Raw genomic sequence first — 57,671 nt, forward strand, 5'->3', positions numbered from 1 at the left:
GGTGGTGCCGTCAGCCTTGGTGACTTCGACCTTCTTGCCAGCCAGCAGCTTGCCGTGGCCCTGGATCGAAGTTACGCCGTTGGCCTTGAACAGGGTGGCAACACCGCCGGTCAGGTTCTTGACGATGCCGGCCTTGCGGCCAACCATCGCGGCGACGTCCATCTTCACTTCACCGGTGGAGATACCGTGGACGTTGAAGCTCTCTTTGGCTTCCTTGTACTTCCAGGAGCTGTCCAGCAGCGCCTTGGAAGGAATGCAACCCACGTTCAGGCAGGTACCGCCGAGGGCCAGCTTGCCTTCGCCGTCAGTGTACTTCTCGATACAGGCAGTGCTCAGACCGAGTTGCGCGGCCTTGATGGCAGCTACGTAGCCGCCAGGACCTGCGCCAATCACTACCACATCAAATTTTTGCGACATTCAGAAAATCCTCTTTAAAGCTGCAAGCGATAAGCTGCAAGCCACAAGTTCAAGCGCAAACCGTTCAGGCTTGCCGCTTGAAGCTTGCAGCTTGCAACTGCTCAATCAGATATCCAGCAGCAGACGAGCCGGGTCTTCCAGCAGGTTCTTGATGGTCACCAGGAAGGTCACGGCTTCTTTACCGTCGATCAGACGGTGGTCGTAGGACAGTGCCAGGTACATCATCGGACGGATCACGACCTGACCGTTGACGGCCATAGGACGCTGGATGATGTTGTGCATGCCCAGGATCGCGGCCTGTGGCGGGTTGACGATCGGGGTCGACATCATCGAACCAAAGGTACCACCGTTGGTGATGGTGAAGGTACCACCGGTCATTTCGTCGATCGACAGTTTGCCATCACGGGCTTTCTTGCCGAAGGTGGCGATGCCGTTCTCGATTTCAGCCAGGCTCATCTGCTCGGCGTTGCGCAGTACCGGTACCACCAGGCCGCGGTCGCTGGAAACGGCAACGCCGATGTCCGCATAACCGTGGTAGACGATGTCGGAACCGTCGATCGAGGCGTTGACCGCCGGGAAGCGTTTCAGCGCTTCGGTGGCAGCCTTGACGAAGAACGACATGAAGCCCAGGCGGACGCCGTTGTGGGTCTTCTCGAACAGGTCCTTGTACTTCGAACGCAGGGCCATGACTTCGGTCATGTCGACTTCGTTGAAGGTGGTCAGCATGGCCATGTTCGACTGTGCTTCTACCAGGCGCTTGGCCACGGTAGCGCGCACGCGGGTCATCGGCACGCGCTTCTCGGTACGGTCGCCAGTGGCGACAACCGGGGCAGCGGCAGCAGCGGCTGGCTTGGCGGCAGGTGCGGCAGCCGGAGCGGATTTCTTCGCTTCGATGGCAGCAACCACGTCTTCCTTGGTGATGCGACCGTCTTTGCCGGTGCCCTTGATGCTGTTCAGGGCGATGCCGTTCTCTTCGGCCAGCTTGCGAGCAGCTGGCGCGCCGATGGCGTCTTCGTCAGCAGCGGCGGCAGGAGCAGCGGCGGCAGCAGGAGCTGCTGCAGCGGCAGGCGCGGCAGCTGCAACGCCACCTTCCTGGATCGAACCCAGGACTTCGTCGGACAGGACGGTCTCGCCCTCGCCCTTGACGATTGCACCCAGTACGCCGTCAGCGGTAGCCAGTACTTCCAGGACAACCTTGTCGGTTTCGATGTCGACGATCAGCTCGTCACGCTTGACGGCTTCGCCCGGCTGCTTGTGCCAGGTGGCAACGGTGCCATCGGCAACCGATTCCGGGAAAGTAGGGGCTTTGATCTCGATAGCCATTATCAGTGGTTCCTTAAATTCGGTTTCTAGTGCGCGATGGCATTAAACGGTGAAGGCATCTTGCAGCAGTTTTTCCTGCTGCTCGGCGTGCATCGAAGCGTAACCACAAGCGGGTGCTGCCGAAGCATCACGACCGGCGTACTCGAGGACCAGGTCCTTGTTGTGACGGGTCAGGATACGACGCATGTGGTGTTGGCTGCTGTACCAGGCGCCCTGGTTCATCGGCTCTTCCTGGCACCACACCACATCCTTGAGATTGGTGTACGGCGCGAGGATTTCGACCAGGTCGTCTTCAGGGAACGGATACAGCTGCTCGATACGCACGATGGCGATATCTTCGCGGCCTTCGGCACGGCGTTTTTCCAGCAGATCGTAGTAGACCTTGCCGCTGCACAGGACCAGACGAGTGACGTTTTTCGGATCGAGGGTATCGATTTCCGGGATCACGGTCTGGAACGAGCCTTCGGCCAGTTCTTCCAGGGTCGAGATGGCCAGCTTGTGGCGCAGCAGCGACTTCGGCGTCAGCACGATCAGCGGCTTGCGCAGCGGACGGATGACCTGACGACGCAGCAGGTGGTAGATCTGAGCCGGAGTAGTCGGTACGCAAACCTGGACGTTGTGCTCGGCGCACAGCTGCAGGTAACGCTCCAGACGTGCCGAGGAGTGCTCAGGCCCCTGCCCTTCATAACCGTGTGGCAGCAGCATGGTCAGACCGCAAAGACGACCCCACTTGTGCTCGCCGCTGGTGATGAACTGGTCGACAACTACCTGGGCCCCGTTGGCGAAGTCGCCGAACTGCGCTTCCCAGATTACCAGTGCGTTTGGCTGGGTGGTCGAGTAGCCGTATTCGAATGCCAGGACCGCTTCTTCGGACAGGAACGAATCGTACAGGTCGAAACGTGGCTGGCCTTTGTAGAGGTTCTGCAGCGGGATATAGGTGCTGGCGTCCTTCTGGTTGTGCAACACCGCGTGGCGGTGAGAGAAGGTGCCGCGGCCGATATCCTGACCGGTCATGCGGATCGGGTGACCTTCGAATGCCAGGGTGGCGTAGGCCATGGTTTCGGCGTAGCCCCAGTTGATCGGCAAGCCACCGGCCTGCATCTTCTGGCGGTCTTCGTAGATCTTCGAAACCTGACGCTGAACCACGAAGCCTTCCGGCAGTTCCAGCAGCTTGGCCGACAGTTCCTGCAGGGTCTTGAGGTCGAAGCGGGTGTCGTGACGCGCGGTCCAGGCGTGGCCCAGGTACGGACGCCAGTCAACGAACAGCTCCTTGTTCGGCTCTTTGACCAGGCTTTTTACGACGTGCAGGCCGTTGTCCAGCGCGTTGCGGTACTCGTCGACCTTGGCCTGGACGCGCTCGGCGTCAAGACGACCCGATTGGGTCAGGGCGTCGGCGTACAGCTCGCGGGTGGTGCGCTGCTTGGCGATCTGCTGGTACATCAGCGGCTGGGTGCCGTTCGGCTCGTCGGCCTCGTTGTGGCCGCGACGACGGTAGCAGACCAGGTCGATGACCACGTCACGCTTGAACTGCATGCGGTAATCGACGGCCAGCTGGGTCACGAACAGCACCGCTTCCGGATCATCACCGTTGACGTGCAGGATCGGCGCCTGAATCATCTTGGCGACGTCGGTGGCGTACTCGGTGGAACGCGAGTCCAGCGGGTTGCTGATGGTGAAACCAACCTGGTTGTTGATCACGATGTGCACGGTACCGCCGGTCTTGAAACCGCGGGTCTGCGACATCTGGAAGGTTTCCATGACCACGCCTTGACCGGCGAATGCCGCGTCACCGTGGATGGAAATCGGCAGTACCTTGTCGCCAACGGTGTCGTTGCGACGGTCCTGACGGGCACGTACCGAACCTTCAACCACTGGCGAGACGATTTCCAGGTGCGAAGGGTTGAACGCCATGGCCAGGTGAACTTCGCCACCGGCGGTCATCACGTTGGACGAGAAGCCCTGGTGGTATTTCACGTCACCGGAGCCCAGCTCGACCTTCTTCTTGCCTTCGAACTCGTCGAACAGATCGCGCGGGTTCTTGCCGAAAGTGTTGACCAGCACGTTGAGACGGCCGCGGTGGGCCATGCCGATGACAACTTCCTTGGTACCGTAGGAACCGGAGCGCTGGATCAGCTCGTCCAGCATCGGAATCAGGCTCTCGCCGCCTTCCAGGCCGAAACGCTTGGTGCCCGGGTATTTGGTACCCAGGTATTTTTCCAGACCCTCAGCGGCGGTGACGCGCTCGAGCAGGTGGCTCTGAATATCCGCGGAGAAGACTGGACGCCCACGCACGCTCTCCAGACGCTGCTGGAACCAGCTGCGCTGCTCGGAGTCGACGATGTGGGTGAATTCGGCGCCAATGGTGCGGCAATATGTCTGCTGCAAAGCGTCGAAGATTTCGCGTAGGCTCGCTTCCTCTTTGCCGATGAACAGGTCGCCGGCACGGAAGGTCGTATCAAGATCGGCATTGGTCAAGCCGTAATGATTGATCGACAGGTCTACTGGCGCAGGGCGCTGCCACAACCCCAGGGGGTCGAGCTTCGCGGCTTGGTGGCCGCGCATACGGTAGGCCTGGATCAGTCGCAGAACTTCAACCTGCTTCTTCTCGTGTTCACTGCTCACGCTCCCGGCGGAAACCGGTTGGGCGCGGCGCTGGTTCTTTGCCAGCAGTACGAAATGGTCGCGGATTGTAGAGTGCGATACATCGGTAGCGGTGCTGCCTTCGGCGGGCAACTTCTGGAAGTAAGTGCGCCACTCTTCTGGCACAGCGTTAGGGTCGTGCAGGTAAAGCTCGTAGAGCTCTTCCACATATGCAGCGTTACCACCTGAAAGGTGGGCGCTATCCCACATGCGCTGCATCACGCTTTCTTGCATGCTTGGTCACCCTCGGTTAGGGGACGGATCGGCAAGAGCCACAGCACGCCTGGAAAAGTCCTAATGCAGCGACCCAACCAAGCCACCAAGGATCCTACAGATTTTCCGGGTACCAGCCCGGAAGCCCCTGCTGGTCTCATATCTTCATAGGTAAAAGCTTGGGCTTTGTGGGCCCGAGCTCGGGTTTCACCTTGGTGCGGGCAAGGGCCCGCACCTTGGCGTACTACGGGTACAACACTTTTAAAATCAGGTACCGCTTTGCAGCAGCATGTTACGTACGTGACCGATGGCCTTGGTCGGATTCAGACCTTTAGGGCAAACGTTTACGCAGTTCATGATGCCGCGGCAACGGAACACGCTGAACGGGTCATCCAGCGAAGCCAGACGCTCCTGGGTCTTGGTGTCACGACTGTCGGCCAGGAAACGATAGGCCTGCAGGAGTGCAGCTGGACCGAGGAACTTGTCCGGGTTCCACCAGAACGACGGGCAGGAAGTCGAGCAGCAAGCGCACAGAATGCACTCGTACAGACCGTCCAGCTTTTCACGCTCTTCCGGCGACTGCAGGCGCTCGATGGCCGGAGCCGGCGTGTCGTTCTGCAGGAATGGCTTCACCTTCTCGTACTGCTTGTAGAAGATGCTCATATCGACGACCAGGTCACGAATGACCGGCAATCCAGGCAAAGGGCGGACGATCAGCTTGTTGCGCTTGACCACGGCCGAAAGCGGCGTGATGCAGGCCAGACCGTTCTTGCCGTTGATGTTCATGCCATCGGAACCGCAAACACCTTCACGGCAGGAGCGACGATACGAGAAACCTTCGTCCTGCTCTTTGATCAGTGCCAATACATCGAGAACCATCAGGTCCTTGCCGCCGGTATCGACCTGGAACACCTGCATCTTGGGTGCCGAGTCGGTATCGGGGTTGTAACGATAAACTTCGACTTGCAACATTGTGGCCACCCTTAGTAAGTCCGGACTTTAGGCTCGAACGCCGGAACGGTTTTCGGCGCGAAGTTGACGGCGCGCTTGGCGACGCGCTTCTCACCCGGGAAGTACAGGGTGTGGCACAGCCAGTTTTCGTCGTCACGGTCTTCGAAGTCTTCACGGGCATGCGCACCGCGGGACTCTTTACGGACTTCTGCAGCGATTGCAGTGGCTTCAGCGACTTCCAGCAGGTTCTGCAGCTCCAGCGCTTCGATACGCGCGGTGTTGAAGGCCTGGGACTTGTCGTTGATCTTGACGTTGGCGATACGCTCGCGCAGACCGGCCAATTGCTCGATACCCTTCTGCATGTATTCGCCAGTGCGGAATACACCGAAGTAGTTCTGCATGCAGCTCTGCAGCTCGCGACGCAGGGTAGCCACGTCTTCACCGGTGTTGCGCTCGTTGAGCTTGTTCAGGCGGCTCAGGGCAACATCGATGTCGGTGTCGCTGGCGTCGAGGTATTCGATACCGTCGCTCAGCGCTTTTTCCAGGTGCAGGCCGGCAGCACGACCGAAGACCACCAGGTCGAGCAGCGAGTTGCCGCCCAGGCGGTTGGCACCGTGAACCGATACGCACGCCACTTCACCTACCGCGAACAGACCCGGGATGATGTGATCAACGCCATCGGCGTCCTGGGTCATCGCCTGGCCATGGATGTTGGTGGCAACGCCGCCCATCATGTAGTGGCAGGTTGGAACAACAGGAACCGGCGCGACCACAGGGTCGACGTGAGCGAAGGTCTTGGACAGTTCACAGATACCTGGCAGGCGGCTGTGCAGTACTTCTTCACCCAGGTGGTCAAGCTTGAGCATCACGTGGTCGCCGTTAGGGCCACAGCCGTTGCCGGCGATGATCTCTTTAACCATGGAACGGGCCACAACGTCACGACCAGCAAGGTCTTTGGCGTTAGGCGCGTAACGCTCCATGAAACGCTCGCCGTGCTTGTTGATCAGGTAACCGCCTTCACCACGGCAACCTTCAGTGACCAGTACACCAGCGCCGGCGATGCCGGTCGGGTGGAACTGCCACATCTCGATGTCCTGGACCGGAACGCCTGCACGCAGGGCCATGCCGATACCGTCACCGGTATTGATCAGGGCGTTGGTGGTGGAGGAGTAGATACGGCCTGCACCGCCAGTGGCCAGAACGGTGGCCTTGGCCTTGATGTACAGGGTTTCGCCGGTTTCGATGCAGATTGCGATCACACCGACGAACGCGCCTTCCTGGTTCTTCACCAGGTCAACTGCGTAGTACTCGTTGAGGAAGGTGGTACCTGCCTTCAAGTTGCCCTGGTACAGGGTGTGCAGCAGCGCGTGACCGGTACGGTCGGAAGCGGCGCAGGTACGGGCGGCCTGGCCACCTTTACCGAAGTCCTTGGACTGACCGCCGAACGGACGCTGGTAGATACGGCCTTGTTCGGTACGCGAGAACGGCAGACCCATGTGGTCCAGCTCGAACACGGCAGCAGGGCCTTCCTGACACATGTATTCGATAGCGTCCTGGTCACCGATGTAGTCGGAACCCTTGACGGTATCGTACATGTGCCAGCGCCAGTCATCGTTCGGGTCGGCCGAAGCGATGGCACAGGTGATGCCACCCTGGGCCGATACAGTGTGCGAACGGGTCGGGAAGACCTTGGTGATCACGGCGGTCTTGTGACCGCCCTGGGCCAGCTGCAGCGCAGCGCGCATGCCGGCACCGCCACCACCAATGATGATGGCGTCGAATGTAATCGTAGGAATGTTAGCCATGAATCAGATACCCCAGAGAATCTGCACACCCCAGACGAAGTACGCGAACATCGCGACACCACATACCGCCTGGAACAGGAAACGTACGGCAGTCGCCGACTTGCCCAGCGCCATCGGCGTCAGGTAGTCGGTGGCAATGGTCCACATGCCGACCCAGGCGTGAGCGCCCAGGGCTACAAGGGCCAGCAGACTGAAGATACGCATCGCGTTGTTGGAGAACAGAGCGTGCCACTGGGCAAACTCGATGCCCGGGTGCGCGACCAGGTATCCGATCAGGAAAATGAAATAAGCCGCGAGAACGACCGCAGAAACGCGCTGCGCCATCCAGTCATAGAGGCCCGAACGCGAGAGGTTCGTGACGTTGGTTACCATATCCAAACTCCTGCCAGCACGATCACCACCACAGAGACGGCGATGATAATTTTCGAGCCCAGTCGGCCGCCTTCCAGCGTTTCACCGATGCCCATGTCCATGATCAAGTGGCGCACACCGGCTACCAAGTGATACAGCAAGGCGGACAGGAGGCCCCATGCCACGAACTTGGCCAGCGGACTGGTCAAGCATGCCTTCACCTCGGCGAAACCTTCCTCCGAACCCAGGGATTTGCCCAATGCATAAAGCATGAAGCCAAGGCCCAGGAAGAGGATGATGCCGGAAACACGGTGAAGAAATGACGTAACGCCGGTAATGGGGAGTTTGATGGTCCTTAGGTCTAGGTTTACAGGTCGTTGGCTTTTCACGGCTTTTTTCACACTGAAGAGCCCCTAGCAAGCAGGGCAAAGTTGTTGGTAAGTGTACTGGTCAGGTACCCACCACCCAGGGAGTGACGACCCCAGCAACACGGGCTTGCAAGCCCCTGGCGGTCGGGGGCCGATTATAGACAGTTAGGCTACTAATGACAACGCAGACACCTAGCCCAAATAGCGCATTGCCTTTAGCCAACAAAAGGCGTAAACGGGCGGTAATTTCGAGGAAAAACAGCGCCCAAAGCCCTTTACAACCGTGCTTTAGGCAAATTGACATTCGAATTTATCTCACTATAGTGGTGCGGGCCCTGCGTGGGGGGTCTGTCTGATGATTTCAAGCATTAATAGGAGGCCACATGGCTGACAAAAAAGCGCAGTTGGTCATCGAGGGCGCAGCCCCCGTCGAGCTGCCCATTTTAACCGGCACCGTTGGTCCCGATGTTATCGACGTTAGAGGGTTGGGGGCCACGGGTCACTTCACTTTCGACCCTGGTTTCATGGCGACCGCATCCTGCGAGTCGAAGATCACTTATATCGACGGCGACAAGGGTATCCTGCTGCACCGCGGCTATCCGATCGAGCAGCTGGCCGAAAAATCCGACTACCTCGAGACCTGCTACCTGCTGCTCAACGGCGAATTGCCGAATGCCGAGCAGAAGGCCCAGTTCGTCAGCACCGTGAAGAACCACACCATGGTTCACGAGCAGTTGAAGTCCTTCTTCAACGGCTTCCGCCGCGACGCCCACCCGATGGCCGTCATGTGCGGCGTGGTTGGCGCCCTGTCGGCGTTCTACCACGACTCGCTGGACATCAATAACCCGCAGCACCGCGAAATCTCCGCGGTTCGCCTGGTCGCCAAGATGCCGACCCTGGCGGCGATGGTGTACAAGTACTCCATGGGCCAGCCCATGATGTACCCGCGCAACGACCTGTCGTACGCGGAAAACTTCCTGCACATGATGTTCAACACCCCGTGCGAGATCAAACCGATCAGCCCGGTACTGGCCAAGGCAATGGACCGGATCTTCATCCTCCACGCCGACCACGAGCAGAACGCATCGACCTCCACCGTCCGTCTGGCCGGCTCGTCGGGCGCCAACCCGTTCGCCTGTATCGCTGCCGGTATCGCTGCACTGTGGGGCCCTGCCCACGGCGGCGCCAACGAAGCCGTGCTGACCATGCTCGATGAAATCGGCGATGTCTCGAACATCGACAAGTTCATCGCCAAGGCCAAGGACAAGAACGATCCGTTCAAGCTGATGGGCTTCGGTCACCGCGTTTACAAGAACCGCGACCCGCGCGCCACCGTGATGAAACAGACCTGCGACGAAGTCCTGCGCGAGCTGGGCATCAAGAACGATCCGCAGCTGGAACTGGCCATGCGCCTGGAAGAGATCGCCCTCACCGATCCTTACTTCATCGAGCGCTCGCTGTACCCGAACGTCGACTTCTACTCGGGGATCATCCTCAAGGCGATCGGCATTCCAACCAGCATGTTCACCGTGATCTTCGCCCTGGCGCGGACCGTCGGCTGGATTTCGCACTGGAAAGAAATGCTCTCCAGCCCTTACAAGATCGGCCGCCCTCGCCAGCTGTACACCGGCTACGAGTCGCGCGACATCGTCAAGCTGGAAGACCGCAAGTAAGCCCTTGGGCCGAAAACGAAAAAAGGCTGCCTTCGGGCAGCCTTTTTTATTGCGCGCTCATCGCGGTTAACGCCCCTGCAGGAACGGGCTTGCCCCGCGATTATCCAACAGTTAACCAATAGCCCCTGCTCGCCACAACTGTACTTACTATTTCTCAGCCTTCGCCTTCAACGCCTTCAAGGTATTGAACGGCGCATCCACCACAAACTTGTTGGCCACCATCGACGGCACGCTGCCGCCCGGCTCGGTATGCACCTGGTAAGTCACCTCGGTACCACCGTCTTTTGGCTGCAGCTTCCAGAAGCCATCAACCTTGGCCACCCGCACGAAGCCCTTCTCTTCCGGCAGGTATTTCGGCACACCTTCAAGCTTGCGGGTCAGGCTGCCATCGGCGGCCTCGGTAGTGGTGACATGCATGACCGAATCACGCGCAGTGACCGGCCACGGGGTATTGAACTGAGTGTAGGTCCAGCTCTGGTCACCCTCGGATTTCAGCAGCTTCTGCGACTTGCACTCATGGATCCAGGCGCAGGCACCGGCGACATCTTCCTGCAGGGCCCTGACCTTCGCCAGCGGCGCCTTGATAAAGGTTACCCCGCGATAGGCCTTGTAATCGGAACCGGCCACCTCACTGAGCTCGACCTTGATCCCGTCTTCGTTCTTGGCTTGCTTCCAGTCCTCGGCATGAGCCAGCGGCACCAGCACCGCACCAAGACCCAAAACCAGTGCCACTTGCTTAAACGATCCCATTCTCTTGTTCCTTATTGTCGAAGACCCGCGTTTCAAGCTGCCGTCATTTGCTCCAGCCATCCCAGGATCCTGATTGCCTCGTCGCGGTCGTTGCCGCAGGTGTCGGCCTCCGCCTTGAAACCACCGCACACCGCCGGACGCTCGGGCTTGCCGAACAAGCCACAGAGATTGGCAACCGACAGATGCAGGCAGCGCTCACCGGCAGGCTTGCCCTTGGGCATGCCCGGTATCGGCGAGCTGATGGAGGGCGCAATGCAGCAGGCGCCACAACCTTCACGGCAATTCATGACAACAGAATCCTCGGAGTAACAAATGATGAATGAACCCGGATAGTAACCGCTTAAACAGGTGTTTGAAATTGCTCGCAGGATGAAATATCAGCCTGAACGTGATGACCGAACAGTCAGTTCCACGCTACTGCTTGAACTCGAACTCGATTGCCGCACCCTCGACATCCTTGCGACTTTCGTTGCGCAGTTGCAGTTGCATTTCGTTGCTGATGAGCCGGCCATTGAGCTGGAACGGGCTATCGGACGGCGGCTTTTCACCGAACAGGTAGGGCAGCAAGGGCTTGGGCAGCGGCGCCTGCTCCTGGGTGTCGGGCTTGAGTTCCTTGACCATGCTGGAGGGCAGGCTCAGGTCGAGCTTGGCCTTGGGCAAGGGTGCCGGTGCCGCTTTGGCGTTTTTACGCGGGGTACGCTTGGTGGCCTTGGTGGTTGCCTTCTTGCGCACCGGTGGCGCTTTTGCCTGCTTTGGCTTGACCGCAGGCTTGGCGCTTTTCGTTGCAGGGGCTTTGCCGGCTGGCGCAGTTTCGGCCACAGCTGCCGAAGAGCAAGCCAAGCCACCGAGCAGGCACAGGGACAACCCGATACAACGCAACGCTTTCATAGGCACCGACGATTATCCCTGAAAATGCTTATGCTCCCCGTTCCTGACACGACTGGCAAGCCTAGAAAAAAGCGCCCGAGGCGGACTCCTGGCACAGTTGGCTGGCCAGCATGCCCAGGGTCATCACCGCCCGCTCCGCTTCACGGTTCCACGGGATGCCACAGTTCAGGCGAATGCAGTGGTTGAACTGCTCGGTGTTACTGAAGATCAACCCCGGGGCGATACTGATGCCCTGCTGCAGCGCGCGCACATGCAACTCCTGGGTATTGACCCGCCCCGGCAGGCTGACCCAGAGAATGAAGCCGCCAGTTGGCCGGGTCATCTGCGTGCCTTCCGGGAAGTGCTGCTGTACCGCCAATTGGTAGGCACTGAGATTCTTCCGGTACTCCTGACGGATGTAGCGCAAGTGCCGGTCGTAACCGCCATTCTCCAGGTAGGACGCCACCCCCATCTGCGTCACGCTGCAGGCTGAATGGGTGGTGAAGGTCTGCAAACGCTGGATTTCCGCCTGATACTTGCCAGCGACCATCCAGCCGATCCGCACACCTGGCGACAGGGTCTTGGAAAAGCTGGAGCAATAGATCACCCGCCCCAACCGATCAAAGGCCTTGAGCGACTTGGTCTTGCCCTGCTCGAACATCAGTTCGCCATAAATGTCGTCTTCAACGATCTGAATGTCGAAATCCGAGGCCAGGCGCAGCAACTGTTTCTGCCGGTCTTCCGGAATGGTGCCGCCCAGCGGATTGCTCAGGCGCGCGGTCAACACCAGCGCCTTGATCGACCACTGGTTGGCCGCCAGTTGCAGCGCCTCGAGGCTGATACCGGTGGACGGATCACTGGGGATTTCGATCACTTTCAGCCCGAGCAGGTCGGCCAGCTGCAGCAAGCCGTAGTAGGTCGGCGACTCGGCGGCGATCAGGTCGCCCGGCCGGGTCAGCACCCGCAGCGACATCTGCAGGGCATCGACGCAGCCATGGGTGACCACCACTTCACTGGGGTCGACCACCACGCCGGCATCGCGCATGCGTATGGCGATCTGCCGACGCAACGGCTCGAAACCCGGGCTGAACATGTAGCTGAAGGCCCGCGGGCTATGAAAGCGGGTGACCTTGGCCAACTGCTGGTGCAGCGCCCGCACGGGCAAATAATCGACATGGGGTACCGCCGCGCCGAAGGGGAACACCCCGTCGCGCCGAGCTTCGGTCAGAACCTGCTGGATGATGCTGCTGCGCGTCACCAGGCCGGGGCGCTCGACCCGGGCGATGTCCGGCGTCTGCGCAGTCAGAGCGGGTGTCTGGTGTACGTAGTAGCCGGACTGCGGCCGCGCGCGAATCAGGCCCTGGTCTTCGAGGTTGGCATAGGCCTGCAGCACGGTGGCATGACTGACATTGAGCTGCGAGCTCATCTTGCGCACCGACGGCACACGCTCACCTGGCTGATACACACCGCGGCGAATATCTTCGGCCAGTTGCTGGGCGATGCGCTGGTAGAGCAACAGGTTGGTCATGATCAGTTCTCGACACGCAGGCAATGTAGTTGTTTTTGTACGGCTGTTTCGAGCAAGAATACCGGAACAGTTACGAAGTGTACTGGGACAGATTGCAGAATAGTCGACAATACAGTTGCGTGACAGAGGCGGGGGTGCGCCATTTGTCACAACCAGGCGATTGCCCATAAAAAAACCCGGAGCTGTGCGGCCTCCGGGTTTCTTCATCTATTACTCAGCGTGCGGCGCCGAGCTTGCCTTTTTCGTCGGAGAAGACGATCTCGACCCGACGGTTCTGCGCCCTGCCCCGCTCCGAGGCGTTAGCCTCGACCGGATACTGGTCGCCGTACCCTTCGACCTGGATACGTTTTTCATCGACACCCAGATCGATCAGCATGTCGGCCACTGCCTGAGCCCGATCACGGGAGAGCTTGAGATTGTCTTCCGGCGCACCGGTACTGTCGGTGTAACCCTCGATACGCACGACCCGCTTGGGGTTGAGCTGGAGGAACTGCACCAGCTTGAGCACGGTACGGCTGGCGGAGTTCTTCAGCTCCGCATGGCCGGTATCGAACAGCACGTCGCCCAGGGTCATGACCAGACCACGGTCGCTCTGCTCAGTGGCCAGGCTGACGATCTGCGCCTCCAGCCACTTGCCCTGCTGCTGCACGCTGGCAAGCTTGGCTTCGCGCAGGGCCAACTGCAGGCGCTGACGCTCGAGCTCAAGTTTGGCCAGGCGCTCCTGATTGAGGACCAGGTTGCTGTGCTCGCGGGCAATGTCGCTGTAGCGCTGGCTCAGGTAGGCATAGTGGCGCACATCGGCACCGGTCCCCAGATAACTGGACAGGCGCTCGGCACGGGCCAGCGATTCACCGGCACGGATCACGTCACGCGGCGCACTGCGCAACACGTCGGAATCGTCCTTGACCGTCTGGAACTTGGCCGTGGCCTCATCCAGCGCCGTCTCGCTGCGCTGGCTGGCGCAGCCCTGCAGGCCCACTACCCCGACCAACAATAATGCCGCCAAAGGTTTGATCGAACTCACCGCTGCTCTCCCAACTGTTTACGCAGGCGATTGACCCGCGACTGCAGCAAGTCCAGCTGCTCCTTGCTCTTGACCGTCAGCACCTGGGCCTCGGCCAGGCGTGCATCGAGCTCGGCCTGCTCGGCGCGCATGCGCGCGTCGCGATAGGATTCGCTGGTCATGTTGGCGCGGGCGCGGGCCAGTTTGTCTTCAGCCAGCTTCAGCTCTGCCACTTCATCGGTGGCACCAACGGCCTTGGCCTGCTCCAGCGCCTGTTCGGACAGGCGTAGCTGTTCATTGGGGGCCGGGTCATTGGCGCATCCGGCCAGGGCCAGCAGCGCCAGGGCGGCGAATAGTGAATGAGTTCTCACGCAATCTTCCTACTGTTTAGGGGCATCCAGCGGTGCCTGCATCTGCGCTTTCCAGCGCTCGACATTACGTTGCAGTACCGCTTGGGACACGCCGGAGGCCGGCAATTCTGTCAGTTTTTTTGCCAGTTGTCCGCGTAACCAGGCGTCATTGCATGCCGAATTATGCGACAGCGCCAGGTACAGCCCAGGGCGGTCCAGGGGCAAGCCGCGGGCAATCAGCTCGTTGCTCATGCCCAGGGTCTGGGCCATGGCCATGCCGGCGTAGCGACCGGCCAGCACATAGTCGACCTGGCCGAGCAGCAGCTTCTGAAATGCCTGGGTCAGGTTCTGCGCCGGCGCCAGCTTCAACTGACTCTTGGCGTAGGCGGAAAATTCGGGCGTCAGCCGGGCTTTCTCCGACACACTGCCTTGATGCTCGTGCAAATCGGACAAGGTGTTGTAAACCAGTGGCGAATCGTGACGAGTCCAGACCACGTATTCATTGCTCAGCAACGACGGGTGAACATAGTCGACGGTGGTCAGTTCGGCCACCGCGAAGGGTGAATCGATCAACAGATCGACGCGCCCGCTGCGCACCTCTTCCAACGCCTGACTGCGGGTACCGCTGTCGAGGACTTCAATCTTCAGGCCCAACTCGCCGGCAACCTGCCTGAACAGGTCGACGTTGGCGCCAATCAGGTGCTTGGGATCCTGCGGGTCGCGCCATGAATACGGCGGGGCATCGGGGCTGCCGGTGGCCACCAGCCGCTCGCATTTACCCACCGCCCAGGCCTGCAATGGCATCAGCACCGCAGCAGCCACCAGCGCCGTGTTTATCCGACCACGCCATCCCATGCAACGACTCCCTGATCTTTTTAGCCCGAATGAAAAAGCCCGGTCCGCCGGGCTGTGCAAGGCTGGCCTGCACAGCCCGAACGGACCGGGCTCTTTTATAAGTGAAGCGGCTGGATTAAACCAGCTTCTCCAGCTCTGGGATGGCTTCGAACAGGTCAGCCACCAGGCCGTAGTCGGCCACCTGGAAGATCGGCGCTTCTTCGTCCTTGTTGATCGCAACGATCACTTTGGAGTCTTTCATGCCGGCCAGGTGCTGGATCGCGCCGGAGATACCGACGGCGATGTACAGCTGTGGTGCAACGATCTTGCCGGTCTGACCGACCTGCATGTCGTTGGGTACGAAACCTGCGTCGACCGCAGCGCGCGAAGCGCCAACGGCTGCGCCGAGCTTGTCGGCCAGGGCGTACAGGTGCTTGAAGTTTTCACCGTTCTGCATGCCGCGACCGCCGGAAACGACGATTTTGGCAGCGGTCAGCTCAGGACGGTCGGACTTGGCCAGCTCTTCGCCAACGAACGCCGATTTGCCAGCGTCGTGGGCAGCAGCGACGGCTTCAACAGCAGCCGAACCACCTTCGGCGGCAACGGCGTCGAAGCCGGTGGAACGCACGGTGATGACCTTGACGGCAGCGTTCGATTGCACGGTGGCAATGGCGTTACCGGCGTAGATCGGACGCTTGAAGGTGTCAGCCGATTCAACCGAGATGATCTCGGAGATCTGGTCGACGTCCAGCAGCGCGGCAACGCGTGGCAGGATGTTCTTGCCGTTGGAGGTGGCAGGTGCCAGCACGTGGCTGTAGCCCTTGCCCAGCTCGGCTACCAGCGGCGCGACGTTCTCTGGCAGCTGGTGAGCGTAGGCGGCGTTGTCGGCAACCAGGACCTTGGCAACGCCGGCGATCTTGGCGGCAGCTTCAGCGACGCCACCGACGTTCTGGCCAGCGACCAGCACGTGGATGTCGCCACCGATCTTGGCGGCAGCAGCAACAGTGTTCAGGGTGGCCGGGGCAACGGCACCTTTTTCGTGTTCAGCGATAACCAGGATAGTCATTTAGATTACCTTCGCCTCGTTCTTCAGTTTCTCGACCAGTTCAGCAACCGACTTGACCTTGATACCGGCGCTGCGGGCAGCCGGCGCTTCGACTTTCAGGGTCTTGTTGGTGGAGGCGGTAGAAACGCCCAGCGCGTCTGGAGTAACGGTCTCCAGCGGCTTCTTCTTGGCCTTCATGATGTTCGGCAGCGACGCGTAGCGTGGCTCGTTCAGGCGCAGGTCAGTGGTGACGATGGCTGGCAGGTTCAGCGCAACGGTCTGCAGACCGCCGTCAATTTCACGGGTGACGTTGACCTTGTCGCCAGCAACCTCGACCTTGGAGGCGAAGGTGCCCTGGGCGTAACCGCTCAGCGCAGCCAGCATCTGGCCGGTCTGGTTGTTGTCGCTGTCGATGGCTTGCTTGCCAAGGATTACCAGCTGCGGTTGCTCTTTGTCGACCACTGCCTTGAGCAGCTTGGCCACGGCCAGCGAAGTCAGCTCTTCAGCCGATTCGACCAGGATGGCGCGGTCGGCACCCAGTGCCAGGGCAGTACGCAGTTGCTCCTGGGCAGTGGCCGGGCCGACGGTAACGACGACGATCTCGCTCGCAACACCCTTCTCTTTCAGGCGTACGGCTTCTTCTACGGCGATTTCGCAGAAGGGGTTCATGGACATCTTGACGTTAGCAAGGTCGACGCCGGAGTTGTCCGCCTTGACGCGAACCTTGACGTTATAGTCGACCACTCGTTTGACAGCTACAAGAACCTTCATGGATTCCTCGTTACTCTCCGGTGAAAAGAATGTCGCCTGGGGCAAACCCGGCGATTGCGCGTGGGTACAAGGGCACCTCTAAAAACGATCACAGGTGGACGAATTTAACCCTGACCCAGCAGTCTCGATTCGGCCTGTCAGTTGCAAAACCCGTGGGGCATTATTTGTCGTGGCGTGTAAACTCCACTACAAAGCGGGTTGTGGCGTAACTGCCCTGCTTTTCGCCTGGTTTTTAGGGGTGCTCCTGCATCCGACGGTCAGCCTACGGCGAGCGCAAAACCGCTCGTATCTTGACCGTAACGCCCAATCCGGTCAATACGGCAAACCGGTCAGCTTCAAGCCGCGCTTCTTTGATTTTACTGGCCTGCGGCAAATTCAAACAAACGTTTGTATTGGACCCCGCGAGTGGTGTAGATATAATGCGCGGCCAAGAGAAAGCGGTGTAGTCCGTCATCGCTCGAGCTACAGCCCGAGCGTCTGAAAAATGACCGCCTGACACCCGCCAACAAAGAAAAACCGATGAGCCTTGAGTAGGAGAGAACCTGTGGAACGCGAATACATGGAATTCGACGTGGTCATTGTCGGCGCTGGCCCGGCTGGCCTGTCCGCCGCCTGCCGACTGAAGCAGAAGGCCGCCGAAGCCGGTAACGAAATCAGCGTCTGCGTGGTCGAGAAAGGCTCGGAAGTCGGCGCCCACATCCTCTCCGGTGCGGTGTTCGAACCGCGCGCCCTGAACGAACTGTTCCCGGACTGGAAAGAGCTCGGCGCCCCGCTCAACACCGAAGTCAAACGCGACGACATCTATGTGCTCAAGGATGCTGGCAGCTCGATCAAGGTCCCTGACCTGTTCGTGCCCAAGACCATGCACAACGAGGGCAACTACATCATCTCCCTGGGCAACCTGTGCCGCTGGCTGGCCCAGCAGGCCGAGAACCTGGGCGTGGAAATCTACCCGGGCTTCGCCGCCCAGGAAGCGCTGTTCGACGAAAACGGCGTGGTCCGCGGGATCATCACCGGCGACCTGGGTGTCGACCGTGAAGGCAATCCCAAAGAAGGCCTGTACACCCCGGGCATGGAGCTGCGCGGCAAGTACACCCTGTTCGCCGAAGGCTGCCGGGGCCATATCGGCAAGCAACTGATCAAGCGCTTCAACCTCGACAGTGAGTCCGACGTTCAGCACTACGGTATCGGCCTCAAGGAAATCTGGGAAGTCGACCCGTCCAAGCACGAGCAAGGCCTGGTGGTGCACACCGCCGGCTGGCCGCTGGACGTGATAAGCGCCGAGAACACCGGCGGCTCGTTCCTCTATCACCTGGAAAACAACCAGGTGGTGGTCGGCCTGATCGTCGACCTGTCCTACAGCAACGCCTACCTGTCGCCGTTCGATGAGTTCCAGCGCCTCAAGCACCACCCGGTGATCAGCAAGTACCTCGATGGCGGCAAACGCATCAGCTATGGCGCCCGCGCCATCAGCAAAGGCGGCCTGAACTCGCTGCCGAAGATGGTCTTCAACGGTGGCGCGCTGATCGGTTGTGACCTGGGTACCCTGAACTTCGCCAAGATCAAGGGCAGCCACACCGCGATGAAGTCCGGCATGCTCGCCGCCGAAACGGTGGCCGACGCCCTGCTGGCCGGTAGCGAAGGCGGCGACCAGCTCAACGGCTACGTCGAAGCGTTCAAGGCCAGCTGGCTGCATGAAGAGTTGTTCGCCAGCCGTAACTTCGGCCCGGCCATGCACAAGTTCGGCCCGATCTTCGGTGCGGCGTTCAACTACGTCGACCAGAACTGGTTCGGCGGCAAGCTGCCGTTCACCCTGCGCGACACCAAGCCGGACTACGCGTGCCTGAAGCTGGCCGCCGACTCGAAAAAAATCGACTATCCAAAACCGGATGGCAAGCTGAGCTTCGACAAGCTGAGCTCGGTGTTCCTCTCCAGCACCAACCATGAAGAAGAGCAGCCGTGCCACCTGAAACTGGCCGATGCAAGCATCCCGATCGGTACCAACCTGCCGCTGTACGACGAGCCGGCCCAGCGTTACTGCCCGGCAGGCGTGTACGAAGTGGTCACTCAGGAAGACGGCAGCAAGCGCTTCCAGATCAACGCCCAGAACTGCGTGCACTGCAAGACCTGTGACATCAAGGACCCTTCGCAGAACATCACCTGGGTCACCCCGGAAGGCGCCGGCGGCCCGACTTACCCGAACATGTAAATCTGCCGGTAAATAAAAAAGCCCCCTCGCCGTAGTGGCCAGGGGGCTTTTCAATGGCCGCAATTCAGCAGCGTACAGCTTCGTCTTCGAAGGTAGTCGCTTCTCGCGCACCGAAGTACATCGCCGTCAGCAAGCCCACCGCCCCCATGATCAGACAGAAGCCCACGCACACCCATGGGCTCCACGGCATCAGGGCAATCAGCAGCAACGGAGTGGTACTTGCCCACAAGGCGTAGGCAATGTTGTAGGTGAAGGAAATGCCCGACACCCGAATCTGCGCCGGGAACAACCCGACCATCACCGACGGCACGACCCCGACGACCCCACAGGCCAGTCCGGCCAGGGCGTAGGCCATGCCGGTCCAGCCCCAGCCACCGACCAGACTGGCATAGAGGCCGGCAATACCCAGTGGCAGCAGCAGGCTGTAGATCATCAAGGCACGCCAGGCGCCGATACGGTCGACCAGCAAGCCTGCCAGCACGCAGCCGATATTGAGGAAGACGATGCCCATGCTGCTCAAGGCGAAGGTGTGCCCGGCGCTCATGCCAAAGCGCTGTTGCATCACCGTCGGGGTGATGACTACCAGCACCACCACCGCCGAGGTCAGCACGCAGGTGAGCAGCGCGGCCGGGATCAAGGCGCGGCGATGCTCGCGCAAGACAGTCCGCAGGGGGAATGCAGGCGGCTGGTCACGGCGCTCGCGCAAGGCCAGGAACACCGGCGTCTCGCTCAACCAGCGGCGCAGCCACACACCGATCACGCCAAACACGCCGCCGAGCAGGAATGGATAGCGCCAGGCGTAATCGAGGATTTCCTGCGGGCTGAACAGTTGCGCCAGCGCCGTGGCGGTCAAGGCGCCGAGCAGGTAGCCGAAGGTCAGCCCCGCCTGCAGGAAGCCCAGGGCATAACCGCGCCGCCCGGCTGGCGCATGCTCGGCGACGAAGGTCCAGGCGCTTGGCACCTCGCCCCCTACCGCCGCGCCCTGAAGGATGCGCAAGGCCAAAAGGATCAGCGGCGCCGCGTAGCCGATATCGGCGTAGGTGGGCATCACGCCGATCAGCAGGCACGGCAAGGCCATCATCAGGATACTCAGGCTGAACACCCGCTTGCGTCCCAGGTGGTCGGCAAAATGGGCCATCAGGATGCCGCCCAGCGGCCGCGCCAGGTAACCGGTGACGAAGATGCCGAAGCTCTGCAGCAAACGCAGCCATTCGGGCATCTGCGGTGGGAAAAACAACTGGCTCAGGGTCAGGGCGAAGAACACGAAGATGATGAAATCGTAGATCTCCAGCGCCCCGCCCAGGGCTGCCAGGCCCAGGGTCTTGTGGTCGCTGCGCGACAGCCGCAGCGGGCGCGCAGGGTCAGTGGCAGTCATAGAGGTATCCGCAAGTGATCGGAGCCTGCGCGATCGCGCGCGTCAGGGCAAACGCCAGAGGATAGCAAAAGCCGCCCGGCCATACCCAGCGCAAAGGCCGGTCCAGGCTCAGGACTGACGGGAAAACGCGGTCTGGGCGAAGTTCATCCGCCGCGGGGCATAGCCCTGGAGGGGGGCGTGCTCGGGGATGCCGGGCAGGCGCCCGATCACTTGGGGCGAGTCGATGATGTTCATGAAGGACTGAATGGTCTCGTTGTCCGGGACCTTGGGCAGGCTGATATTCACTGCCCGGCGCTGGCTGTCGGGAATCGAGGGGATCTTCAGATGTTGCGACTCGTACAACAAGGCGTGCTGGATCTGTGGATTGACCCGGCAAAACCGCTCCAGGTCGACCCCGGCATGGCTGGCCAGGTCGATATTGCCCAGCAGCAGATTGAACGGTTGCAGTGCGCTCTGCACCAGACGCTGCAAATCTTCGAAGCTCTCGACCGGAGCGATGCGGTAATAGCCCATGCCATTGAGCATCCGCTCCAGTTGCAGCAACTGGTTTGGGTGCTCGTCGGCAATCAGGATCCGCAGCGATTTGTTCGGCATCGTTTATGACCAAGGCTGAGAGCGTTAACGACGTTCCTTGACCATACTGCGCCAGATCATCAATTGCAGGCTATTGGCGGGCACTTCGCCAGATAAAGGGTCTTTACTGATAGTTGTCGGGAAATCGACATAAATCAAGCAACGCCTCTACGGAATTTTCACAAATTCCCACGCACACCGCCTACTGCGACTCCCAATCGCGCATGCGCAGCCGGCAGTGTTTCATGGCGTTAACAATATGTTTTTCCACCACACTGCGCGAAATACCCAGGCGCTCGGCGATCTGCGGATGCGACAAGCCATCGAGCTTGCGCAACAGGAAACTTTCGCGGCACGGCTGGCTGAGTTCGGCCAGGGCGCGCTGCATCAACTCCAGGCGCTGGTTCAGGTCCATGCTCTGGGACGGCGCGGGGGAAAAGAAACGTTCATCGCTGTCGAGCACTTCAAGCGGCTCGACCTGACGCAGCAGGCCACGCCGATGGCCATCGATCACCAGGTTCAGGGCTGTGCGGTAGAGAAACGCCCGCGGGTGTTCGATTTCACTGCCACCGCTGCGTTCAAGCACGCGGATGTAGGCATCGTGAGCAATGTCTTCGGCTGCCTGCCGATTTCCCAGACGAGCACAAAGGAAACTCACCAGTTCGCGATAGTAGTTTTCCAACACAGCACCTGACCGCGACATCGAAGGGAATTCTCTGACTCAAGGGTGAGCGGATAAGGATGATGGCAGTATGCAATAATACAAATTATAATTATTCTCAGCAAGCTCAGAACCATTCCCGGTAAATTCTGCGCTAATCACCTCGTTTATCTGGGAGCTTCCCGTGCCTGTCGTGATAGGGCGACAGGCTGTAGTCACGGGCCACTCTTTCTGGCTGGAAACCCCGCATGAGACGCTTCTCCAACACCCGTCGCCTGTTGCTCTGCGGCCTGGGCCTGCTCAGCCTGGGCGCCCTGCTCGCCTGGAAAACCCTGCCCACTGGCGGCGACCCGCACAGCACGGTAGCAGTGACCCGCGGCGATATCGAAAGCAGTGTCACCGCCCTGGGCACTCTGCAACCCAGGCGCTACGTAGATGTCGGTGCGCAAGCGTCCGGACAAATCCGCAAGCTGCATGTAGAAGTGGGCGATCAGGTCAAGGAAGGTCAATTGCTGGTGGAAATCGATCCCTCGACCCAGCAGGCAAAACTCGATGCCGGGCGTTTCTCGATCGACAACCTCAAGGCCCAGCTCGATGAGCAGAAAGCCCAGTACCAACTGGCCGAGCAACAGTACCAGCGCCAACGCCACCTGGCTGCCGGGGGCGCGACCCGCAATGAAGACGTGCAAAGCGCCCAGGCCCAGCTCAAGGTGACCCAGGCGCGCATCGACATGTACCGCGCACAGATCCGCCAGGCACAGGCCAACCTGCGTAGCGACGAAGCCGAACTGGGGTACACGCGGATCTACGCACCGATGTCCGGCACCGTGGTCGCCGTTGATGCCCGCGAAGGCCAGACCCTCAACGCCCAGCAGCAAACTCCGCTGATCCTGCGCATTGCCAAGTTATCGCCGATGACCGTATGGGCTCAGGTCTCCGAAGCCGATATCGGTCATGTCAAACCTGGCATGCCGGCCTACTTCACCACCCTGGCCGGCGGCAAGCGCCGCTGGACCAGCAACGTGCGGCAAATCCTGCCGGTGCCGCCAAAACCCCTGGACCAGTCCAGCCAGGGCGGCGGCAGTCCGAACAGTTCCAGTGGCAGTGGCGCCAGCAGCAAAGTGGTGCTGTACACCGTGTTGCTTGATGTCGACAACCCGGACAACGCCCTGATGGCGGAGATGACCACCCAGGTGTTCTTTGTCGCCGGGCAGGCCAGCAAGGTCCTGACGGTGCCGGTAGCGGCACTGGATGAACACGCCGATGGCAATGACCTGCGCATCGCCCAGGTGCTCGACAGCAACGGCAAGGTCAACCAGCGCCAGGTGCGCACCGGATTGAGCGACCGCCTGCGGGTGCAGGTGCTCGACGGCCTGGCCGAAGGCGAGCGCCTGCTGATCGGCGCACCTGCCGCGAGCGGGGGTTGAATGTCCACTCCCCTGATTGAACTGCGCGATATCCGCAAGTCCTATGGCGGCGTCGATACGCCCAAGGTTGAGGTGGTCCGCGGCATCAGCCTGGCCATTCACCCCGGCGAGTTCGTTGCCATTGTCGGCGCCTCCGGCTCCGGCAAGTCGACACTGATGAACATCCTCGGCTGCCTGGACCGCCCCACTTCGGGCAACTATTACTTCGCCGGCAAGGACGTCGCCGAGCTCGACAGTGATGAGCTGGCCTGGCTGCGCCGCGAAGCTTTCGGTTTCGTCTTCCAGGGTTATCACCTGATTGCCTCGGGTTCGGCGCAGGAGAACGTCGAGATGCCGGCGATCTACGCCGGCACGCCCGCCGTCGAGCGCCATGCCCGCGCCGCTGCCTTGCTCGACCGCCTGGGCCTGGCCAGCCGTACCGGCAACCGTCCGCACCAATTATCCGGCGGCCAGCAGCAACGGGTGTCGATTGCCCGTGCGCTGATGAACGGCGGACACATCATCCTTGCCGACGAACCGACCGGCGCGCTGGACAGCCAGAGCGGTGCCGAGGTCATGGCTCTGCTTGACGAACTGGCCAGTCAGGGTCATGTGGTGATCCTGATTACCCACGACCGCGAAGTTGCAGCGCGGGCCAACCGGGTCATCGAGATTCGTGACGGCCTGGTGCTCAGTGACTCGGCGGCATCGCAAAACAGCCCTGCCCCCACCGCCCCTGGCTTGCAGGCCGAAGACCTGCGCCAGCGCCTGGATCAGGGCGCAACCGCAAGCGGCGCCTGGAAAGGCGAGCTGGTCGAAGCCCTGCAGGCGGCGTGGCGGATCATGTGGATCAACCGCTTCCGTACTGCCCTGACCCTGCTCGGAATCGTCATCGGCGTAGCCTCGGTGGTGGTCATGCTGGCGGTCGGCGAAGGCAGCAAGCGCCAGGTCATGGCGCAGATGGCCGCCTTCGGCTCGAACATCCTTTATCTCAGCGGCAGCGCGCCCACCTTGCGCGAACCGGCTGGCGTCATCACCCTCAATGACGTTGCCGCGGTGTCCAGCCTACCCCAGGTGAAGATGATCATGCCGGTGATCGGCAACTCGTTGATGGTGCGCTACGGCAACAACAACCAGCAGTTCTATGTCGGCGGCAACAACACCTACTTCTCCGAGATCTTCAACTGGCCGGTGGTCGAGGGCAGCTTCTTCACCGAAGCCGACGAACAGAGCGCGGCGGCCGTGGCGGTCATCGGCCAGAAGGTGCGCGAGAAACTCTTCGGTGCCGGTATTGATCCCATCGGCCAGTACATCCTGGTCGAGAACGTGCCCTTCCAGGTGGTAGGCATTCTCGCCGGCAAAGGCGCAAGCTCGGGCGATCAGGACAGCGACGAGCGTATCGTGGTGCCCTACTCGGCCGCCGCCATCCGCCTGTTCGGCAGCCGCGACCCGGAGTACGTGACCATCGCCGCCGCCGATTCACGCCGGGTTGCCGACACCGAAGCGGCCATCGACCGCTTGATGCGCAAGCTCCACCACGGCAAGCACGACTACGAACTGACCAACGATGCCGCACTGATCCAGGCTGAAGCGCGCACCCAGAACAGCCTGTCACTGATGCTTGGCTCGATCGCCGCGATCTCGTTGCTGGTCGGCGGCATCGGGGTGATGAACATCATGTTGATGACCGTGCGCGAGCGCACCCGCGAGATCGGTATCCGCATGGCCACCGGTGCGCGCCAGCGCGACATACTGCGCCAGTTCCTCAGTGAAGCGGTGCTGCTGTCGATGGTCGGCGGCGTCACCGGCATTGCCCTGGCGCTGTTGATTGGCGGCGTGTTGCTCCTGGCCGATATTGCCGTGGCCTTCTCCTTGCCCGCCGTGCTCGGCGCCTTTGCCTGTGCAGTGATCACCGGCGTGGTGTTTGGTTTCATGCCGGCCCGCAAAGCCGCCCGCCTCGACCCGGTCAAAGCCCTAACCAGCGAATAATCCATGAACCTGCCCAGCCGTCTCAGTTTCCTGTCGATCAGTTTGGTGCTTGCCGCCTGCACGTCGACCGCCCCTACACTTTCGAGCGGCCTGCAGGCGCCAGCGCAGTGGCAAGGCCAGGCGACCAGCACCCCGCTGCCCCACGAGAACTGGTGGCGGCAGTTCTCCAGCCCCGCGCTTGATCAACTGATCGAACAGGCCAGGCGCAACAGCTTCGACCTGGCCGCTGCCGCAGCGCGTATTCGCCAGGCCCAGGCTTCGGCGGTCATTGCCGGCGCGCCGTTGTTGCCCGAGCTCAAGTTCGGCCTCGATGCCAGACGCCAACGCCTGCTGCATGGCAACGGCTTCGACCAGCTCGATGCCAGCAGTCGCGAACGCACCAGCACCTCGTTCGGCACCCGCTTGAGCGCCAGCTACGAAGTGGACTTCTGGGGCGGCAAGACTGCCGCACGCGACAGCGCCCTGTTCAACCTGGATGCCAGCCGTTTCGATCGCCAGACCGTCGAACTGACCCTGCTCAGCGGCGTCGCCAACAGCTACCTGCAGAGCCTGGCCCTGCGAGAACAGGTGCATATTGCCCGCCTCAATCTGAGTAATGCCGAGGATGTCCTGCGCCTGGTCGAAACCCGCTATCAATCCGGCTCGGCCACCGCCCTGGAACTGGCCCAGCAACGCAGCCTGGTTGCCGGCCAGCAACGCCAGGTACCACTGTTCGAGCAGCAGTTGCAGGAGGCGCGCATCACCCTGGCGACCTTGCTCGGCGAGCCGGTGCAGGCGCTGCCCGCCCTTGAAGAATCGATCACCCGCCTGAACTGGCCGCAAATCGGCAGCGGGGTGCCCAGCGAGCTGCTTAGCCGCCGTCCGGATATTGCCACCGCCGAAGCCAGCCTGGCCGCCGCCCAGGCAGACGTGCGGGTGGCCCGCGCGGCGATGCTGCCGAGCCTGACCCTGGGCGCCGACCTGGGTTCAGGCGCCGATACCTTTGCCCAGGTGATGCGTAGCCCCTACTACACCTTGAGTGCCGGGTTGGCTGCGCCGATCTTCAACAACGGCCGCTTGCGCGCCGAACGCGACAAAGCCCGCGCCAAGCAGGATGAACTGCTGGAGAATTACCGCAGCAGCATCATCAACGGCTTTGCCGATGTCGAAAGGGCCATCAATGGCATCAGTGGCGTCGACCAGCAGCGCCAGTCGCAGGATGAGGAAGTGGAGCAGGCGCAGATCGCTTTCAGACTGTCTGAGCGCCGCTACCAGGCGGGTGCCGAGACCCTGCTGACAGTACTGGAAACCCAACGCACGCTGTATCAAGCCCAGGACCAGCAGGTACAACTGCGCCTGGCCCGGTTGCAAGGCAGCGTGGCGCTGTACAAGGCATTAGGTGGCGGATGGCAGGTGGTTCGCTAAATCATTGACCTGCCTGCACAAACCCTGTGGGAGCCGGCCTTGCCGGCGATGGCCTGCAAAGCAGGCCCAACACAAGGAATCAGGAAACAATCCCGCGCAACGACAGATGCCGTGCATACCAGGGCCGCTGCGGCACCCGGCGCACCAGGTCGCTGATCTTGTCGTCGTCGCCAAAAGTGATACGCAAGGCCAGCTTCATGGTTTCGACATCCATTTCCACCGATTTGCCCGGGAACATCCCTGGTGTAGTGCTGCAACCATGGGTCACTGGCCCCAACCACGGGTCATCGACTTCGACCCAGCGTCCCGGGGCAAACCACTGCACGCCATTGACCTCAAGGCGCCGCACCTGCCCCGGGTTATAGCGCTCATGGGCGCGGTACCAGTCCTCGATGCGGTCATCGATCCAGCCGTGAAAGCCCCAGAACACCGGATTCACATGGGACGAGAACGGGTCGCCGAGAAAGTCGTTTTCTGCTCCGTACCAGCGCCCGGCAAAATCGGCCGGATCACGGGCAAAAGGCACCGGCGCGCCGTTGACCGGATCGCGCGGCACCGAGGCCCAGCACATGTGCAGCCAATCGTGCAGGTTCATTTCCAGCTCCGAGCCGAACGCCCCGAGGGTCAGTCTCGACAGGTACAGCGGGTCCTGGTACTGCGACTCCCAGACCTGGAAGTTGCTGCAGAACGTCTCGCCGGCCTTGATCGCCGACACCCACTGCCCGTAGGCATTGTCGCCCGGCGCCCGCCAGCTTGGCGGTACGCAGTAGCCGTCGTGATTGTCGTAGTAGCGCGCAAAGCCCTGGCGGTCGAGCTCGACGCTCGGTTGCGGCAAGGGGAAATGTGTCCACGACGGCAGGTCCTGCATTGACCGGGCGGTACCGAGCATGTGCCGGTGCATGAACAGAAAGTCCACGCCCGAGCCATTGCGGTGCTTGCGCGGGCCACGGGCATCACGCTCCTTGTCACGCGGGCCGGGCTGCCAGCCCAGGCCGCGCAAGGCACCGTGCTTTTCTTCAGACAGCCGGTGCCACTTGTCACGGGTTGCATGCCAGAGCTGATGGAACAAACGGTGCTCGGCGCTGATCAGCCAAGCCTGCAACTGCGGCGTGTAGGGCAAGCGTTCACGGGCTTCGGGGAACAGGCGCTTGACCGCGACGAAATGGCTGTCGGCCAGGGGCAAGGCCATCGAGCGATCCAGCGGCTGCAAGCGGCCGCTGAGCGTGCCGCTGCCGGCATTGCCGAAACTGCCCCAGACCTCGTCCAGGCTGGCTGAACATTCGTAGCCAGGCCCACCCTGAGTGCTCATCAGCCGCCAGCGCACCGAGGCCGTGGAGGCACCGACCAGATCACCCAGCACCCGGTAGGCTGCCGGCGCATCGCTGCCCAGGACGCTTTCGCTGTCCACGTACCCACGCAGGCCGCGGCCCTTGGCAGCGACGTCCAGGTACATCAGCACGCCTTCCCGGGGGACGCCTGCCAAGCCGCCGTCGGCACCCGCGAAACGCAGCTCCCAGACCCCGCGCAACTGATCGGCCAATTGCTGGCCGGCAGCATCGGCCAGTTCGACACTGGCCTCACCCGGGGTAACGATGTCGTCTTCTGGATCATGGGTCAGTTGCTTGTGCGCGTAATAGGCGGCTGGCACGGTCGCGCCCGCCACTGCCAGGCCTGCTATGAATCCTCGTCGCGAAATCGTCATCGTCCTACCCGTATCAGCCATGAAGCAGGCCTTATCCAAGCTAGGACGTATGCTAGCGAGGGAAATTTAACCGCGGCGGCCGTCGGCTAATTCAGCAGCCAGGCGTTTCGTTTTCCAGGTACCCCCCTTGCCAGAGGTACCGCCCATGTCCGCCTCCACTTCACTGACCAACGCCCTGGGCAATGGTCTGCGCAAGCTGGCCGGCAAACCCGCCAAAGCCAGCGCCTACCGCCTGTTCGATGTTCAGCTCAAAGCCATCATCGCGCTCAGCCCGTCGCTCACGCGTTTCGTCTTCAGCGGTGAGGATGTCGTGCAAATGCACAGCCTGGCCGCCGATCAGCGCATCAAGATTTTCTTCCCCTCTGCGAATGGCCAGCCACCGCAGTTGCCCAAGCACGGCTCCTGGCAGGATGCCCGCCGTGGCCTGAGCTCCGAGCAGAGCCCACCGATGCGCACCTACACCATTCGGGCGCTGCGCCGCGAAGCGCAGGAGGTGGATGTCGAGTTTGTCCTGCACGGCGTCAATGGCCCCGCCTCGACCTGGGCGAGCCAGGCCAGGATCGGCGATCGCTTGCAGATGGTGGCCCCGAACCTGGCCTTCGATGGTGATCCGGGCGGCTATGAGTGGCGCCCGCCCAAGGCTCTGCGCAACCTGTTGCTGATCGGCGATGAAACCGCCCTGCCGGCAATTGCCGGCATACTCGAACAAATCGCCAGGGACCTGCCCGAGGTGGCAGTCCAGGCCTTTATCGAAGTGCCTGGCGAAGCCGATTGCCTTGATCTGGCTTGCAGCCCGGCAACCGAGCTCAGCTGGTTGCCACGCGATGTACTGCACTGCACCCATGGCGAAGCGATGATTCACGCCAGCCGCGAACTGGCACGCCTTCCACCCACCGTGGCCGGAGCAGGCCTGAAGGTCAAACTGGAGGAGGTCGATATCGACCGGCAGATCCTCTGGGAACTGGCCAAACCCGGCAGCGGTGATTTCTATGCCTGGATCGCCGGCGAGTCTGCCGCTGTGATGAACATCCGTCGCTACCTGATCACCGAGCGCGGGCTGGACCGTAGCGCCCTGACCCTGATGGGCTACTGGCGCGCCGGTCGCACGTTCGACTGAGGGCCATAAAAAAGCCCGGTGCACTGCCCCGGGCTTTTACATGCCTGGACCGTTTACAGGCTGGCCACCGCCGCAGCGACAGCACGAGCAAAACGTGCCGCCACCTCATCAACCTGCTCGGCAGTGATAATCAACGGTGGCAGAAAGCGCACCACCGCGCCCTGACGACCGCCCAGCTCCAGAATCAGGCCGCGCTTGAGGCATTCGCGCTGCACCAGGGGGGCCAGACGCGGGCAGACGGCTGGATGCCCTTGGGCATCGACCTGCCCTTTTGGATCGACCAGCTCGACCCCCAGCATCAGACCGCGCCCGCGGATATCACCCAACTGCGGAAAAACCTCCTGCAAGCGGCGCAAGTGGGCCACCAGGCGCTCGCCCATGGCCTGGGCGTGAGCGCACAGGTCATGTCGCTTGAGGTAATTGATCACCGCCGAACCCGCAGCCATGGCCATCTGGTTACCGCGGAAGGTGCCGGCGTGGGCGCCAGGCTGCCAGGTGTCGAGCCACTGGCGATAGACCACCACCGCCAGCGGCAGGCTGCCGCCGATGGCTTTGGACAGCACCACCACATCCGGAGTGATGCCAGCGTGCTCGAAAGCGAACATCTTGCCAGTACGGGCAAAGCCACTCTGGATTTCGTCGACGATCAGCGCTACACCGGCTTTTTCAGTGATGCGCCGCACACCGCGTAGCCATTCGATGTCCGCCGGAATCACCCCGCCTTCGCCCTGGACCACTTCGACAATCACCGCCGCCGGCAGTTGCACGCCGCTTTCTGGATCGCTCAGCAGGTTTTCCAGGTAGTGCAGGTTGACCTTCACACCCTCCTCGCCGCCCAGCCCGAAGGGGCAGCGGTAGTCATAGGGGTAAGGCAGAAACTGCACGCCATTGGCGAGCAAGGCAGCCAGCGGCTTCTTCGGCCCCAGGCTGCCCATCAGGCTCAGGGCGCCTTGGGACATACCGTGGTAGCCGCCCTGGAACGACAGTACGGTGTTGCGTCCAGTGGCGGTGCGCACCAGTTTCAGCGCCGCTTCCACCGCATCGGTGCCGGTCGGACCGCAGAACTGGATCTTCGCTTCGCTGCGCAGTTGCTCCGGCAGCAGGCTGAACAGGTCCTGGACGAACTGGTCCTTGACCGGCGTGGTCAGGTCCAGGGTGTGCAGCGGCAGCTCATCGGCCAGCACCTGCTGAATCGCCTCGATCACCACCGGGTGGTTGTGACCCAGCGCCAGGGTACCGGCACCGGCCAGGCAGTCGATGAACTGACGCCCTTCGACGTCCTCGACATAAATGCCACGGGCGCGCTTGAGCGCCAGCGGGATTCGCCGCGGGTAGCTGCGGGCATTGGATTCCTGCAGTTTTTGCCGCGCGAGCAACGGCGACTCATCGAACGCGTAAAGTGTTTCAGGAGCGTCTGCGGCTGAAGATACCGGCAGCGCCTGGGCAAGGCTGGTAGCGACTGACATCTGGGGAAACCCTCGCAAGCAAGCGGATGTGCCCGTCACGCGCCTGTTGCCAGAGGTGTGCGGGTTGTTGTCGCTTGAAAAACGCTTCAGCGCAGCGAGGATTTAGCCGCTCGCCCCTCGCCTGTGAGGATTTTTGTCAGCGTCCTGCTGCCCAGGCCAGTCAGGCCGGGTTCGCTCGCAGCGGAATATGCAGCAGCACCCGCAAGCCGTCGCTGCGGCTGTCGAAGCGCAAGCTACCGGCACAACGCTGGACAATCGCCTGGACGATGGCCAGGCCCAGCCCGCAACCGCCACTCTGGCTGTGGCGCCAGAAACGCTCGGTCAGGTGTTCTATGTCTTGCTCGGGAATGCCGGGGCCATGATCGCGCACGAGGAATGCCACCCGGTCCTGGTCCATCTGCACCGCCAGCTCCACGGGTTCGCTTCCGCGGGTATGACGCAGGGCGTTGTCGAGCAGGTTGCGCAATGCCGTCACCGCCAGCGGGGTAGGCATCCCGAGGTAGACCTGGGCCGCGCCCGGCGCCAGCTGCAGATCAATACGCCGGGCGTTGTCGACGCCGGTGTCCTGAATCGCCTGGCGAGCAATCTGCTCGGCATTGCATTGCAGTCCGTCTTCAAACGACAGGCGACCCTCCACCCGTGCCAGCAACAACAGTTGCTCAAGGGTCCGGTGCAGGCGATCAGCGCCCTGCTCGGCATGTTCAAGGGCCTGCTCGCGCACTTCGCCGTCGGTCATTCGCGCCACCTGCAGGTGAGTCTTGATTGCCGTCAGCGGGCTGCGCAATTCATGGGCCGCATCGTCGGTCAGCCGGCGTTCGCGCTCGATGGTCTGACCGATGCGCAAAAACAGCTGGTTCTGGGTTTCCAGCAACGGCTGCAACTCGCTGGGCAGGCCGCGCACCTGCAGCGGCTCGAGGGAGTCCGGGCTGCGCCGGCGCAAGGCATCGCGCATGCGATTGAGCGGGGCCAGGCCCTTGCCAACCCCCATCCACAGCAAACCGAGACTGCCTAGCAATGCCATCAGCACCGGCGCCGAAGCCGCTAGCAGAATCGAGCGGTTCAGTGCCTCGCGCTCCTGGTGCCGGTCAGCGGTGGTAATGCGTACATCGCCGTGGGCATAGGTAAAGCTGCGCCAGCGCGCACCATCAATGGTCTGGTCGTGGAAACCGCTGCGCTGATCATCAAGGGGCTGCTCGTTGTTGTGGCTGCGGGCGAGGATTTCGCCACGCAGCGAACTGACCTGGCAGGCCATGCCATCGACGCTCAGTTGATCAGCGCTCAGGCGCGTACCCTCGCCCTTGCTCGACAACGGCTGCGGCAACTGGTCGACCAGGCCGGCGACCATGCGCGCCGAGGCCACCAGGCGCTGGTCGAGGGAAAACATCATCTGCATGCGCAGGTCGCGCAGCATCCAGGCCGCGGCCAGCACCCAGATGACGATGAAGGCGGTACCCAGGATCAGGGTCAGGCGCAAACGCAGGGTCATGGTTGCGGCTCCTGCGGCAATTGCGCCGGCCCCAGGCGATAACCCAGGCCACGCACCGTCTCGACGATACCGTTGCCCAGCTTGCGCCGCAGGTGATGGATATGCACGTTCAGGGCATTGCTCTCGACCTCATCGCCAAAACCGTAAACGCTGTCCTTGAGCTGCTCGCTGGAAAGCACCCGGCCACGGTTGTGCAACAGTGCCTGCAACAGCGCCTGTTCGCGACGCGACAGGTCGACCGGCTGGCCACCCAGGCAGGTTTCGCGGCTGCTGGGGTCATAGCTGAGCGGGCCGTGCTCAATGATGTTCACCGCTCGCCCGGCAGCGCGGCGCAGCAAGGTGTGCAGGCGTGCAGCCAGTTCGCGCAGGTCGAAGGGTTTGAGCAGGTAGTCGTCGCCGCCGGCCTGCAGGCCATCGACGCGGTCGGTGACCGCATCACGGGCGGTGAGGATCAGCACCGGCAACGACTCGCCCTGCTGCCGCAGGCGCTGCAACAGCTTGAGACCATCTTCGTCGGGCAGCCCCAGGTCGAGCACCATGACGTCGAACGCCGCGGCCTGGAGCATGGCCTGGGCCGCGCCGGCACTGGCCACCCGGTCGACGGTCATGCCCTGGGCGCTCAGGCCGGCACTGATGCCGCTGGCGATCAGGTCATCATCCTCGCAGAGCAGTACGTGCATGGTGGGGTCTCGGTCAGTAAAGGCCTTATTCAAGCCCAGGCGGATTAACCCAGGATTATGCCGCGCCCAGGCGCAGCCGTCGCGGCCCGGGCGACAGCCGTTGGTTGCCGGGTTAACTTTCGGTTAATCGGGCTGGGCCAGAGTTAGCGCTTCATCGCATTGCCAAGGCTTCGACATGCGCGTTTTTCTGTTTGCCCTGATGTTCCTGCTAAGCGGCCTGAGCCAGGCCAACCCCTTTGCCCAGAGCGATTTCCTGCCAGTCAACAAGGCCTTCGTGTTCAGCAGCGAACGCCTGGAGTCGGGGCAGATGCGCCTGCACTGGCAAATCACCGATGGCTACTACCTGTACCAGAAACGCCTGAAATTCGACGGCCTGGCGCCGGAGCAGCAGCCCCAGCTGCCCGCCGCCCTGCCCCACAGCGATGAATATTTTGGTGAAACCCAGGTATACCGTGGCGAACTGGAACTGATCCTGCCCGCCAGCGCCAACGGTGAGCTGCGCATGGGCTGGCAGGGCTGCGCCGATGCCGGGCTGTGCTACCCGCCACAAACCAGCCTGGTCAGCCTGGGCGGCGCAACTGTCACCCCCCAGGCCAGCGATCAGGCCCTGGCCGGTGGCCTGCAGCAGTCCAGCCTGGCCTGGAACCTGCTGGCCTTTCTCGGCCTGGGCCTGCTGCTGGCCTTCACCCCGTGCTCCTTGCCAATGCTGCCGATTCTCGCCGGGCTGGTACTGGGCAGCGGTGCCAGTGCCCGCCGTGGCTGGTTGCTGGCCAGTGTCTATGTGCTGAGCATGGCCTTGGTGTATGCCGCCCTGGGCGTGGTCGCCGCACTGCTGGGCGCCAGCTTCCAGGCCTGGTTGCAGCAACCCTGGCTGCTGGGCACCCTGGCCGGGCTGTTCGTGCTGCTGGCCCTGCCGATGTTCGGTGCTTTCGAGCTGCAGCTACCGGTGTGGATTCGTGACCGCCTGGAGCGTGCAGGGCACGGCACCCGTGGCGGCAACCTGTATGGCGCCGCCTTGCTCGGAGCTTTGTCGGGCCTGTTGATGGGCCCGTGCATGACCGCACCGCTGGCCGGCGCCCTGCTGTACATCGCCCAGAGCGGCAACGCCGTGCACGGCGGCCTGGTGCTGTTCACCCTGGGCGTGGGCATGGGCCTGCCGCTGCTGTTGCTGGTCACCCTCGGCAACCGCTACCTGCCCCGCCCGGGCGCCTGGATGAACCGGGTCAAGGGCCTGTTCGGCTTTGTCTTCCTGGCCATGGCCCTGTATACCTTGCGCGCGGTACTGGAAGCGTCGCTATGGCTGGGCCTTGCCGGGGCCTGGCTGATCGCCCTGGCCTGGGCCGCCTGGCCGGCCATGCAGGCACTGCGCCCGCTGCGCGCGCTGTCGCTGCTGCTGGGTTTTTGGGGCAGCCTGTTGATCGTCGGCGCTGCCGCCGGTGGCAATGACCCCTGGCAACCGCTGCAACCGTTCACCGCCAGCACCGCCCCGACAGCCCCTGGCGCTCACCGTGATGCCTTCACCACCGTCAGCCAGCCGGCCGAACTGCAGCGCGAGCTGGAGGCGGCCAAGGCCCAGGGCCAGTGGGTGATGCTCGACTACTATGCTGACTGGTGCGTGTCGTGCAAGGTCATGGAAAAACAGGTATTCGCCCGCGCCGATGTGCTGGCGGCGCTGAACGGCGTACGCTTGCTGCGCCTGGATGTAACTGCCGATGCAGCGTCCAGCCGCGAGTTGCTGCAGCGCTATCAGGTCCCCGGCCCTCCCAGCCTGATCTGGATCGGCCCAGAGGGCAGCGAACGCCGGGCCCGACGCATCACCGGTGAAATCGATGCGGCGAACTTCCTCCAACACTGGGTCACTACCCGGAGCCAAGGCTGATGCTGACAGTTTCTCTCGGGCCGCTGACCATGGCCCTGAACCACCTGCTGCTGATCTGCGCCCTGGCCCTGGCCAGCCTGGTTGGCTGGCGCGTCGCCAAGCATGGCGGCGACAACCCGGAGTCGGTACTGTTCGGCCTGTTTCTGCTGGGTCTGCTCAGCGCCCGCCTGGGCTTCGTCATCAGCTACTGGTCGATGTACCGCGACGACCTGCTGCAGATCATCGACCTGCGTGACGGCGGTTTCCTGCTCTGGCCAGCGCTTGTTGCCGTGGCCCTCGGTGCCCTGTGGCAGGGTTACCGCCGCCCCGCCCTGCGTCGGCCGCTGGGTTGGGGCCTGCTCAGTGGTGGTCTGTTCTGGTTGCTCGGCAGCCTGGCCAGCCATCTTTATGATCAAGGCACGCAACTGCCCGAGATGAGCCTGCGCAAGGCCAATGGCCAAGCCGTTGAGCTTGCCGAATACCGCGGCAAGCCACTGGTGATCAACCTCTGGGCCACCTGGTGCCCGCCGTGCCGGCGCGAGATGCCGGTGTTGCAACAGGCCCAGGGCGACTACCCGGACATCACCTTCCTGTTCGTCAACCAGGGCGAAGCGCCGCAAACCGTGGTCACCTTCCTTGCCACCACCGGCCTGAACCTCTCCCACGTGCTATTCGACAGCGGCGGCCAACTGGCGCAGAAGGTCGGCTCCATGGCCCTGCCCACCACCCTGTTCTACAACGCCGAGGGCCGCCTGGTCGGCAGCCACCTCGGCGAGCTGTCGCGGGCCAGCCTCAGCCATGCCCTGCAATCCTTCGAGCGCGCGCCCGCGCCTGCCGCCCCATCCCCCACAAGGAACGTCGCATGCGATCTCTGCTGAAACTGCCCCTCACACTGGCCCTGGGCTTGATGACCAGCCAGCTGGTGCTGGCTGAAGACTTGCCCAAAGCCATCCAGCAACTGGAGGCCAAAGGCGCGAAAATCAAAGGCAGCTTCAACGCTCCCGATGGCCTGCGCGGCTATGCTGCCGAGTACCAGAACCGCGGCCTGGCGCTGTACCTGACTGCCGATGGCAAACACGTGCTGGTGGGCAGCCTGTTCGATGAGCAGGGCAAGGACCTGAGCCAGGCGCCGTTGGAAAAACTGGTGTATGCACCGATGGCCAAGGAAGTCTGGGCGAAGATGGAAAACACCGCCTGGATCGCCGACGGCAAGGCCGACGCGCCGCGTATCGTCTACTTGTTCAGCGACCCCAACTGCCCATATTGCAATATGTTCTGGCAACAGGCGCGGCCCTGGGTCGAGTCGGGCAAGGTGCAATTGCGGCATATCATGGTCGGCATCATTCGCGAGGACAGCCCGGGTAAATCAGCCACCTTGCTGGCCAGCAAGGACCCGGCCAAGGCCCTCGCGCAACATGAGAAGGCCGGCAAGGCCAGCACCCTCAAGGCCCTGGACAAGATTCCCGAAGCCGTACAGAGCAAGCTCGACGCCAACCTGGCGGTGATGGAAGAACTCGGCCTGTCAGCGACGCCGGCAATTTTCTACCTGGACGACCAGCAACAGCTGCAAACCCAGCAGGGCGCACCGCGACCGGAGCTGCTTGGCAAGATTCTCGGCAAGCGGTGAGCGACCGGCTGATGTAACAACAGGGCGGTCACGGCGTCTGCAGGATACCTGCCTCATCCAACCACAGGACCTTGCCATGACCCGCCCTGCCTGCCTCGACCGTTTCACCCGCTCCTCCCTGGATATCCAGATGCTGCGCTGGAGCCTGATCCTGATCTTCTTCGGTTTTGGCTATGCCAAGTGGTTCGACTACGAAGCCCAGGCGTTGATCCCGCTGATCGATAACAGCCCGCTGTTGTCCTGGCTGCACCTGGCCTTTGGCATCCAAGGTGCCAGCTATGCGCTGGGGGTAGCGGAATGGGCGATTGGCGCGGCGTTGCTGGCCGGTATCTGGCAACCGCGGGTGGCAGTGATCGGGGCGCTCGGTTCGGTGGTCACCTACCTGACAACCCTGACCCTGATCCTTACCACTCCTGGCGGCTGGGAGAACAGCGCCGGCGGGTTCCCGGCCATGGGTGGAGCGACGTCCTTCCTGATCAAGGACGCCGTGCTGCTGGCGGCTTCGGTCGCCTTGCTCAAGCACGACCTGCTGCGCAGCAGCCCTGCCCCGGCCTGAAGCCCTACAGTGCTTCCAGCTCGGCCATCAGGTCACTGAGACGGTCGACCTTGTCGTCGCTCAGCTCACTGGCCTTCAGGCCTTCGACGTAGGTCGCCAGTTCCTCGACGGTGCTGCACTCGAACATCGCCCGCAGCGGCACGTTCAGTTGCAGCACCTTCTGCACCCGTGAGGCGATCTGGGTAGCCAGCAGCGAATGCCCGCCCAACTCGAAGAAGTTGTCGCGCACCCCGACCCGTTCAGCCTTGAGTACTTCGGCCCAGATGCTGGCCAGAGTCGTTTCCAGCTCGCTGCGCGGCGCCAGGTAGGCCTGGCTGTGCTGGGCGCCGATGTCGATGGCCGGCAAGGCCTTGCGGTCGAGCTTGCCGTTGGCATTGAGCGGCAGTTGCTGGAGCCAGCCCCAGTGCAGAGGCACCATATACTCCGGCAACTCGGCACGCAGGCGCTGCTTGACCTGCTCCAGCAACACGCTGGTATCGGCACCCGCAGTGCTGGCCACCAGATAGCCGACCAGATGCTTGCCATTGACCCCATCCTGCACGCCCACCGCCGCATCGCGAATCTCGCTTTGCTCATGCAGGCGCGCTTCGATCTCGCCCAGCTCGATGCGGTAGCCGCGGATCTTCACCTGATGGTCGATACGCCCGACGTACTCGAGCACACCGTCGGTACGTCGACGCGCCAGGTCGCCAGTGCGATACAAACGTTCGCCAGGCGCACCGAACGGATGCGGGATAAAGGCTTGCGCAGTACGCACCGGGTCACCGACATAGCCACGGCCGACGCCGGTACCGGCAACGCACAGCTCACCTACGGCACCCAGCGGCACCAGTTGCTGATCGTCGCCAAGCAGGTACAGGCGGTTGTTGTCGGTCGGCGTGCCGATCGGCAGGTAGCTGCCCCGGGTCGAGGCGGCATCGACGCGGAAGAACGCCACGTCATCCGAGCATTCGGCCGGGCCATAGGCATTGACCAGACCAATGTGCGGATAACGCTGCAGCCATTGCGAGGCCAGCTCCGGCGGCATCGCCTCACCGGTCGGCAGCATCCAGCGCAGGCCATCGAGCTGTTGATGCTCGTTGACGAGCATGCCCTGGATCAACGAAGGCACGCTCTCCAGCACGGTGATGCCGGTAGCCTGCACGTGCTCCAGCAGGCCTTGCGGGTCGTGGGCGATGGCGTTCGGCACGATGGCCACCTGAGCACCGAACAGCGGTGCGGCGAGGAACTGCCAGACCGAGATATCGAAGCTCTGCGAGGCGGTCTGGGCAATCACGTCCTGCTCGTCCAATTGCAGGTAGGGCACCTTGCTCAACTGGTTGTTGAGCATGCCGCGCTGCTCGACCATCACCCCTTTGGGCAGCCCGGTGGAGCCTGAGGTGTAGATCACGTAGGCGAGGTTGTCCGGCGCACTATAGATGCCCGTGTTGCCGTCCGGCCCGACTGCCGCCTGGATCTGCTCCCAGACCAGCAGTTTCGGGCGCCCGGCACAGCTCAGTTCTTCGAGCAAGGCACGCCCCTGTTCGGCACAGGCTGCACTGCACACCAGCACCGGCGTGCGGCTCAGTTCGACGATACGTTGCAGGCGCGTAACCGGCAGGCCCGGGTCAAGCGGCAGGTAACCAGCCCCCGCCTTGAAGCAGCCGACGATCATGCCCAGCAACGGCAAGTCGCGTTCGGCCAGCAATGCCACCGGCTGATCGATCGCCACCCCGGCGGCGATCAGCGCATGGCCCAGGCGGTTGGCCTGGCGGTTGAGCTCGGCATAGCTCAGCGTTTGCTCCAGGCACCGCGCAACCACCCGCTGCGGGTGCGCGGCAACCCGTGCTTCGAACAGTTCGGCGTAACTTTGCTCAAGACTGTAGGCCTGCTCGCTGCGGTTGCAGTCGTCGAGCAAAAAGTGCCGCTCGGTTTCACCGAGCAACGGCAGCTCGCTGACATCCCCCTGGAAGCCCTCGGCCAGCGCCAGCAACAAACGCTTGAACTCGGCCAGCAAGCGCTCGACCGTGGCGGTATCGAAGTAACGCTGGTCGAAGGACAGGTGCAGCCCCAGGTCATCGCCCGGATAGCAGACGGCGGTCAACGGGAAGTTGGTATGGGTGCGCCCGGAATCGGAGCTGGCGTTCAGGCTCTGTGCACGGTCCAGCACGGCAACTTCCACCGGCGCGTTCTCGAACACGAACAGACTGTCGAACAGCGGCTGGCCCTTGGGCAGCTCGCTGCACTCCTGGATGCTCACCAGCGGCAGGTATTCGTACTCGCGCAGCTCCATGTTGCGCTCGAGCAGGCCCTGCAGCCACTGGCGCACGCTGCAGCGCTCGCCCGCTGTGGGCAGTTTCACCCGCAGGGCAATACTGTTGATGAACAGCCCGACGGTGCGCTGCATCTGCGGCATGCTCACCGGGCGACCGGCCACCGTAACGCCGAAGACCACGTCGCGCTCGCCGCTGTAGCGGCTCAGCACCAGGGCCCAGGCGGCTTGCGCAAAGGTATTGATGGTCAACTGATGGGCCTGGGCCAGCTCACGCAGGCGGGCGCCATCGGCGGCATCGAGGCGGGTGTAGCAATCGCCGACCAGCATCCCGGCATTCTCTACCGCGTGGTCACGCAACAATGGCCGGTCGCTGGGCACTGCGGTACTGCGCTCAAAGCCTTCGAGGTTAGTGCGCCACCACTGGCGCGCCTCGTCCAGGTCCTGATGCTGCAGCCAGCTGATGTAGTCGCGGTAGCGCGGCGGCACCGGCAACTGCGCCTGACGGCCCTCGCCCATGGCCAGGTAGATCTCGAAGAAGTCATTCATCAGCAGCGAACGGCACCAGGCATCGATAAGGATGTGGTGGTTGCTCATCATGAACCAGTAGCGGTCCTCGCCCACCCGCACCAGGCGCAGGTGGAACGGCGCCTGCCGGAGCAAGTCGAAACCGGCTTCGCGCTCTTGCTTGTGCAGCGCTTGCAGGCGCGCTTCCTGTTCAGTGTCAGGGATGGCTGACCAGTCCTGATAGTCGACCGGCGTCGCGCCCGGTTTGTGAATGATCTGCAGCATGGCCTCGCCGGCGTTCCAGCAGAACGAGGCGCGCAAGGCTTCATGACGGCCGACCACCGCTTGCCAAGCCTCAGCGAAACGCTGCGGGTCGAGGGCACTGTTGATCCGGTAGCGGTCCTGCATGTAGTAGATGCCGGTGCCCGGCTCCAGCAGGGTATGCAGCAGCAGTCCCTCCTGCATCGGCGTCAGCGGGTAGACGTCCTCGATCTGTGCAGCGGCGACCGGCAAGGCATCGACCTGCTCCTGGTTCAGCTGCGCCAGGGGGAAGTCCGAGGGCGTGAAGCTGCCGGTGCCCGGGGTCAGGCAATGCTCGATCAGGGTGATCAGCTCGAGCCGGTAGGCTTCGATCAGTGTTTCGATGGTCTGCGGGTCATAGCGCTCACGGCTGAAGGTCCAGCGCAGTTGCAGTTCACCGCCATACACCTGGCCATCGACGCTCAGCCAGTTGGGCAGCGGCGCCGCCAGGTCGTGGGCGAGCCCGGCGCTTTCATCCACCGGCTGGTACAGCGCATCGGCCTGGAACTGCTGGTCGAACTGGCCCAGGTAGTTGAAGGTAATACGCGCCTGGGGCAGCGCCGCCATGGCTTCGCGCACCGGCGCATCGGCCAGGTAGCGCAGCACGCCATAGCCCAGACCCTTGTGCGGCACATTACGCAGTTGTTCCTTGATGGCCTTGATCGAAGCGCCCTGCCCCGCGGCTTCTTCGACGTTCAGTGGGCTCAGGCTCAACGGGTAGGCGCTGGTGAACCAGCCGACGCTACGGGTCAGGTCCATGTCCTCGAACAGGCTCTCGCGGCCGTGGCCTTCCAGTTGCACCAGCACCGTGCTGTCACCGCTCCAGCGGCACAGTACGCGGGCCAGGGCGGTCAGCAGCAGGTCGTTGACCTGGGTGTGATAGGCAGCGGGCGCCTCCTGCAGCAGTTGCCGGGTGCGGGTCGCATCCAGGCGCACGCTGAGGGTTTGCGCCTGCTGGTGCAGGTTGGCCCCTTGCGGATGATCGCAGGGCAGTTCGCGGCTGGCGGTGCCCAACTGTGCCTGCCACCAGGTTTGCTCGTCACGCAACGAGTCACTGCCGGCATAAGCCACCAGGCGTGCCGCCCAATCGCTCATGGCGCGGGTCTTGGCCGCCAGCGGCTGGCCGCGGTACAGCGCTTGCAGATCTTCCAGCAACACGCGCCAGGACACGCCATCGACCACCAGGTGGTGGATGGCCAGCAACAGGCGTTGACGACCCTCGCCGTCTTCGACCAGCAAGGCGCGCAGCAGCGGCCCCTGTGCCAGGTCGAGGCTGCGCTGCACATCGCTGTACAGCGCCTGGCAGGCGCCCAGATCGGCTACCGAAGCCTGCCAGAGCAACTCGCGATGGTCGGCCTGGACGTACTCGCCCTGCCATTGAGCGTTTGCCTGGGTGAAGCGCAAGCGCAAGGCATCATGGTGCTGCAGCAACTGCTGCAACGCCTGCTCCAGGGTCTTGCCATTCAAGCGTTCGACCGGCACCAGCAATACCGCCTGGTTCCAGTGCTGGGGTTGCGGCACGTCGCTGTCGAAGAACCAGTGCTGGATCGGCGTCAACGCTGCGCGTCCGCTCAGCGGGCCCTGATCGACCTGAGTGGTTTCACTGCGGCTGACCACCGTGGCCAGGGTCTGGATGGTCTGATGCTGGAACAGGTCGCGCGGGGTGAAATGCAGCCCGGCCTGACGCCCACGGCTGACCACCTGGATCGACAGGATCGAGTCGCCGCCCAGTTCGAAGAAGTTGTCCTGCAAACCGACCTGTTGCACGTTCAGTACCTCGCGCCAGATCGTCGCCAACTGCTGCTCCAGCTCGCTGCGCGGCGCTTCATAGTGCTGGCGGCCCTGCTCCAGGTCCGGCGCCGGCAAGGCGCGGCGGTCGAGCTTGCCATTGCCGGTGAGCGGCATTTGCTCAAGCAGCACCAGGTGGGTCGGCACCATATAGTCCGGCAGGTGCAGGCGCAGTTGCGCCTTCAGCGCTTCACGCAGGGCAACCTGCCCGGCGGCGTCCGCCCGCGCCTGATCGCAGACCAGATAACCGGCCAGCTGCTTGCCACCGGGCATGTCCAGGGCCAGGACCACGGCCTCGCGCACCGCGGGGTGTTCGAGCAGGCGGGTTTCGATTTCGCCCAGCTCGATACGGAAGCCGCGAATCTTCACCTGATGGTCGATTCGACCGACATACTCCACCAGACCGTCAGCGCGCTGGCGCACCAGGTCGCCGGTACGGTACAGGCGCCCGCCGTTGTCGCTGAACGGGTCGGCGACAAAGCGCTCGGCGCTCAAACCGGGGCGCTCGTGGTAACCCTGGGCCAGGCCGGCGCCACCGACGTACAGCTCGCCAATGCCGCCTTGCGGCACCAGGGCCAGGTCGGCATCGAGGATGTACGCCGTGCGGGCACCGACCACGCGGCCGATCGGCACGCTGCCGGCGCCGGCTTCAAGTTGCTCGGGAGCCAGGCACGCCAGGGGCATGACCACGGTTTCGGTCGGGCCATAGGCGTTGAAGAACTGCTGCGGCGTGAACGCCTGGCGAATGCGCTGCAGGTGCTCGCCGGTCAGTGCCTCACCGCCAGTGATGACCAGGCGCACCGGCAGGCTTGCGTTGTGGCTGGCCAACCACTGGGCGAGCTGGCTGCCGTAGCTTGGGGTAAAGCCGAGTATTGATACCTGCTGTTCGCGGATCAGCGTGCAGATTTCTTCCGCGCCCCACTGTCCTTGCCCGCGCAGGACCACCCGCGCACCGCAGAGCAACGGCACCAGCAGGCGCTCGGTGGCCGCGTCGAAGTTGATTGAATAGAAGTGCAGCTCGCAGTCATCGCTGCGCATGCCGAAGCGCTCGATCACCGCCTGGCAGTGCATGGCGATTTCGCCATGGCTGACCACCACCCCCTTGGGCTTGCCGGTGGAACCGGAGGTGTAGATCAGATAGGCCTGATGGCCCGGCAAGGTCAGCGACGGCAAGGCTTCGCGGCTGTAAGCCGCGAGGCCGTCACGGTCCTCTTCCAGGCACCAGCGACCGACCTTGGCGGGCAACTCGCCGAGGGCCTCAAACAGCGCACGCTGGCCCAGCAGCAGTTCGATGCCGCTGTCTTCAATCATGTAGTGCAGGCGTTCCAGCGGGTATTCCGGATCCAGTGGCACATAGGCGCCACCGGCCTTGAGGATCGCCAGCAGGCCGACTACCAGCTCCAGCGAGCGCTCCAGGGCCAGGCCGACGCGCACCTGCGGGCCGACGCCATGCTCACGCAGCACACGGGCCAACTGGTTGGCGCGGGCGTCAAGCTCGGCGTAGCTCAAGTGCTGCCCGGCGAACGTCAGGGCCGGGGCATCAGGCTGATGCGCGGCTTGCTCGCTGAACAGCTGATGAATGTTGTGATCCAGCGCCAGGGTGTTGTCTCCCTTGAGCGAATCGCACAAAGCCTTTTGCTCGACCGCCGCCAACAACGGCAATTCGCCCAGGCGTTGCTCGGGATCACCCAGCACTGCCACCAACAGGTTCTGCCAGTGGGCAGCCATTTGCGCGATACGCGGCGCGTCGAACAGGTCGCGGCTGTAGGTCAGGCAGCAACCCAGGCGGCGGTCGAGGTCGGTGACTTCCAGGTTAAGGTCGAACTTGGTAGCGCGGGCATCGTTTACCAGGTACTCGACCTGCATGCCGGCCAGCTCACGGCTTTGCTGGAACTCCCAGCGCTGGACGTTGCACATCACCTGGAACAGCGGGTTGTAGGCGCTGCTGCGTGGTGGCTGCAAGGCCTCGACCAGCTGATCGAAGGGCAGGTCCTGATGGGACTGGCCGTCGATCACGGTCTGGCGCACCTGCTCGATCAACTCGCCGATACGCATCTGCCCATCAAGCTGGCAACGCAGCACCTGGGTGTTGAGGAAGGCACCGATCAGGCCTTCGCTTTCCGGACGGATGCGGTTGGCCACCGGCGCGCCGATGCGCAAGTCAGTCTGGCCGCTGTAGCGGTAGAGCAGCACGGCCAGGGTTGCGGTCATGGTCATGAACAGGGTCAGGCCGCGCTCGGCATTAAAAGCACGTACTCGCGCTGCCAGCTCCGGGCTCAGGTCGAAGCGATAGAGCTCGCCACGGTGACTCTGCACCGCCGGACGCGGACGGTCGGCCGGCAGTTCGAGTACCGGATGCTCATCGCCCAGTTTGGCTTGCCAGTAGTCCAGCTGGCGCTGGCGCTCGCCGCTTTCCAGCCACTGGCGCTGCCACACGCTGTAGTCCAGGTACTGCACCGGCAAGGGTTGCAGCGGCGATTCGCGCTCGTCGACAAAAGCCTCGTAGAGCTCGCCCAGCTCGCGGGCGAAGATGTCCATGGCCCAGCCTTCGGTCACGATGTGGTGCAGGGTCAGGACGAAGTAATGCTCACGCTCGCCGGCCTTGACCAGACACGCGCGCAGCAGCGGCCCGCGCTCCAGGTCAAACGGCTGGTGCGCCTGCTCGTCGGCGAAGGCCTGCAGGCGTTGCTCGCGTACCTGCGCTGCGGCACTGGAGAAATCCAGCCAGCTCATCTGCAGGTTGCTGTCTTCGGCCACGCACTGATAGGGCACGCCGTCGATGCTCGGGAAGGTAGTGCGCAGCGTCTCGTGCCGCACGATCAGCGCCTGCAGCGCTTGTTCGAAGCGGCTGACATCCAGCACCCCGCTCAGGCGGGCCATGCCGCCGACGTTATAGGCCGGGCTGTCCGGTTCCATCTGCCAGAGGAACCACATGCGTTGCTGGGAGTAGGACAGCGGCACGGCCTGACGACGGTCGATGCGCTGGATCTCGCCCTGCAGGTTGTGCGCGCCACTGTGCTGGATCGCCTCGACCGCAGAGGCAAAGGCGCCCAGTTCGCTGGCTTCGAACAGGGTGCGCAGCGGCAACTCGACGTTGCAAGCCTGGCGGGTGCGGGAAATGATCTGGGTGGCCAGCAACGAGTGGCCGCCAAGGGCGAAGAAGTCATCTTGCAAGCCGACCCGCTGGATACCCAGCACCTCGCGCCAGATCGCGGCGATCTGCTGTTGCAGGGTGGTGCCCGGCTCGATGTGTTCACGCGATTGCCATTGCGGCTCGGGCAAGGCCTTGCGCTCGATCTTGCCGCTCGGGCCCAGCGGCATTTGCGCCAGGTGAACCAACTGCGCCGGCACCATGTAGGCGGGCAGTTGCTCTGCCAGTGCCGCCAGCCACTGCGCGCTCGCGTCGATACCACTGTAGTAACCGACCAGTTGCGGGCCGGCGGCGGTGTCGCGAATCATCACCAGCGCCTGCTCGACACCCGCCTGCGCCAGCAGGCAGGCCTCGACCTCTTCCGGCTCGACCCGGAACCCCCGCAGCTTGACCTGCTGATCGAGCCGCCCGAGGTACTCCAGCGCACCCAGATCAGCCAGCCAGCGCGCCCGGTCGCCACTGCGGTACAGACGCTGGCCGTCGCCATCGGGCTGCGGCACGAAACGTTCGGCGGTGAGCCCCGCACGCCCCAGGTACCCCCGAGCCAGGCCGGCACCGCCCAGATACAGCTCACCCGCTACGCCGGGCGACGTCAGTTCGAGCTCATCATCCAGCACCCGGCACAACACGTTGGCCAGCGGCCGGCCGATCGGCGAGCGCGCACCGTCGGCATCGCTGCACTGCCAGTGGGTGACGTTGATGGCGGTTTCGGTCGGGCCGTAGCGGTTATGCAAGGCCACCTGCGGCAATACCTGCAGCACCCGCTCGCGCAGGTTCGCCGACAAGGCTTCGCCACCGGAGAACAACCGGCGCAGGCTGCTGCACTGCGCGGCCAGCGGTTCCTGGACAAACACCTGAAGCAAGGCCGGGACGAAATGCAGGGTGGTTACGCGATGTTCGCGGACCAGTTCGGCGATGCGTTGCGGGTCGCGGTGCTCGCCGGGGCCGGCCAGCACTAGTTGGCAGCCGTTGACCAGCGGCCAGAAGCATTCCCACACCGACACGTCGAAGCTGATCGGCGCCTTTTGCATCAGCACGTCGCTGTCATTGAGCTCATAGCGGTCCTGCATCCATTGCAGACGCTCGGCCAGTGCCGCATGCGTGTTGCCAACGCCTTTGGGCTGCCCGGTGGAGCCGGAGGTGTAGATCACATAGGCGAGGTTGTCGCCGTGCAGGTGCAGGCCCGGCGGCTGGCTTGGCCAGCTGTCGAGCTTGAGGCGGTCCATCGCGATGGCGCTGACATCCGTCGGCAGGCTCAGGCGTTCGAGCACATCGCTGTGGCTGAGCAGCAGGCTGGCACCGCTGTCGGCGAGCATGTAGGCCAGGCGCTCGGCCGGGTAATCGACGTCCAGCGGCACATAGGCACCACCGGCCTTGAGAATGGCCAGCAGGCCGACCAGCAGTTGCGGCGAACGTTCGGCGGCGATGGCCACGCAAACATCCGGACCGACGCCCTTGTCGCGCAGGTAATGGGCCAGGCGGTTGGCCTGTTGATGCAAGCTGGCGTAATCGAGGCTGCCACCCTGCCATACCAGGGCAGTGCGCTCTGGAGCCAGACGTGCTTGCTCGTTGAGCTGGTCGACCACCCACTGTTGCGCCGGTACCGTCGGCGCCTGCCCCCATGCGAGCAATTGCCCGCGGCCATCGGCGTCAAGCAGTTGCACAGCGCCGATGGCGACCTGCGGTTGAGCGCAGACTTGTTCCAGCAAACCGACCAGCTGTGCGCTGATTCGTGCGACGGTCGCCGCATCGAACAGCTCCACGGCGTAGTCGAACGACAGGATCAGGCGGCCCTGATGGTCTTCTTCACTGTGCAACTGCAGATCGAACTTGGCTTCGCGGCTGTGCCACGGCAGTTCTTCGGCAAGCAGCCCCGGGAGGCGACGCAGGGCGCTGAGGTCGCGTTGCTGGTGGTTGAACATGACCTGGAACAGGCCCTGCTCGCGAGCTTCGGGGAAGGCTTCGAGCAGTTGTTCGAACGGCAGGTCCTGGTGGGCTTGGGCCTCCAGCGTGGCTTGGCGCACCTGGGCCAGCAACTGGTTGAACGGCAAGCGCCCATCGAGCTGCGCACGCAGTACCTGGGTGTTGATGAAAAAGCCCACCAGGCCCTGGGTTTCCAGGCGCGGACGGTTGGCGTTGGGCACGCCGACGCGGATGTCGGTCTGCCCGCTGTAGCGATGCAACAGGCTCTGGAAACCGGCCAGCAAGACCATGAACAGCGTGGCGTCATGGGCGCGGGCGATACTGCGCAAAGCTTCCGCCAGGGTGGGCTGCAGGCGCACGCTCAAGCGGGCGGCGGCGTTGCTGTGGCGGTTTGAACGCGGGTAATCGGTGGCAAGATCGAGCACCGCCTGCTGCTCACCCAGCCGATCCTTCCAGTACGCCAGTTGCCGGGCGCTTTCGCCCTGGGCCAGCCACTGGCGCTGCCAACTGCCGTAGTCGGCGTAGTCCAGCCCCAAGGCCGGCAGCTTGGCGTCCTGGCCTTGGCAGCGGGCCGCATACAGGCGCGAAAACTCGTCGATGAGAATGTTCATCGACCAGCCGTCGGCGATGATGTGGTGCAACGTCACCCACAGCTGATGCTCTTCGCTGTCCAGGCGCACCAGGGTCACGCGCAGCAGCGGGCCCTGCTGCAGGTCGAAAGGCTGCACCGCTTCGGCTTCGCGCTGCGCCAGTACTTCTTGCGCACGGGCAGCAGACAGATCCAGGCGCTGCAAGGTCAACGCCAGGCTCGGCAGGACGCGTTGCAAGGCCTGGCCATCCTGCTCGGCAAACACCGTACGCAGGGATTGGTGACGCTCGACCAGGGCCTGGAAGCTGGCTTGCAATGCCGCTTCGTCCAGCTCGCCACGCAGGCGCAGGGCGCCGGGAATGTTGTACGCCGCACTGTGCGGCTCAAGCTGCCAGGTCAGCCACAGGCGATTCTGTGCCAGCGACTGCGGCAAAGCCTGCGCGCGGCCGAGGCGGCTGATGGCGCCACGGGCGACACCGCCATCGCTCTGCAACGCCGTCACCGCGGCACTGAAGTCGGCCAGGGTCGGTGCCTCGAACAGCACCCGTACGCCCACCTCAAGATCCAGCTCGTCACTCAAGCGCGCGCAGACCTGGGTGGCGGCAATCGAGTTGCCACCGAGCAGGAAGAAGTGATCGTCCGCGGCCACCTGCTCCACGCCCAACTGCTCACGCCACAGACGACCGATCCGGGCCTGCATGCCGGTCGCCGACGCGGTTTGATCGGCTACGGCCGCTGCTTGCTGATCAGGGTAGCGCGCGTAGCAATCGAGGCTGCCGTCGTCCATGCGCAACCGGCAGGCGGCGCGTTGCAGCTTGCCGCTGGAGGTCTTCGGCAACGCGCCGGGATTGAGCAGCAGCACCACCGCCGGCGCCTGCTGGCAGGCATCGGCGATCACCTGGCGCAGGGTCTTGATCAGGCTCGCAGGCGTGATGACTTTCTGCACGTTGCGGCTGATCTCGACGGCAACGCCGATGCCCTCCTCGCCCCGGTCATCGACCGCGAACACCGCCACCCGGCCTTTACGCAGAACGTCGACTTCACGCTCCAGGGTCTTTTCCAGATCCTGTGGGTAGAGGTTGTGCCCACGCACGATCAGCAAGTCCTTGAGGCGGCCGGTAACGAACAGCTCGCCGTCACGCAAAAAACCCAGGTCGCCGGTACGCAGCCAGGTGCGCCCGCCCTGCTCGACGAAGGTGCGGGCCGTGGCTTCGGGGTTGCGCCAGTAGCCTTTGGCGATGCTCGGGCCACTGGCCCAGATTTCGCCGACCTGGTTGTCGGCCAGCAGCGTCAGGTTGTGCGGCTCGACAATCTGCACGGCATGCCCGGGCTGGCTACGCCCGCAACTCATCTGCACCGTGCCCCTGCCCGCTTCTGCGTTGTTGCGCGCCAGCGCCAGGGCATCCAGCTCAAGCGCGCCAATCCCCTGGCCTCGGGTGCTGCCGCTGACGAACAACGTGGCCTCGGCCAGCCCGTAACTGGCAAAGAAACTCTCAGGCACAAAGCCACAGGCAGCGAACTTGTCGGCGAAGGCCTGCAGGCTGTCCTGGCGGATCGGCTCGGAACCGGAATAGGCCACACGCCATTTGCTCAGGTCAAGGCTGGCCATTGCCGCGGCACTGACCCGCTCGCTGCACAGCCGATAGGCGAAGTCCGGCCCTCCGCTGATGGTGCCGCCGTGATCGCTGATCGCTTGCAGCCAGCGCTGCGGCCGGGCGAGGAAGTACGCCGGGGCCATCAACACACAGGGCACGCCACTGAAGATCGGTTGCAGCAAGCCGCCGATCAGGCCCATGTCGTGGTACAGCGGCAGCCAGCTGACGATCACGTCATCCGGGTTTACATCGATGCCGAAACCCTGGCGGATCAGCACTTCGTTGGCCACCAGGTTGCCATGGCTGACCTGCACGCCCTTGGGCAAGGCTGTGGAGCCGGAGGTGTACTGCAAAAATGCAATGTCGTCGGCCTGCAGGGTCGGCGCCTGCCAACTGCCGGCCTGCTCCTGAGCCAGGGTATCGACCGCCAGCAGCTGTGGCGCGCTTGGCTCTGCCAGCACCTCGAGGGCCTGCAGGTTGTCGTGCAAGGCACTGATGGTCAGCAGCAGGCGCGGTTCGGCATCGCCGATGATCGACAGCAAACGCTCCTGATGATGACGCCGCGATGATTCTGGCGGATAAGCCGGCACCGCGATGACGCCGGCGTAGAGGCAGCCGAAGAACGCCGCGACGTAATCCGGGCCACTGGGAAACAACAGGATCGCCCGATCCCCCACTTCGGTGCGCGCCTGCAAGGCGGCGGCGATGGTTCGCGCCCGCTGGTCGAGCTCGCGATAGGACAGCACGGCTTCATCGCACGGATCCTCGGCCAGAAAGCGCAAGGCAACGCGGTCGGGGGTAAGCGCCGCGCGTTGGGCCAATGCCTGGACCAGCGTAACCGGGAGTTCGAAGGCGTCCATCATGGGGGTTCCTGCCAGAGTCTGTACGTAAAATCAGGTCTCGGGTGGCGCGCAGGGCGGGCTTCCAGGCACCGAGGTGCGTCTTGCCAGAGCCGAGGATGTACAGAGAGGAACGGATGGGCCGGAGAAATAATTAAGGCCCGTGGCCAGCGCCAGGCAGGGAGAAAAAAGGTGGAATTTGAAGCCGGTCACAAAGCGCAAGCTTAGAACCAAAAAGCACAGAGACTTATTAACTTTCGCATTTGACAATAATTATCATTACGAATAGTTTGTCGCACGTCGTAGGAAGCCTCCGGATCTGGAGTGCTCCACTTCCCTCTTAGAGATAAGGTGATTTCCATGGCGGAACAACTATCCACAAGTAAGTGCGATTCACCGTTACTCCAGGCGTTTGTCGACAACCGTAGCATCCTCGTGAAGATTGCCGCACGCATCACCGGCTGCCACTCGCGGGCCGAAGATGTCGTTCAGGATGCTTTCTTCCGACTCAGCTCGGCGCCGCAGATCACTTCCTCGTTCAAGGCCCAGCTCAGCTACCTGTTCCAGATCGTGCGCAACCTGGCCATTGACCACTACCGCAAGCAGGCGATGGAGCTCAAGTATTCCGGCAGCGAAGAGGAGGGCCTGAATGTGGTCATCCAGGGCGCCTCGCCAGAAGCTACGCATACCAACTTCACCACCCTGGAACACATCGCCGAGGCCCTGAACGATCTGCCCCAACGCACCCGCTATGCCTTCGAGATGTACCGCCTGCATGGCGTACCGCAAAAGGACATCGCCAAAGAACTGGGCGTCTCGCCGACCCTGGTCAACTTCATGATTCGCGATGCCCTGGTGCATTGTCGCAAGGTCTCAAGCCAGAGGGCTTGAGAGCGGCAAGCTACAAGTTTCAAGCGGCAAGAGGGTGGTGATACCGCTTGCCGCTTGGGGTCAGAGCAACTTGCAACCTTCGAAAAACCGCTCCCTGCCCAGAATCATCAATGCCGCACGCTTGTGCGGAAAGTCGAACTCCTTCTCGCAATGAAAACACTGATCGTGCATGTAGCCGATCATCTTGCCGTTGTCCGCCCGCGGTTCAGCCACGACGCGCTGGGTGCGCGGGTCATCCAGGAACAGGTAATGCACCAGCGCTGACAACCAGCTGGCGACCTTGTGCGGCCCACGGTGCAGCTCTTCGCCCACCAGCATGTGAATGCCACGGTCGTAGTCATCCACCGCATAGAACGGCGCAATACGGTCTTCCTTGGCCCAGTAGGCTTCGAAGTAGGCGAAGGGCTGGTCATCGAAACAGCCGATCAGGGTCAGGCTGTGGGGGTCGGCCTCAAGCTTGTTCAGGTACTCGCGGTGTTGCTCCAGGCTCCCGCCCTCCTGCCAGAAGTTCAGCACCCGCGGGTTGTTCTGCCAGCGATTGAAACGCTCCAGGTCCTGGTCGATTTCCAGGGTGCGCAGCGAGACCCAGGCACCCAAGCGCGCATCGAAGCGCCGATACACTTCGCCACGCGGCTTTGGCGCACGCCGAGGGTGTCGCTTGCCGTCGCTGATCTGCATCTGTTGCGGATAGACGCCCGCCAAGGGCTGGCCAAGCCAGGGCTGGGGCAGCTGCCAGAACAGGCTGCGCTCACACAAGTACTGGCCCTTCACCTGCGTGGCGATCAGCAAACCGCTGTTCAAGGCTTCCTGCGGCGGCTGATGCAGCTGCCAGGTCAGGCGCTGGCAGCCGGGATCACGGGCGAACAGCCAGTAGCAAACAGCCCACAGGGCCTGTTGCACACGGTCGCGGGCATGCTCTTCAAGCTGGACCTGCAAAGTTTCGCCGCGTTGCAGGCGCACACGCACCAACGGGCTGCCTTCGAGCACCAGGCTCAAGTGGCAATCACCTTCATCGGCACTGAGGCTGCGCCAGCGAGGCAAGGACAAAGTCGGCGAAGCAGAATCGAATGGCATGATCGGGGCTCACAAGGGAATGATCGGCTCACCCTTGTGAACGTCGCCAGCCCAGGCAAATTTAGTCGGCCTTGGGGGTGCTGACGCTGATGCGGTAAGGCTGGAATATTTTCAGCAACGCGCCCTTGTCACGCAGGGACTGCAACAGCCTGGCAAACTCCGCACCACTGATGGGCGCGTCGGGGCGCAACAGTGCGTAGTGATGGTAGACCTGATCGACGCGGTCGGACGCCAGCAACTGCTCGGCGCTTTGCGGGTTACGGACCAGAAAGTCACTGAAGTATGAACGGGTGACCAGGGCGATATCCGCGCGGCCGCGCTGGACCATCAGCAAATTGCTGTCATGGGAATAGGTCAGGGTCGCGTTGTAGGTATCGGCCAGGTACCTGGGGTCGGGATTGAAATCGGCAAAGGCGTAGTGGTAACCACTGTACAGCGCCAGGCGCTTGCCCTTGAGATCGGTGAAGTAGTTCTGGTCACGACCAGACTGGCGATGGGTGACGAAGACCTCGGCATCTTCCAGGCCCATGTCGACACTCACATGGGGGATCTGCTGCCAGCCCCATTCGGGATTCTCGAAGATCGCCATGTCGGTGCGGCCCTGCTGAAAGTCGCCGAAGCGCCGCGGGATGGACGTGGGTACCAGGATAAAGCGGTAACGCTGCTGGTTGTTGTTGAGCGCCTCGACCAGTTGCGGCAACAGGCCGGTATCGGCCCCCTGCTCCGGGCGCACGGTATAGGGAGGGAAATGCGCCGCCCCGACCTTGACCTCGATTTCTTCGGCCGCCCGGACCGACGGAAGCAGCCACATTGCGGCAAGCATTAACAGCAAGGACACCGTCTGTGGCATGGGCGTTGAACTCAAAGCAACACACTCTTTGCGGGTTTGAACCGGAATCTGCCTAAGCTAGGCGTTTTCAAGGCGTTGCACAACTGTCGGTTGTGCCAAGCACAGCAGGCAAAACGCCAGGGGATACCCGCCGCGCGCGAGTTTGGCTACGCTCTAACCAGTCTTGCATGGGAGCCTACTATGGGCCATTGGCTGGTGATCGACCTTGAAGCAACCACAGACGATGGCGGCTGGCCGGTCTCGGAGATGGAAATCATTGAAATCGGCGCGACCCTGGTCGACCGCCAGGGCAGGGAAGTTGGGCATTTCCAGCGTTTCGTGCGCCCGCGGCGGCGACCGCAACTGACCCCGTTCTGCCGCGAGCTGACCCACATCAGCCAGGCCAATGTCGACACGGCGGCAACCTTCGCCGAAGTCTGGGCGCAGTTCGAGCGCTGGCTCGGTCATCATGCCAAGCACCTGCAGGGCTGGGTCAGCTGGGGCGACTACGACCGTAAGCAACTGCTGCAGGAATGGCAGCAGTATCAGCTCGGCAGCCTGCTCGAGACCCTGCCGCACATCAACCTCAAGCAACGCTTCGCCAAAGCCCGCCAACTGCAGCGGCCGCTAGGCCTCAATGGCGCGCTGCAGCTGGCTGGCCTGCAGTTCAGTGGCCAGCAGCACCGGGCCCTGGAAGACGCACGCAACACCGCTCGCCTGCTGCCCCTGACCCTGCCGGCCAATGGCACCTGAAAGCGGATGACGGCGCTCCGGGCCTTGGGCATACTGGCCTGCCTTTTTAGCCCCTTTTTCAGGAGTCGCCCATGTTTAAAGTCAACGAGTACTTTGATGGCACGGTCAAGTCGATCGCTTTCGGCACCGCTGAAGGTCCGGCCACGGTTGGCGTGATGGCCCCGGGCGAATACGAGTTCGGCACTGCCCAGCGTGAAATCATGCATGTGGTGTCGGGTGCCCTGACCGTCAAACTGCCCGACAGCGACAACTGGGAAACCTTCAGCGCCGGCAGCCAGTTCAATGTGCCGGCCAACAGCAAGTTCCAGCTGAAGGTGGCGGTTGATACTGCTTACCTGTGCGAGTATCGCGGCTAAGCCTGAATCAGGCGCCGACCCCATCGCTGGCAAGCCAGCTCCCACAAGGATTGCGGTGAACAACTTGTGGGAACTGGCTTGCCAGCGATGGGCTGCGCAGCAGCCCCCTCACTTCAGAAACGCGACAATCCTGTCCGCCGCCGTCGCCAGATGATCGGCATGGCTGAACCCCGAAGCCTTCAGCGGCTTCAGGTCATGATCCCCCGCCTGCAGCCAGCACAGTTCGATCGCTGACGACAGCTCGTACCCCTCCACCGTCTGCCGATTGCCCAGGGCATCGCGTTCACCCTGGATGATCAACGTCGGTGTCTTCAGTTCAGCCAGGTGCGCCACCCGCGGTTTTTCCGGTTTCCCCGCTGCATAAAACGGATAGCCCAGGCACACCAGCGCATCAGCCTCCAACTCGTCAGCCAGGATGCTGGCCATGCGTCCGCCCATGGACTTGCCGCCAATGGCCAATGGCCCAGTGACCAATGGTCGCACCTGCGCGTACACCTCACGCCAGCAGTCCAGCAACTTTGCCTGCGGATTTGGCGGCCTTTTGCCACCATCCATGCGCCGCTGGGCCATGTAGGGAAACTCGAAGCGCAGCACCCCCAGCCCTTGCTCCGCCAGCCTTTGCGCCATTTCCTGCATGAACCCGCTATCCATCGGCGCACCGGCGCCATGGGCCAGGATCAGGCACCCCGAATGCTGGCCATCCCCCTGATTTTGCGGGGCATTCCACAGCCAGCCGCGGCTTTCGACCAGCCGCGCCCATTGATCCCCGTCAATACCGGCCAGTTGCCCATTACTCATGCTTGCCTCGCTGTTTAGTCTGCCTATAACCGTGGATGGGAACCCATACATGAACACAACCAGCAGTACCGCCTACAACTACAAGGTGGTCCGCCAATTCGCCATTATGACGGTGGTGTGGGGAATCGTCGGGATGGGGCTCGGCGTTTTTCTCGCCGCGCAACTCGTCTGGCCTTCGCTCAACTTCGACCTCCCCTGGACCAGCTTCGGCCGCCTGCGACCGCTGCACACCAACGCGGTGATCTTCGCCTTCGGTGGTTGCGCACTGTTCGCCGCTTCCTATTATTCGGTCCAGCGCACCTGCCAGACCACCCTGTTCTCGCCACGCCTGGCAGCTTTCACTTTCTGGGCCTGGCAACTGGTGATCCTGCTGGCTGCCATCAGCCTGCCGCTGGGTTATACCAGCTCCAAGGAATACGCCGAACTGGAATGGCCGATCGACATCCTGATCACCATTGTCTGGGTGGCCTACGCCGTGGTGTTCTTCGGCACGCTGATGAAGCGCACCACCAAGCACATTTATGTCGGTAACTGGTTCTTCGGTGCGTTCATCATCACCGTGGCGATCCTGCACATCGTCAACAACCTGGAAATCCCGGTCAGCCTGACCAAGTCCTACTCGCTGTACGGTGGCGCCACCGACGCCATGGTCCAGTGGTGGTACGGCCACAACGCCGTAGGCTTCTTCCTGACCGCCGGCTTCCTCGGCATGATGTACTACTTCGTGCCGAAACAGGCCGAGCGTCCGGTGTATTCCTATCGCCTGTCGATCGTGCACTTCTGGGCGCTGATCACCCTGTACATCTGGGCAGGTCCCCACCACCTGCACTACACCGCCCTGCCCGACTGGGCGCAATCGCTGGGCATGATCATGTCGCTGATCCTCCTGGCGCCAAGCTGGGGCGGCATGATCAACGGCATGATGACCCTCTCGGGCGCCTGGCATAAGCTGCGCAGCGACCCGATCCTGCGTTTCCTCGTGGTGTCCCTGGCGTTCTACGGCATGTCGACCTTCGAAGGCCCGATGATGGCGATCAAGACCGTCAACGCCCTGTCGCACTACACCGACTGGACCATCGGCCACGTCCACGCCGGCGCCCTCGGTTGGGTCGCGATGATCTCGATCGGCGCCCTGTATCACATGATCCCGAAAGTCTTCGGCCGCGAGCAGATGTACAGCCTCGGCCTGATCAACGCGCACTTCTGGCTGGCGACCATCGGCACCGTGCTCTACATCGCCTCGATGTGGGTCAACGGCATCGCCCAGGGCCTGATGTGGCGCGCAGTCAACGAAGACGGCACGCTGACCTACTCCTTCGTCGAAACCCTGGTGGCCAGCCACCCTGGCTTCATCGTGCGCTTCGTCGGCGGGGCGATCTTCCTCACCGGCATGCTGCTGATGGCGTACAACACCTGGCGCACCGTGCGTGCCCCGGTGGCCGCGACCGCCCCTGCCGCCGCGCAGCTGGCCTGAGGAGACCCTGATGAAACACGAAGTAATCGAGAAGAACGTCTTCCTGCTGGTGCTGTTGATGGTGTTTGCCGTCAGCATCGGCGGCCTGACTCAGATCGTCCCGCTGTTCTTCCAGGACGTCACCAACAAGCCGGTCGAGGGCATGAAGCCCTACACCGCGCTGCAACTGGAAGGCCGCGACGTCTACATCCGTGAAGGCTGCGTGCAGTGCCACTCGCAGATGATCCGGCCGTTCCGTGCCGAGACCGAGCGTTATGGCCACTACTCGGTAGCCGGTGAAAGCGTCTGGGACCACCCGTTCCTCTGGGGTTCCAAGCGTACCGGCCCGGACCTGGCCCGCGTTGGCGGCCGCTACTCCGATGACTGGCACCGTGCGCACCTGTACAACCCGCGCAACGTCGTGCCCGAGTCGAAGATGCCGGCCTACCCATGGCTGGTCGCCAACCCGGTCGACAGCAGCCACACCGAGACCAAGCTGCGCACCATGCGCACCCTCGGCGTGCCGTACACCGACGCCGACATCAGCGGCGCGGTGGAGTCGCTCAAGGGCAAGACCGAAATGGACGCGCTGGTCGCCTACCTGCAGGTGCTCGGCACCGCGATCAAGAACAAGAGGTAAGCGCCATGGACTTCACACTGGATATCGGCCAGCTACGAGGCCTGGGCACCCTGCTGGTGGCCATCGCCTTCATCGGCCTGTCGCTGTGGGTGTTCAACGGCCGGCGTGACCGTGAATTCGCCGAAGCCAGCCTGCTGCCATTCGCCGACGAGCGCCTGGCACCTGCCGCCAACGAACCCGAACCGAGGAGTAACGGGCAATGACCACCTTCTGGAGTACGTACATCTGCGTACTGACCATCGGTAGCCTGATCGGCCTGACCTGGCTGCTGCTGGGCACCCGCAAGGGCGAAACCAAAGGCACCACCGACCAGACCATGGGCCACAGCTTCGACGGCATCGAGGAGTACGACAACCCGCTGCCCAAGTGGTGGTTCTGGCTGTTCGTCGGCACCCTGGTGTTTTCGGTCGGCTACCTGATCCTCTATCCGGGCCTGGGCAACTGGAAAGGCATCCTGCCCGGTTATGAGGACGGCTGGACCCAGACCAACGAATGGCAAAAGGAAATGAACAAGGCCGACGCCAAGTTCGGACCGATCTTCGCCAAGTTCGCCGCCATGCCGGTGGAGGAAGTGGCCAAGGATCCCCAGGCGCTGAAAATGGGCGGCCGTCTGTTCGCCTCCAACTGCGCGGTCTGCCACGGCTCGGACGCCAAGGGTGCCTACGGCTTCCCTAACCTCACCGACAAGGACTGGCGCTGGGGCGGCGATCCGGAAACCATCAAGGCCTCGATCATGGGTGGTCGTCACGGGGTGATGCCAGCCTGGGCCGAAGTGATTGGAGAGCAAGGCGTTGCCGACGTGGCCGCGTTCGTCCTGACCAACCTCGATGGCCGCACTCTGCCGAAGGAAGCCAAGGCCGACCCTGCCAACGGCGAGAAGCTGTTCGCGACCAACTGCGTGGCCTGCCACGGCCCGCAAGGCAAGGGCACCCCGGC

At 62.8% G+C, this 57,671-nt stretch carries 44 protein-coding genes (2 of these 44 cut by a window edge); 17 read left to right on the plus strand and 27 right to left on the minus strand.

The window, feature by feature from the left end:
- The 7 genes from lpdA to sdhC form a co-directional block, all read right to left on the minus strand.
- On the minus strand, positions 1-417 hold the 5' end (the start) of the coding sequence (gene lpdA / locus CCOS864_RS19410; protein ID WP_115087941.1) for a dihydrolipoyl dehydrogenase. It extends 1,020 nt beyond the left edge of the window; only the first 417 of its 1,437 coding nucleotides appear in the window; it begins with the start codon at positions 415-417; its stop codon lies off the left edge, out of view.
- Positions 418-522: 105 nt separating this feature from the next.
- Positions 523-1,740 (minus strand): 2-oxoglutarate dehydrogenase complex dihydrolipoyllysine-residue succinyltransferase, encoded by a 1,218-nt coding sequence (odhB, locus tag CCOS864_RS19415; protein WP_115087942.1) that lies wholly within the window; start codon positions 1,738-1,740, stop codon positions 523-525.
- Between the two features lie 42 nt (positions 1,741-1,782).
- On the minus strand, positions 1,783-4,614 hold the full coding sequence (locus CCOS864_RS19420; protein ID WP_115087943.1) for a 2-oxoglutarate dehydrogenase E1 component: 2,832 nt from the start codon (positions 4,612-4,614) through the stop codon (positions 1,783-1,785).
- Between the two features lie 246 nt (positions 4,615-4,860).
- On the minus strand, positions 4,861-5,565 hold the full coding sequence (locus tag CCOS864_RS19425) for a succinate dehydrogenase iron-sulfur subunit (protein ID WP_010224678.1): 705 nt from the start codon (positions 5,563-5,565) through the stop codon (positions 4,861-4,863).
- An 11-nt stretch (positions 5,566-5,576) separates the two neighbouring features.
- On the minus strand, positions 5,577-7,349 hold the full coding sequence (gene sdhA / locus CCOS864_RS19430; protein WP_010224679.1) for a succinate dehydrogenase flavoprotein subunit: 1,773 nt from the start codon (positions 7,347-7,349) through the stop codon (positions 5,577-5,579).
- A gap of 3 nt (positions 7,350-7,352) precedes the next feature.
- Positions 7,353-7,721, minus strand: coding sequence for a succinate dehydrogenase, hydrophobic membrane anchor protein (gene sdhD / locus CCOS864_RS19435; protein WP_028945358.1), 369 nt, complete (start codon positions 7,719-7,721; stop codon positions 7,353-7,355).
- Positions 7,715-8,101 (minus strand): succinate dehydrogenase, cytochrome b556 subunit, encoded by a 387-nt coding sequence (sdhC, locus tag CCOS864_RS19440; protein WP_174242293.1) that lies wholly within the window; start codon positions 8,099-8,101, stop codon positions 7,715-7,717. Before sdhC ends, sdhD begins: the two co-directional genes overlap by 7 nt.
- A gap of 350 nt (positions 8,102-8,451) precedes the next feature.
- Here sdhC and gltA point away from each other — a divergent pair, with 350 nt between their 5' ends.
- A complete protein-coding gene (gene gltA, locus CCOS864_RS19445) occupies positions 8,452-9,741 on the plus strand; it encodes a citrate synthase (RefSeq protein WP_010224685.1) in 1,290 nt (429 codons plus the stop codon).
- A gap of 147 nt (positions 9,742-9,888) precedes the next feature.
- Here gltA and CCOS864_RS19450 read toward each other — a convergent pair whose 3' ends face one another.
- The 9 genes from CCOS864_RS19450 to CCOS864_RS19490 form a co-directional block, all read right to left on the minus strand.
- Positions 9,889-10,491: an START domain-containing protein gene (locus CCOS864_RS19450; protein ID WP_115087944.1), complete on the minus strand. Its 603-nt coding sequence runs from the start codon at positions 10,489-10,491 to the stop codon at positions 9,889-9,891.
- A gap of 32 nt (positions 10,492-10,523) precedes the next feature.
- A complete protein-coding gene (locus tag CCOS864_RS19455) occupies positions 10,524-10,778 on the minus strand; it encodes a YkgJ family cysteine cluster protein (protein ID WP_115087945.1) in 255 nt (84 codons plus the stop codon).
- Between the two features lie 127 nt (positions 10,779-10,905).
- Positions 10,906-11,223, minus strand: a complete 318-nt coding sequence (locus CCOS864_RS19460; RefSeq protein ID WP_325175831.1) for a translation initiation factor 2 — start codon at positions 11,221-11,223, stop codon at positions 10,906-10,908.
- A 217-nt stretch (positions 11,224-11,440) separates the two neighbouring features.
- A complete protein-coding gene (locus tag CCOS864_RS19465; RefSeq protein ID WP_010224694.1) occupies positions 11,441-12,886 on the minus strand; it encodes an aminotransferase-like domain-containing protein in 1,446 nt (481 codons plus the stop codon).
- Between the two features lie 214 nt (positions 12,887-13,100).
- Positions 13,101-13,910: an OmpA family protein gene (locus CCOS864_RS19470; RefSeq protein WP_115087947.1), complete on the minus strand. Its 810-nt coding sequence runs from the start codon at positions 13,908-13,910 to the stop codon at positions 13,101-13,103.
- Entirely contained in the window at positions 13,907-14,260 is a 354-nt protein-coding gene (locus CCOS864_RS19475) for a DUF4398 domain-containing protein (protein ID WP_115087948.1), read from the minus strand. Before CCOS864_RS19475 ends, CCOS864_RS19470 begins: the two co-directional genes overlap by 4 nt.
- Before the next feature lie 9 nt (positions 14,261-14,269).
- Positions 14,270-15,094, minus strand: a complete 825-nt coding sequence (locus tag CCOS864_RS19480; protein WP_115087949.1) for a substrate-binding periplasmic protein — start codon at positions 15,092-15,094, stop codon at positions 14,270-14,272.
- Between the two features lie 115 nt (positions 15,095-15,209).
- On the minus strand, positions 15,210-16,139 hold the full coding sequence (locus CCOS864_RS19485) for an electron transfer flavoprotein subunit alpha/FixB family protein (RefSeq protein ID WP_115087950.1): 930 nt from the start codon (positions 16,137-16,139) through the stop codon (positions 15,210-15,212).
- A complete protein-coding gene (locus tag CCOS864_RS19490; RefSeq protein ID WP_010224703.1) occupies positions 16,140-16,889 on the minus strand; it encodes an electron transfer flavoprotein subunit beta/FixA family protein in 750 nt (249 codons plus the stop codon).
- 544 nt (positions 16,890-17,433) lie between these two features.
- Here CCOS864_RS19490 and CCOS864_RS19495 point away from each other — a divergent pair.
- Positions 17,434-19,098 (plus strand): electron transfer flavoprotein-ubiquinone oxidoreductase, encoded by a 1,665-nt coding sequence (locus CCOS864_RS19495; RefSeq protein ID WP_115087951.1) that lies wholly within the window; start codon positions 17,434-17,436, stop codon positions 19,096-19,098.
- A 64-nt stretch (positions 19,099-19,162) separates the two neighbouring features.
- Here CCOS864_RS19495 and CCOS864_RS19500 read toward each other — a convergent pair whose 3' ends face one another.
- From CCOS864_RS19500 to CCOS864_RS19510, 3 genes are all read right to left on the minus strand, one after another.
- Positions 19,163-20,473 (minus strand): MFS transporter, encoded by a 1,311-nt coding sequence (locus CCOS864_RS19500; RefSeq protein ID WP_115087952.1) that lies wholly within the window; start codon positions 20,471-20,473, stop codon positions 19,163-19,165.
- Between the two features lie 108 nt (positions 20,474-20,581).
- Complete coding sequence (locus CCOS864_RS19505) at positions 20,582-21,067, minus strand: histidine kinase (protein WP_115087953.1); 486 nt, start codon at positions 21,065-21,067, stop codon at positions 20,582-20,584.
- Positions 21,068-21,248: 181 nt separating this feature from the next.
- Positions 21,249-21,728, minus strand: a complete 480-nt coding sequence (locus CCOS864_RS19510) for a sigma-70 family RNA polymerase sigma factor (RefSeq protein WP_115087954.1) — start codon at positions 21,726-21,728, stop codon at positions 21,249-21,251.
- A gap of 227 nt (positions 21,729-21,955) precedes the next feature.
- Here CCOS864_RS19510 and CCOS864_RS19515 point away from each other — a divergent pair, with 227 nt between their 5' ends.
- From CCOS864_RS19515 to CCOS864_RS19525, 3 genes are read left to right on the plus strand one after another with little or no spacing between them, the layout of a single operon-like run.
- Positions 21,956-23,134, plus strand: a complete 1,179-nt coding sequence (locus CCOS864_RS19515; protein WP_115087955.1) for an efflux RND transporter periplasmic adaptor subunit — start codon at positions 21,956-21,958, stop codon at positions 23,132-23,134.
- Positions 23,135-25,102 (plus strand): MacB family efflux pump subunit, encoded by a 1,968-nt coding sequence (locus tag CCOS864_RS19520; RefSeq protein WP_115087956.1) that lies wholly within the window; start codon positions 23,135-23,137, stop codon positions 25,100-25,102.
- Positions 25,103-25,105: 3 nt separating this feature from the next.
- Positions 25,106-26,506 (plus strand): efflux transporter outer membrane subunit, encoded by a 1,401-nt coding sequence (locus CCOS864_RS19525; protein WP_115087957.1) that lies wholly within the window; start codon positions 25,106-25,108, stop codon positions 26,504-26,506.
- 79 nt (positions 26,507-26,585) lie between these two features.
- Here CCOS864_RS19525 and pvdP read toward each other — a convergent pair whose 3' ends face one another.
- Positions 26,586-28,208: a pyoverdine maturation tyrosinase PvdP gene (pvdP, locus tag CCOS864_RS19530; RefSeq protein WP_115087958.1), complete on the minus strand. Its 1,623-nt coding sequence runs from the start codon at positions 28,206-28,208 to the stop codon at positions 26,586-26,588.
- 145 nt (positions 28,209-28,353) lie between these two features.
- Here pvdP and CCOS864_RS19535 point away from each other — a divergent pair, with 145 nt between their 5' ends.
- Positions 28,354-29,325, plus strand: coding sequence for a siderophore-interacting protein (locus CCOS864_RS19535; protein ID WP_115087959.1), 972 nt, complete (start codon positions 28,354-28,356; stop codon positions 29,323-29,325).
- Between the two features lie 53 nt (positions 29,326-29,378).
- Here the strand turns inward: CCOS864_RS19535 and CCOS864_RS19540 are convergent, their stop codons facing one another.
- The 3 genes from CCOS864_RS19540 to CCOS864_RS19550 form a co-directional block, all read right to left on the minus strand.
- Positions 29,379-30,791 (minus strand): aspartate aminotransferase family protein, encoded by a 1,413-nt coding sequence (locus tag CCOS864_RS19540; RefSeq protein WP_115087960.1) that lies wholly within the window; start codon positions 30,789-30,791, stop codon positions 29,379-29,381.
- 160 nt (positions 30,792-30,951) lie between these two features.
- Positions 30,952-32,277 (minus strand): ATP-binding protein, encoded by a 1,326-nt coding sequence (locus CCOS864_RS19545; RefSeq protein ID WP_115087961.1) that lies wholly within the window; start codon positions 32,275-32,277, stop codon positions 30,952-30,954.
- Complete coding sequence (locus CCOS864_RS19550; protein WP_115087962.1) at positions 32,274-32,957, minus strand: response regulator; 684 nt, start codon at positions 32,955-32,957, stop codon at positions 32,274-32,276. Before CCOS864_RS19550 ends, CCOS864_RS19545 begins: the two co-directional genes overlap by 4 nt.
- Positions 32,958-33,132: 175 nt before the next feature.
- Between CCOS864_RS19550 and dsbD the strand changes: the two genes are divergently transcribed.
- The 4 genes from dsbD (at position 33,133) to CCOS864_RS19570 (ending at position 36,998) form a co-directional block, all read left to right on the plus strand.
- Complete coding sequence (dsbD, locus tag CCOS864_RS19555; protein ID WP_115087963.1) at positions 33,133-34,836, plus strand: protein-disulfide reductase DsbD; 1,704 nt, start codon at positions 33,133-33,135, stop codon at positions 34,834-34,836.
- Positions 34,836-35,693, plus strand: a complete 858-nt coding sequence (locus tag CCOS864_RS19560; protein WP_115087964.1) for a TlpA family protein disulfide reductase — start codon at positions 34,836-34,838, stop codon at positions 35,691-35,693. The genes dsbD and CCOS864_RS19560 overlap by 1 nt, the downstream gene beginning before the upstream one ends.
- Entirely contained in the window at positions 35,678-36,442 is a 765-nt protein-coding gene (gene dsbG, locus CCOS864_RS19565) for a thiol:disulfide interchange protein DsbG (RefSeq protein WP_115087965.1), read from the plus strand. Before CCOS864_RS19560 ends, dsbG begins: the two co-directional genes overlap by 16 nt.
- Before the next feature lie 76 nt (positions 36,443-36,518).
- Complete coding sequence (locus CCOS864_RS19570; RefSeq protein WP_115087966.1) at positions 36,519-36,998, plus strand: YkgB family protein; 480 nt, start codon at positions 36,519-36,521, stop codon at positions 36,996-36,998.
- 4 nt (positions 36,999-37,002) lie between these two features.
- Here CCOS864_RS19570 and CCOS864_RS19575 read toward each other — a convergent pair whose 3' ends face one another.
- A complete protein-coding gene (locus CCOS864_RS19575; protein WP_115087967.1) occupies positions 37,003-49,965 on the minus strand; it encodes a non-ribosomal peptide synthetase in 12,963 nt (4,320 codons plus the stop codon).
- A gap of 336 nt (positions 49,966-50,301) precedes the next feature.
- Here CCOS864_RS19575 and CCOS864_RS19580 point away from each other — a divergent pair, with 336 nt between their 5' ends.
- Positions 50,302-50,832 (plus strand): RNA polymerase factor sigma-70, encoded by a 531-nt coding sequence (locus CCOS864_RS19580; RefSeq protein ID WP_115087968.1) that lies wholly within the window; start codon positions 50,302-50,304, stop codon positions 50,830-50,832.
- 60 nt (positions 50,833-50,892) lie between these two features.
- Here CCOS864_RS19580 and CCOS864_RS19585 read toward each other — a convergent pair whose 3' ends face one another.
- Both CCOS864_RS19585 and CCOS864_RS19590 read right to left on the minus strand, forming a co-directional pair.
- The gene (locus CCOS864_RS19585) at positions 50,893-51,906 is read right to left on the minus strand and encodes a GNAT family N-acetyltransferase (protein WP_115087969.1); all 1,014 of its coding nucleotides are present in this window, start codon (positions 51,904-51,906) and stop codon (positions 50,893-50,895) included.
- Between the two features lie 61 nt (positions 51,907-51,967).
- Positions 51,968-52,729, minus strand: a complete 762-nt coding sequence (locus CCOS864_RS19590; protein WP_115088499.1) for a substrate-binding periplasmic protein — start codon at positions 52,727-52,729, stop codon at positions 51,968-51,970.
- 207 nt (positions 52,730-52,936) lie between these two features.
- Here CCOS864_RS19590 and CCOS864_RS19595 point away from each other — a divergent pair, with 207 nt between their 5' ends.
- Together CCOS864_RS19595 and ppnP are read left to right on the plus strand one after the other, a co-directional pair.
- Positions 52,937-53,488 (plus strand): 3'-5' exonuclease, encoded by a 552-nt coding sequence (locus CCOS864_RS19595; RefSeq protein WP_115087970.1) that lies wholly within the window; start codon positions 52,937-52,939, stop codon positions 53,486-53,488.
- 71 nt (positions 53,489-53,559) lie between these two features.
- Positions 53,560-53,844, plus strand: coding sequence for a pyrimidine/purine nucleoside phosphorylase (gene ppnP, locus CCOS864_RS19600; RefSeq protein WP_010225980.1), 285 nt, complete (start codon positions 53,560-53,562; stop codon positions 53,842-53,844).
- Between the two features lie 108 nt (positions 53,845-53,952).
- Here the strand turns inward: ppnP and CCOS864_RS19605 are convergent, their stop codons facing one another.
- Positions 53,953-54,642 (minus strand): alpha/beta family hydrolase, encoded by a 690-nt coding sequence (locus CCOS864_RS19605; protein WP_115087971.1) that lies wholly within the window; start codon positions 54,640-54,642, stop codon positions 53,953-53,955.
- A gap of 49 nt (positions 54,643-54,691) precedes the next feature.
- On the opposite strand from CCOS864_RS19605, the gene ccoN reads away from it, so the two are divergent.
- The 4 genes in view from ccoN to ccoP are tightly spaced (at most 10 nt apart) and all read left to right on the plus strand, a layout consistent with a single transcriptional unit that may run on beyond the window.
- Positions 54,692-56,116, plus strand: coding sequence for a cytochrome-c oxidase, cbb3-type subunit I (gene ccoN, locus CCOS864_RS19610; protein WP_038996264.1), 1,425 nt, complete (start codon positions 54,692-54,694; stop codon positions 56,114-56,116).
- Positions 56,117-56,126: 10 nt separating this feature from the next.
- Positions 56,127-56,735, plus strand: a complete 609-nt coding sequence (gene ccoO, locus CCOS864_RS19615; protein ID WP_115087972.1) for a cytochrome-c oxidase, cbb3-type subunit II — start codon at positions 56,127-56,129, stop codon at positions 56,733-56,735.
- 5 nt (positions 56,736-56,740) lie between these two features.
- Positions 56,741-56,938 carry a cbb3-type cytochrome oxidase subunit 3 gene (locus tag CCOS864_RS19620; protein ID WP_115087973.1) on the plus strand — a complete coding sequence of 66 codons (198 nt, stop codon included), beginning with the start codon at positions 56,741-56,743 and terminating at the stop codon, positions 56,936-56,938.
- On the plus strand, positions 56,935-57,671 hold the 5' portion of the coding sequence (ccoP, locus tag CCOS864_RS19625) for a cytochrome-c oxidase, cbb3-type subunit III (protein ID WP_115087974.1). Its footprint extends 211 nt past the window's final position; only the first 737 of its 948 coding nucleotides appear in the window; its start codon is at positions 56,935-56,937; its stop codon lies off the right edge, out of view. The genes CCOS864_RS19620 and ccoP overlap by 4 nt, the downstream gene beginning before the upstream one ends.

The sequence above is a fragment of the Pseudomonas wadenswilerensis genome (assembly GCF_900497695.1).
GTDB classification, from domain to species: domain Bacteria; phylum Pseudomonadota; class Gammaproteobacteria; order Pseudomonadales; family Pseudomonadaceae; genus Aquipseudomonas; species Aquipseudomonas wadenswilerensis.

What these genes read in the sequence shown, in the direction of transcription:
- ppnP (WP_010225980.1), top strand. Translation starts at nt 53,560, where the DNA reads ATGTTTAAAGTCAACGAGTACTTTGATGGCACGGTCAAGTCGATCGCT.
- CCOS864_RS19585 (WP_115087969.1), bottom strand. Translation starts at nt 51,906, where the DNA reads ATGCCATTCGATTCTGCTTCGCCGACTTTGTCCTTGCCTCGCTGGCGC.
- CCOS864_RS19520 (WP_115087956.1), top strand. Translation starts at nt 23,135, where the DNA reads ATGTCCACTCCCCTGATTGAACTGCGCGATATCCGCAAGTCCTATGGC.
- ccoO (WP_115087972.1), top strand. Translation starts at nt 56,127, where the DNA reads ATGAAACACGAAGTAATCGAGAAGAACGTCTTCCTGCTGGTGCTGTTG.
- CCOS864_RS19420 (WP_115087943.1), bottom strand. Translation starts at nt 4,614, where the DNA reads ATGCAAGAAAGCGTGATGCAGCGCATGTGGGATAGCGCCCACCTTTCA.
- CCOS864_RS19450 (WP_115087944.1), bottom strand. Translation starts at nt 10,491, where the DNA reads ATGGGATCGTTTAAGCAAGTGGCACTGGTTTTGGGTCTTGGTGCGGTG.
- CCOS864_RS19500 (WP_115087952.1), bottom strand. Translation starts at nt 20,473, where the DNA reads ATGACTGCCACTGACCCTGCGCGCCCGCTGCGGCTGTCGCGCAGCGAC.
- gltA (WP_010224685.1), top strand. Translation starts at nt 8,452, where the DNA reads ATGGCTGACAAAAAAGCGCAGTTGGTCATCGAGGGCGCAGCCCCCGTC.
- CCOS864_RS19605 (WP_115087971.1), bottom strand. Translation starts at nt 54,642, where the DNA reads ATGAGTAATGGGCAACTGGCCGGTATTGACGGGGATCAATGGGCGCGG.
- CCOS864_RS19505 (WP_115087953.1), bottom strand. Translation starts at nt 21,067, where the DNA reads ATGCCGAACAAATCGCTGCGGATCCTGATTGCCGACGAGCACCCAAAC.
- ccoN (WP_038996264.1), top strand. Translation starts at nt 54,692, where the DNA reads ATGAACACAACCAGCAGTACCGCCTACAACTACAAGGTGGTCCGCCAA.
- odhB (WP_115087942.1), bottom strand. Translation starts at nt 1,740, where the DNA reads ATGGCTATCGAGATCAAAGCCCCTACTTTCCCGGAATCGGTTGCCGAT.
- CCOS864_RS19465 (WP_010224694.1), bottom strand. Translation starts at nt 12,886, where the DNA reads ATGACCAACCTGTTGCTCTACCAGCGCATCGCCCAGCAACTGGCCGAA.
- sdhD (WP_028945358.1), bottom strand. Translation starts at nt 7,721, where the DNA reads ATGGTAACCAACGTCACGAACCTCTCGCGTTCGGGCCTCTATGACTGG.
- dsbD (WP_115087963.1), top strand. Translation starts at nt 33,133, where the DNA reads ATGCGCGTTTTTCTGTTTGCCCTGATGTTCCTGCTAAGCGGCCTGAGC.
- CCOS864_RS19540 (WP_115087960.1), bottom strand. Translation starts at nt 30,791, where the DNA reads ATGTCAGTCGCTACCAGCCTTGCCCAGGCGCTGCCGGTATCTTCAGCC.
- sdhA (WP_010224679.1), bottom strand. Translation starts at nt 7,349, where the DNA reads ATGGCTAACATTCCTACGATTACATTCGACGCCATCATCATTGGTGGT.
- CCOS864_RS19550 (WP_115087962.1), bottom strand. Translation starts at nt 32,957, where the DNA reads ATGCACGTACTGCTCTGCGAGGATGATGACCTGATCGCCAGCGGCATC.
- CCOS864_RS19545 (WP_115087961.1), bottom strand. Translation starts at nt 32,277, where the DNA reads ATGACCCTGCGTTTGCGCCTGACCCTGATCCTGGGTACCGCCTTCATC.
- dsbG (WP_115087965.1), top strand. Translation starts at nt 35,678, where the DNA reads ATGCGATCTCTGCTGAAACTGCCCCTCACACTGGCCCTGGGCTTGATG.
- CCOS864_RS19620 (WP_115087973.1), top strand. Translation starts at nt 56,741, where the DNA reads ATGGACTTCACACTGGATATCGGCCAGCTACGAGGCCTGGGCACCCTG.
- CCOS864_RS19480 (WP_115087949.1), bottom strand. Translation starts at nt 15,094, where the DNA reads ATGGGATGGCGTGGTCGGATAAACACGGCGCTGGTGGCTGCTGCGGTG.
- CCOS864_RS19590 (WP_115088499.1), bottom strand. Translation starts at nt 52,729, where the DNA reads ATGCTTGCCGCAATGTGGCTGCTTCCGTCGGTCCGGGCGGCCGAAGAA.
- CCOS864_RS19425 (WP_010224678.1), bottom strand. Translation starts at nt 5,565, where the DNA reads ATGTTGCAAGTCGAAGTTTATCGTTACAACCCCGATACCGACTCGGCA.
- CCOS864_RS19525 (WP_115087957.1), top strand. Translation starts at nt 25,106, where the DNA reads ATGAACCTGCCCAGCCGTCTCAGTTTCCTGTCGATCAGTTTGGTGCTT.
- CCOS864_RS19535 (WP_115087959.1), top strand. Translation starts at nt 28,354, where the DNA reads ATGTCCGCCTCCACTTCACTGACCAACGCCCTGGGCAATGGTCTGCGC.
- pvdP (WP_115087958.1), bottom strand. Translation starts at nt 28,208, where the DNA reads ATGACGATTTCGCGACGAGGATTCATAGCAGGCCTGGCAGTGGCGGGC.
- CCOS864_RS19575 (WP_115087967.1), bottom strand. Translation starts at nt 49,965, where the DNA reads ATGATGGACGCCTTCGAACTCCCGGTTACGCTGGTCCAGGCATTGGCC.
- CCOS864_RS19515 (WP_115087955.1), top strand. Translation starts at nt 21,956, where the DNA reads ATGAGACGCTTCTCCAACACCCGTCGCCTGTTGCTCTGCGGCCTGGGC.
- CCOS864_RS19560 (WP_115087964.1), top strand. Translation starts at nt 34,836, where the DNA reads ATGCTGACAGTTTCTCTCGGGCCGCTGACCATGGCCCTGAACCACCTG.
- CCOS864_RS19490 (WP_010224703.1), bottom strand. Translation starts at nt 16,889, where the DNA reads ATGAAGGTTCTTGTAGCTGTCAAACGAGTGGTCGACTATAACGTCAAG.
- CCOS864_RS19580 (WP_115087968.1), top strand. Translation starts at nt 50,302, where the DNA reads ATGGCGGAACAACTATCCACAAGTAAGTGCGATTCACCGTTACTCCAG.
- CCOS864_RS19485 (WP_115087950.1), bottom strand. Translation starts at nt 16,139, where the DNA reads ATGACTATCCTGGTTATCGCTGAACACGAAAAAGGTGCCGTTGCCCCG.
- CCOS864_RS19455 (WP_115087945.1), bottom strand. Translation starts at nt 10,778, where the DNA reads ATGAATTGCCGTGAAGGTTGTGGCGCCTGCTGCATTGCGCCCTCCATC.
- CCOS864_RS19570 (WP_115087966.1), top strand. Translation starts at nt 36,519, where the DNA reads ATGACCCGCCCTGCCTGCCTCGACCGTTTCACCCGCTCCTCCCTGGAT.
- CCOS864_RS19595 (WP_115087970.1), top strand. Translation starts at nt 52,937, where the DNA reads ATGGGCCATTGGCTGGTGATCGACCTTGAAGCAACCACAGACGATGGC.